Below are 57,199 nucleotides of genomic sequence, written 5' to 3'. Positions count from 1 at the left end.
CGACGATGTCCAGCTCCAGGTTGGCGCGCTGGTAGCGGCCCAGGGTTGGGGTCAGCGCGCTGTCGCGGCTGTCGCGGCCCCAGGCCACCGTCAGCGGCACGGAATTCGACGTCACCGAGCCGATACCGTTGGCAGGACCGCCCTGGTCGATCACGTACTGCTTGTAGAAGGTCGGGCTGGTCTGGTCGGTTTCGACTTCCGAGCGCTCCAGGCCGATACCGAAGAACACGGTGTCGATCTCGGAGAACGGCACACCCCAGCTCACGCGGCCACCGGTCTGCTTGATGGTGTAGGCGCCGATATTGATCGCCGGCGGTTTGAAGGTACGCAGGTAGACTTCGAAGCCGCGCGACACGCCGTCGTCCGTGTAGTACGGATTGGTATGCGAGAAGGCGATGGTGCGGCTGTATTTGGACGTGTTCAGGTCGATGCCGACGGTATTGCCCGAACCGGCGAAGTTGGCCTGCTGGATCGATGCCGACAGCGAGAACTTCTCGGCCTGCGAGAACGCGCCGCCGATCTGGAAGTTACCGGTCGGTTTCTCGATCACGGACAGGTTCACGTCCACCTGGTCCGAAGTGCCTTGCGCTTCCGGCGTATCGATGGTCACTTCCTTGAAGTAGCCCAGGCGGTCCACGCGGTCGCGCGAGAGCTTGATCTTGTTCGCGTCGTACCAGCTCGATTCGAACTGGCGGAACTCGCGTCGGATCACTTCATCGCGGGTGGTGGTGTTGCCGCTGATAGTCATGTGGCGCACATAGGCGCGCTTGCCCGGATCGATCATGAAGGTGAAGGACACTTCGCGCTTGTCGCGGTCGATCTCGGGGTTGGCGTTCACGTTGGCGAAGGCGTAGCCGAAAGTGCCGAGGCGCTCGGTAATCAGCTTGTTGGTCGCGGTCAGTGCAGCCCCGGAATAGGTCTGGCCGGAACGTAGCAGCACCAGCTGGCGCAACTCGTCTTCGCGGCCGAACATCTCGCCTTCGAACTTGAAGTCCTTGACGGTGTACTTCTCGCCTTCGGTGATATTGATGGTGAGGTAGATGTCCTTCTTGTCCGGGGTAATCGACACCTGGGTCGATTCCACGTTCATCTCCACATAGCCGCGGTCCAGGTAGAAGGAGCGCAGCGCTTCCAGGTCGCCGGTCAGCTTGGTCTTGGAATACTGGTCAGCCTTGGTATACCAGCTGAACCAGCCGCTCGTGTTCAGCGTGAGCTGGTCGCGCAGCTCCTTGTCCTTGAAGGCCTTGTTACCGACGATGTTGATCTGTTTGATGCGGGCGATCTCGCCCTCGTCCACCTTGAAGTCGATGGACACGCGGTTGCGCTCCAGCGGGGTCACGGTGGTGGTGACTTTAACGCCATACAGGCCGTGCGACAGGTACTGGCGCTTGAGCTCCTGCTCGGCGCGATCCACGGTAGCCTTGTCGAAGGTCTTGGCCTCGCCCACGCCGATGTCTTTCAGCGCCTTGACCAGCAGGTCTTTCTCGAATTCCTTGGTGCCGGTGAATTCCACCTTGGCGATCGCGGGACGCTCCTCGACGATCACCACCAGCACATCGCCATCCTTCTCCAGGCGCACGTCCTTGAAGATGCCGGTGGCATACAGCGCCTTGATGGTGGCCACGCTCTTGTCGTCGCTGAAGGTTTCGCCCACGCGCACTGGCAGGTAGGTGAACACGGTGCCCGCTTCGGTACGCTGAATGCCTTCTACGCGAATGTCCTTGACGACAAAGGGAGCGGCGGCCATGGCTTGGCCGGTGCACACCGCCAGGACGGCGGCGCCAATCAGACTGCGGCGAAAGGAAGGCAAGGCAAAGCGGTCAGAATATAATTTCATTGGCAAAATCAATGGCTTAAATCACAGGACTACACATGCGCGCGCCGCGGGCTTACAAGAGCCGCACGACGTCGTTGAACACAGCCAGCGCCATCAAGGTCACTAACAAGCCAACGCCCAGGCGCTGCGCAATCTCTCCAAAACGCTCCGGCACCGGGCGCCCAGTCAAAACTTCCAGCGAATAATACAGCAAATGCCCACCATCCAGAACAGGAATTGGCAGTAAATTAAGTACCCCGATACTGATGCTGATGAAGGCAATGAAGCTTAAATAGCTCGCAAGTCCCACCCGGGCGGTCTGGCCGGCATAGTCGGCAATGGTGATCGGGCCCGTCACATTCTTCCACGAGACCTCGCCCATGATCATGCGGCCGAACATCTGCACGGTGAGCACGCTGGTGTCCCAGACCTTTTTCACGGCCTTCTGCACCGACTCCACCGGGCCGGTGGCCACAACGATCATATCGGGCTGCCCGGCCAGCTCGACCTGGATCTTACCGATTGTTACAGAGTCTTTACCCGTTTTTTGCTGTTCGGCGTGCGGCGTGATGGTGAGCGCGATGGGGGTGCCCTTGCGCAGCACGTCCAGCTGCAGGCTGCGGCCGGGGGCACCGCGCACGGCGTGCAGGAAGGCCGCGCTGTCGCGCATCAGCTTCCCGTCCACATGCGTAACCTGGTCGCCGGCCTGCAGGCCGGCAGCGGCGCCGGGGCCGCCTGGCGTGACCTTGTTCAGCACCGGCGGCGGCAGCGAGATGGCGAAGCCGAGGGCGCCGGGCACATCCTGTTCAATATCCAGCCGGTCGAAGGAAGCGGCGGGCAGCACGAAGGTGAATTCGCCGCGCCCGTCCCGGCGCACGGTGACTTGGGCCGGCTGTTTATCCAGCGTGGCCTCGATCAGGCGCCAGCGCAGGTCCGACCAGCCGGCGACGGCCTCGCCGTTGATGGCGGTGACGACATCGCCCGCGTCCAGGCCTGCGCGTTCGGCGGCCGAACCGGGATCCGGCTCCGCGATACGGCTGGACACCTCCTGCACGCCATTCATGAACAGTGCGGCATACAGCACGATGGCGAGCAGGAAGTTCGCGAGCGGGCCGGCGGCCACGATGGCGATGCGTTTCCACACATTCTGGCGGGTGAACTCGCGCTTCAGCTCTTCCGGCGGGAGCTTCGAGACATCGGCCTCGCGGCCATCGAGCATCTTGACGTAGCCGCCGAGCGGCAGCACGGACAGCGCCCACTCGGTCTGGTCCGGCCCGAAACGGCGCATCCACACCACCTTGCCCATGCCGACCGAGAAGCGCAGCACCTTCACGCCGCACCAGCGCGCCACGAGATAATGGCCGAGCTCATGAATGACGACCAGCGTACCGATCGCCCCCAAAAACGCCAGCAATGTCTGCAGCAAGCTCATCGCATCAAGCTACAGCTGACTTCGTGTCCACCCTGGGGTCAGGCACCAAGGTGGACACAAGCTCAGGTGTGGTCGCTGGTAAGGCCGAGGCCGTGTCCACTTTGGTGCCTGACCCCAGGGTGGACACGAGCTCGGCTGCTGCGGCGCGGGCCAGGGCGTCTTGCGCCATGACGGCTTCGATGCTGGTGGCGGCGCCGTGCGGCAATTTATCCATCACGGCGGCGATCACGCGGTCGATCTGGCGGAAGCCGATGCGCTGGTCGAGGAAGGCTTGCACCGCCACTTCGTTGGCGGCATTTAACAGCGCCGGGGCGGTGCCGCCGGCGCGCAGGGCGTCGTAGGCCAGCGCCAGGCAGGGGAAGCGGGCGAAATCGGGTTTTTCGAACTGCAGCGTGCCCACCTGCGTGAGGTCGAGCTGGGCTACGCCCGAGGCCACGCGCTCGGGATAGGCCAGCGCGTGCGCGATCGGGGTGCGCATGTCGGGATTGCCCAGCTCCGCGAGCACCGAACCGTCGTTGTAGGACACCATCGAGTGCACCACCGATTGCGGGTGGATCACAACTTCGATCTGCTCCGCCGGTGCGCCGAACAGCCAGTGCGCCTCGATCACTTCCAGCCCCTTGTTCATCATGGTGGCCGAATCGACCGAAATCTTGCGGCCCATGACCCATTTGGGGTGCTTGCAGGCTTCGTCCGGCGTCACGTGCTCCAGCGTTTCCACAGCCCGCTTCAGGAAGGGGCCGCCGGATGCGGTCAGCAGGATCTTGGTAACGCCCGCGCGGCCGGGCACACGGCCGTAGTTCGCCGGCAGGCACTGGAACACGGCATTGTGCTCGCTGTCAATTGGCAGCAGCGTGGCGCCGTTTTCCTGCACCGCGTCCATGAACAGCTGGCCGGACATCACCAGCGCTTCCTTGTTCGCCAGCAGCACCTTCTTGCCGGCGCGCGCGGCGGCAAGCGTTGGCGCCAGGCCAGCCGCGCCGACAATGGCGGCCATCACGGCATCGGTGTCGCCCGAGGAGGAAATCGAGCACAGCGCTTCCTCGCCCCACTCCACCTGCGTATCCAGCCCCATGGCGCGCAGCAGCGCGGCCAGCTGGTCGGCGGCAGCAGCCGAACCCACCACGGCGCGCGCCGGGCGGAACTGCCTGCATTGCGCGGCCAGCTCTTCCACGCGGCTGTGCGCGCTCAGGGCATATACGGAATAGCGCTCGGGATGGCGCGCGATCACGTCCAGCGTGGAAACGCCGATGGACCCGGTAGCGCCGAGAATGGTAATGCGTTGCATGAGAATCCTTTTACAGCAGCAGTGCGGCGATCGGCAGCACCGGCACCAGCGCGTCGATCCGGTCCAGCACGCCGCCATGGCCCGGCAGCAGGTTGCTGCTGTCCTTCATGCCCGCGCGGCGTTTGAGCTGGGACTCGAACAGGTCGCCCACGACGGAAGCAGCCACCAGCACGGTGAGAATCAGCAGGGTCAACACCCAGCCGTGCTTCGCCACCAGGGCGACGGCAAAGGTCTGGTCCAGCAGCGGCACGCCGCCCGCCGCCAGGATGGAGGCCGAGGCCAGCACCAGCACGGCGATCCAGCCGCCAATGGCGCCTTCCCAGGACTTGCCCGGCGAAATAGTCGGCGCCAGCTTGCGCTTGCCGAAGGCCTTGCCGGCGAAGTAGGCGCCGATATCGGCCACCCACACAATCGCCATGGCCGACAGCAGGAACACCGGCGACACCTTAAACAGCACCAGGATGGCCACGAAGCAGGCCACCAGCGTCACGGCGTACACCATGCTCAGCATGACGTTGCCGAAGCCTTCCGTCGCAGGCAGGCCCAGCTTCAGCGAAGGCGTGAAGCGCAGCAGCCAGATGGCCACGCCGAGCATCAGCCACAGCTTGGCCTGCGACAGGCCGTTGTTGAAGAAGAAGGTATAGGCGAAGGCTGCGGCCCAGAACGCAGCCACCACCACGGCCGCCTTGTTCTTGAAGAGGCGGAAGGCTTCCCACACGGCAGCGCCGAAGAACACAGTCACCACCACGGCCACCGCCGGGTAGGAGCCTGAGAACAGCACGCCCAGCAGGAGCACCAGCAGCACGACAGCGGTAATGACTCGGGTTTTCAGCATCAGTTCGTCGTTTTCTCGGCCAGTTGATCGCCGGTACGGCCGAAGCGGCGTTCCCGGTTCTGGTAGGACTCGATGGCTTCATCCAGCCGCTCGGCGGTGAAATCGGGCCAGTACGTGTCCGTGAAGTACAGCTCGGTATAGGCGAGCTGCCACAGCAGGAAATTGGAGATGCGTTCCTCACCGCCGGTGCGGATGAAGAGGTCCGGCTCGGGCGCATAGGCCATGGAAAGGTGCGGCGCCAGCTGCTCTTCCGTGAAATCGGTTGCGCCCGGGTGCGTGGCCACCATCTTGCTGACTGCCTGCATGATATCCCAGCGCCCGCCGTAGTTGGCGCACACGGTCACGGTCATGCGGGTGTTGTTGGCGGTTTTGCGCTCGGCGGCGGCGATCATTTCCTGCAGCTTGGGCTCGAAGCGCGTGAGGTCGCCCACCACTTTCAGGCGGATATCGTTGGCGTGCATCTTCGACACTTCGCGTTCCAGCGCGGTAACGAAAAGGCGCATCAGCAGCGACACTTCCTCTTCCGGACGGCGCCAGTTCTCCGAGCTGAAGGCGAACACGGTGAGGTATTCGATGCCGCGCCGCGCGCAGGCTTCCACCACGGCGCGCACGGCCTCAACGCCCTTCACATGGCCCGCAACGCGCGGCAGGAAGCGCTTGGTCGCCCAGCGGCCGTTGCCGTCCATGATGATCGCCACATGGCGCGGCACCTTGGGCGCATCCGGCACTGCCGTCGTCGAACTCGTATATTTCATCAGCAGGTTCCAAAGTGTCATTCCCGCGAAGGCGGGAATCCAGGAGTTCAGTGATGCTCCCCTGGATTCCCGCCTGCGCGGGAATGACGAAATTGCTTAGACGGTCAGAACTTCTTTTTCTTTTTCGGCGACGATCTTGTCGATGTCGGCGATGGCCTTGTCGGTCAGCTTCTGCACGTCATCCTGTGCGCGGCGCTCTTCGTCTTCCGAGATCGACTTGTCCTTGACCAGCTTCTTCAGCTGTTCATTGGCATCACGGCGGATGTTACGCACGGCAATCTTCGCGTCTTCCGCTTCCGACTTGCACAGCTTCACCATTTCCTTGCGGCGCTCTTCGGTCAGCGGCGGGGTCGGCACGCGGATCTGCTCGCCTTGCGAGGACGGGTTCAGGCCCAGGTCGGCTTCGCGGATAGCCTTCTCGATGGCGGCAGCCATCTTCTTCTCGAACGGCTGCACGCCGATGGTGCGCGCATCCACCAGGGTCAGGTTGGCTACCTGGTTAATCGGGGTTGGGTTGCCGTAGTACTCGACCATCACATGGTCCAGGATGCCGGTGTGGGCACGGCCGGTACGCACCTTGGCCAGATCGCTCTTCAGCGTCTCCAGCGACTTGTTCATTTTGTCTTGTGCGTTCTTTTTGATGTCAGCGATGGACATTGCTGCTCTCCTGTTACTTGAGATAATTATTTTAAACGTGAACCAGTGTACCCTCTTCCTCGCCCATAATCACGCGCATCAGCGCGCCGGGCTTGGTGATGGAGAACACCTTGATCGGCAGTTTCTGGTCGCGGCACAGCGCGAAGGCGGTAGCATCCATCACTTGCAGGTGCTTTGCAATGGCCTCATCGAAACTGATGGTATTGAACAGCGTGGCGTTCGAATCCTTCTTCGGATCGGCAGTATAAACGCCATCGACCTTGGTGGCCTTCAGCACCACTTCGGCCGAAATTTCCGAACCGCGCAGAGCCGCTGCGGTATCGGTGGTGAAGAAAGGATTGCCGGTACCGGCGGCGAAGATCACCACCTTGCCTTCTTCCAGGTACTGCAGCGCTTTCGGGCGCACATAAGGCTCCACCACCTGCTCGATGCCGATGGCGGACATCACGCGCGCGGTCACGCCCACATGCTTCATGGCGTCGGCCAGGGCCAGCGCATTCATGACGGTGGCCAGCATGCCCATATAGTCGGCCGTGGCACGGTCCATGCCCTGCGCGCCGGGCGCCACGCCACGGAAGATATTGCCGCCGCCGATCACGACTGCCAGTTCCACGCCCAGCTTGGCAACCTCGGCCACATCGGCCACCGTCCGCTCGATCGTGGCACGGTTGATGCCGTAAGGATCGTCACCCATCAGGGCTTCACCGGACAATTTGAGGAGTACGCGCTTGTAGGCTGGTTTTGTCATGAGGTGGGGCTCCTATTTAAATTGATTCGGTGAGACTCCGGGCGAATGATATCGGATTACCACCATCGCCCGGAAAAAACATGTAACGCTTTAATACTTTTTTAAGCCTGCGGCAGGCCACAGGCTTAAAAAAACGGGCCTCGCGGCCCGTTTCTTATTTACGCTCCTTTGGAGGCAGCCATCTGGGCTGCAACTTCCGCTGCGAAGTCGTCTACCTTCTTCTCGATGCCCTCGCCCACCACGTACATGGTGAATGCCTTCACGGACGCGCCGTTGGCCTTCAGCATCTGTTCGATGGTCTGCTTGTCGTTCTTCACGAAAGCCTGGTTCAGCAGCGACACTTCCTTCAGGTACTTCTGCACGGAACCTTCCAGACGCTTGGCCACGATTTCCGGCGACTGGGCTGGCTTGCCTTCGGCAGCAGCTTTGGCCGCATCTTCGTCAGCTTTAGCTTGAGCAACCGAACGCTCTTTCTCGATCAGGTCAGCAGGCACTTGCTCGGACGACAGAGCAACCGGCTTCATTGCAGCGATGTGCATCGCCACGTCTTTACCAACCTGGTCATCCGCGCCTTCGAACTCAACCATCACGCCGATACGGGTGCCGTGCAGGTAGGAAGCCAGCTTGGCGCTGGTTTCGAAACGCTGGAAGCGACGGATCGACATGTTTTCGCCGATCTTGCCAACCAGTGCCGAGCGCACTTCTTCCAGGGTCTGGCCGTTGCCGGTATCCAGGGCCAGCAGGGCAGCCACGTCGGCCGGGTTCTTTTCAGCAGCCAGGCGGGCAGCGGTCTGTGCCAGCGCCAGGAAGTCGTCGTTCTTGGCCACGAAGTCGGTTTCGGAGTTCACTTCCACCAGCGCGCCCACGTTGCCGGCGATGAATGCGGACACCACGCCTTCAGCGGTGATACGTGCGGAAGCTTTAGCAGCCTTGCCGCCCAGCTTAACGCGCAGAATCTCTTCTGCCTTGCCCATATCGCCATCGGCTTCGGTCAGGGCTTTTTTGCATTCCATCATTGGGGCGTCGGTCTTCGCGCGCAGTTCGCCGACCATTGCTGCGGTAATTGCTGCCATGTAATTCTCCTGTATTCGGTGATTCGGACCGGGGCGGCGCCTTGCGGCTGCCAGCTCATCCGGACGTTTTCGTTAAAAAAAAGGGGGAGCTGATGCCACCCCTTTTCCAATGCTGAGGCCCGCCTTGCAGCGGGCACGGCTTATTAAGCCTGTTCGTTCACTTCCACGAACTCGTCGCCGCTGGCAGCCTTGATGGATTCCAGGACTTCGGTGGAGGCGTTCGCGCGGCCTTCCAGGATCGCGTCTGCCACGCCGCGGGCGTACAGGGTGATCGCTTTGGAAGAGTCGTCGTTACCAGGGATAATGTGGGTCACGCCTTCTGGGGAGTGGTTGGTATCCACCACGCCGATGACCGGGATGCCCAGTTTCTGAGCTTCGGTGATCGCGCCTTTGTGGTAGCCAACGTCAACCACGAAGATTGCGTCCGGCACGCCGCCCATATCCTTGATACCGCCGATGGATTTCTGCAGCTTTTCCAGTTCGCGGCGGAACAGCAGGGCTTCTTTCTTCGACAGCTTCTCGACGGAACCGTCTTCGATGGCGGCTTCCATGTCTTTCAGGCGCTTGATCGAGGTCTTGATGGTCTTGAAGTTGGTCAGCATGCCGCCCAGCCAGCGCTGGTCAACATAAGGCACGCCTGCGCGTTGAGCTTCAGCAGCGATGATGTCACGCGCTTGACGCTTGGTACCAACCAGCAGGATGGTGCCACGGTTAGCGGCGATCTGACGCACGGTCTTCATCGCTTCCTGGTACATGCCCAGGGTTTTTTCCAGGTTGATGATGTGAATCTTGTTGCGGTGGCCGAAGATGAACGGAGCCATCTTTGGGTTCCAGAAACGGGTTTGGTGACCGAAGTGGACGCCGGCTTCCAGCATTTCACGCATCGTTACAGACATTATTAACTCCAGGGTTGGGTCTGGAATCCACTCAGTCACCCTTGCGGGCACCCTTGTAGAGAGGATTCGAGTTTATTAACAAATAGAAATTTACTGCATTGCCCGGACACCTATCCGAGCAACCAGCGATTGTACTCTGAAAACCAGCCTCCCGGCAAGTCGCCGGAACTCTGCAGTAACGCAAGCGCACGGTGCGCGATTTCACAGCAAAAATTTCTTAAAAGACTATAGTGATTTAAAGACATGTCTTTTTTATAATTTTAATGCCGTGAGGAAATCATCATGAGCACACTTCTTGCCGTCGCCGCTGCCGCCGCCATCGCCCAAACCTGCTCCTGGGACCAACCCGGGCACAATCCTTACACGGGGACGCCCGAAGCCGCCCTCGCCCACTACAAGGACATACCGGCTGAGCACCGCAAGACATTGATCTCAAAGATTAAATCCGACCGGTCCGACGACACAGTGACGATCAGCCGCAACGGCATCAGCGGCAAGATGCGCCAGTACTATCCCGAAATCAAGGACATGCACTTCGGCGCCAACCAGGTCTGCCGCAGCACCAGCCGGACGAAATGGAAGATCGAGCACCGCGAACCGGGCTCGGTGTACTGCGCGGGCGACCACTGCGTGCTGATCCCCAAAGTCTGCGGCAACATCAGCCGCATCACCCGCCGCCCCGAAGGCGGCGCCGGCCCGCTGATCGGCTCCCTCTACCCCAACCGCGGCCGCCTGCTCCCCGCCCCGCCACCGCAAACCCCGATCTACGACGTCTCCGGCCCCTCCGGCGAAGAAGAACCCGAGCTACCGCCACCCGCAGCAGCCCCCTACTTCCCCATCGCCGAAAGCTACGGCGCCCCCTACCGCTCCGCCAGCGCGACCAACTTCGCCCCATACCAGCCAACCGGCCTGGTCCCGTTCGCCCCGCCCGGCCCACCTAGCCCCGGCCGCGAATCCCCGATTCCCACCAGCCCCATCCCCGAGCCTTACATGTGGATCGAACTCTTTGGCGGGCTTGCTGTCCTACTTCTTACTAAGCGCCGAAGAAAATGAGATCATGATCCAATCCTTCGCAGACAACACCACCAGGAGCTTCTACGAAGGGAAACGGATCGCAAAATGGCAAGCGATTACGGCACAAGCAATGCGCAAACTATATGCGCTGAACTCAGCACGTCATTTGATCGACCTTCGGCTTCCATTAGGCAATCGGCTGGAACCACCGACCGGAAATCGAAACGGCCAGCACAGCATCAGAATCAACGACAAGTGGAGAATCTGTTTCCGATGGACCGAAAATGGTCCCGCAGAAGTCGAGATCTGCAACTATCACTGAATGAGTTTTATCATGTTCAAGAACGGAATGAGGCCGGTACACCCTGGTGAGGTGTTGAGCGAAGAATTTCTCAATCCGCTCTCGCTCACTATCGATCAGTTAGCGGCAGCGCTGAATAGGCCACTCAAAGAGGTGAGCGAACTCGCCCAACAAAAACGTGACATTGATGCAGCAACTGCACTGCGATTGGCGAAAGCATTTGGAACATCGGCTGAATTCTGGATGAACCTGCAGAGCATGTATTCGCTCAGAATTGCTGAAATGACGGCATCGCAGGCTATCGGCGACGTAAAAGCACTCATTTCACCAACGCTCCCATTCAAATAAAAAGCGTCGTGCTGCACCCAGATTCACCCTCTTCAGATCATAGGCATCTGTTTCGCGGCGCACCAGATGCGTCCCTTCGCCAGTCGCGGCATTGAGAACCCCAGCCTTGGCACACAACGTTGGCGGACTGCTGTCTAATTCCCAAAGCTTGCGCCAACATCTGCCGCGTCACCCGTGGTCCAGAAGGTGGAGCCAGTCCGACATCACTGCCCTCTCCCCTAACCACGGTCGCTAGCTCCCTACTGCACCACCAAAAATTCGCGCCTTTCTGAAAGACTATGCCCGCACCGATCAGAATGCGCCCGAAAACTAAACTGATTCTGTCGCAGGTGGCACAGATTCCTTTGGTGGTGCATACCCGTGAAAGTCCAACCCTACTCGTGCAAGGTGCGCGCCCAATCGCTGAATTAAATTAATTGCATACTCATAGCGAAGTTGAGCAACAACTTCGGCGTCTTTTTCTTTCGGAAGTGGTCCCGTACCATCCCCTATCGAGGCGATGCGCAGTGTATTTTTTTCGCCGTCGAAGTTACCTTGATTTGATGCAAAGAACTGCTCCCATGCTAAAGCTGGTGCATTGTCAAAAACGTTTTGATTGGAATCCGCAAATCCGAAGGCTTGAATGGCCCCATCAAGTCGAAGAAACAAATGAAAGCCACGAGTTGCTTCGCTTAACGCGTGGGCGGAGTCAGCCTTATATAACCGAACAGCTTTAAAAGGCAGCCAGTCTCCAAGCCGTCTAGCCCATCCACGATCCCCCTTTTGCCCGGGTTCGAGATCACATGCGGGTGTCAAACAAAGCCAGTGCTGCGTATCTCCTCCTTTCCCTATACGTAGCACATGACCAGTAAAGAGATGATGCCCTTCAACCGATTTGCTGCAAGCATATGAGTTCAGTTGAAGATAGACCTCGTGCTGCTCTCTAGCGACTTTCTCCAACCCGAACCGTTTGAAAACCTCCTCACCCACGCCCCCCAAGTTAGCGACGAGCTTCTCCGCGAACTCAACGAGGGGCTGCTCGATCTTCCCACCCAAGCTGTCCCACTGGCGCGCCACACCTGCGCGCACGTTAGTGCGCAATTTGAGCTTATCTGGCTCCGTTAGCTCACGCAGCCATCCACTTTGCAAGTGTTCGTTTGAAAGAACTCTCCCCTCTGCAATTACCCCATGACGCGCCAACTCATTGCGCATTTTCGACAGCAACAACCTATGTGGCGGAGGATTCCATGCCTCAAGCGCGTCCAAAAGTTTCTCAACCAAACTCGATGCGGCGTGCTCTTTAGACACAACGGTAACAAACAAAGAGTCGGTTCTAATCCAATTCACACCGTCACTACCGCGATGCATATGGACCTTTCCATAGTTTTGCGATGCCAACGCAGATTCAAGTTGTTTCCGTCGCGAATCGCAAAAATAAAGGAAAAACTCTTGTGGTCTAAGCGCCGAGCCAGGAGGAATGGTATCCACTATGGATTTAAATTCTTCTAATTCAGGGAAATCCTTCACAGCATCCCACGTCGGCTTCGCGACACTTGCAACTTTTAAAAATGCAAGCGTATCGAATACCTCTAAGACTTGCTCGAAATCATTTCCCGAATTCGATAAAAACTCGTCTATTTTATTCGTTAGACTAGCACGATGCTTTCCATCCAGTGCTTTATGCTCGGGAAACGTAAGACCAACCGCAATCTCATCAACTGTCTGACTTAGCTCTCGATTATCGCGATTTCGGGTATATACGATAGCCAGATTGAAATGCGAGTTCGCGGCCAGGTTCTTTAATATAGAAATCGCTCTATCGCCATTTCCGCTCTCATCCAAATGATAATCAAGAATCAATAAATCACTATGATCCATATGTGACGCCGCGCTTGATTCTTGAGAAAGTGTCGGTCGCTTACCATCATGCACATCAACAATCCATGGATATGGTTGCTGCATGCGGCACAGTTGAATAATCTCTCGAACCTTTCCGACATGTCCATTCTTCTTCTCCCATAATCGCATGGAAGCAGATTCCTTGGCGACATTCAACGGGGGATCTGACAGGAAATCGTCCAAGGTTGGGAACTCATCATCAACTACCACAGCAGTACGAATCGAGTCTAAAAATGCTTCCCTTACCAGGTGCCGATAGTTATTAGAGGACGCAGCGGGCTTAGACATATTAATTAGACGACCACCATCAACACTGTTAACGAAATTCACATCATGTCCCACATTATTCATATCGCGCACCTTTGAACTCGATAAAAAAATTAGCTCCAGGCAACAACTTATTTTCCTCACAATATCCTATTACGTGACCGCCTGCCGCCAAATTTACCCTACTCAAATATAAACCAATCCCTCGTCCACCACGTGCTTTACGTGTAAAAAATATACTGAATAAGCGTTGCACGTCTTCAACATCAACACCTGGGCCGCTGTCCGCAACAATTACCTTACCGTCAGCGACATCAAGAAGTATTTTTTTATCTGCGGCTCCGAATGTAACCCAGTAAGCACTATTATTAACCAGGTTGATAAATACAGGATAAATTCGAGAGGGTCGCTCTAAGATCGAAAATTTTAAAAATCGATCAGTTGCAACAAATGAAATGCCACGACTTGCGAGATCAGAAGCAAAGAACGAAGAAACGTAATTGAAAATCGCAGTTCCGGTGATCTGGACACGTGTTTTATCTCCCGACAACTTTAACGGAGATAAAAATCGCAGACGATCAACCAATGCATCATAGCTCAACTTCACAGATTTGAAGTAGTCAGATGACGCAATTTCAGGAGGGAACTTTTTTAGATTATTAGTTATGTTGTATTCATGAGCCTCTATTTCATGCCCAACGATTTCCACAGTGATACCTAGCTGTGCGAGACTATGTAGTCTCTCCACTTCTTCCCGAAGATCATCTGCTATTCCCTGCTCGAACTGAGCCAACCCAAATAAGTCCACACTCTCCCGAAGGCTTGTTAAGGCAGAGATATAAGGCTCAAAGGTTTCTGAGTTTTCAAAGTCCTGCTCATCCCGAATGTTATCCAACTCTCTCGATACGCCCTTAAGCTCCCGCCGCCCTGCCTTCAGTTGTTCGAGTAGTGGCAGAGTGGCATCGTGATAAGCTTTGTTTCGCGTGTCGAGCAATTGCGCTAAACGCTCCTGCTCGCTGGCCAAAAGCTGCCGAGCCTCTGAATACCAAGCCCGCAGTCGTCGATGCAAGAACGCCGCATTCGCGCTTAGCTCGGAATATGCGATGTCATAAGGAGACTTAGGTTTCAGTGTTTCTAGTGCGAACTCCAGTGACTGATCAACCGAGTCGAGCAATTCTTTTGTAGCGCGTACTTGGCCGCGAAACTCTGAATATTTAGTTTCTAGGGCCCCTAAACTCCGGGGGGCTTCTCCTAACGACATCTCTCTGAACTGTCGCTTATTTTCCTGATACTGCTCCCTCAGCTCAAGTAAGCGCGCTTCATCAAGCTCTTCAATTTGTAAAGCAGTGCTAATTAATTCCAAGTTTTGAGAGACATACCCGATAGAGCTCGAGAATTTCTCCAAATTCGCTCTGAAACGTTTACGCAACTGAACACGTTGCTTGTTTCGCGCTTCCTCAGCTTTTGTCCGTGCATATTCGGACTTACGTTCCGGAATAGTTTTTTGCCGAAGCGCCGAATTAGTCCCAAAAAATTGTCTAGCCGTTGTTTTTAGGACATTCTCCACTAACTCACGAAAGGTTTTTGCCGCCTTATTATCTATTAGACCTTCGCGACCAGCTTTATCACGTAAATTTGGGTTCACCTCTTTGCTTATACCAACCTTGCCGAATAGACGTCGCAATGCCCAAAATTCGCGCCCAGCATGTTTAGTACGACGATTTTCGATCCTAAAGAAATCATTTCCTTCTCGACCGTAAGGCAGCACACGTAATCCGTTTCGGAAGACCAATAAACCCGAATATTTCTCCGCCTGCTCCATCAAGAGCTCATATTGATCTTTCGAATGCGATGTTGACGAAAGCTCCTGCTCGAAGCTTCCAATTCGAATAACGAACGGTCCAACGAACGAATCTTTCCGAATGGGCACATCGATGGCAGGCTTGATTACCACTGCATCTTCGATCCACGATCCAAAAGCTTTTACCCGACCATGGAATATGCCATCGCTATCAATCACACCATCAACCACGTGTTCTAATTCATAAAAATCATCTAATGCGAAGGGGGGAGCCGACTCGATTAATGCTCTCTGGAGGTATCCTTCCCAGATCGAAACCTTAGTAGAGAAACTACCGTCGCTCAACCTATACCCTCTTTCCTCGTCTGTTTGGTAGGGATCAGCGAAGTTAGAAAGTGTTTGGAACAACAGATCGCGAGCCTGCTGTACCGAACTGTCTTTCTTGGGGTCCATCCGAGAAAATTGGGCGATCAAATCAAATTGAAGGTCGGCTACTAGCATTGCTGTCCCTTGATCCGAATCCCCTTTCCATAAGGACCAAGACGATAGATGCCGCTCCTCGATGGCTGTACTTATGACTGTTTCCTCAATCATCGACTGTGTCGTGCGGCTGCGACCTTCCGCTAGCTCCTGCACGTGGAACTGTCGCCAAGCCTCAGCAATACGGAGATCGCGTTCAGAAGGTGTGTCACCTCTCTGCCCCCATACATTTGACAACAGCCTGTCAAACAAATCGGGGAGGAGGACAAAGAGCTCGGATTGCAAATCAAACTCCACAACGGGAATTTGAATATCGTTTAAGTAAAGGTATGGATTCTCAAAAATCCGCCAATCGATAAGCGCGGCGACAAATCTGCTGTCCCGCCTCTTAGAGACCACAAGAAGTAATGGCCCGAGATTGGCAGATGATAACCGGCCAATGCCTTTTTGCCCCTGTTTCGTGCGTATTGGAAGCCCATTTCTATCCTCCTCAACGGTCACAGTGCTACTTGTTTTTGATTCGGTGCCAACAACCAACCAGCGGGTCGTAAACTCTTGAAGATTCATACCGTGGCCATCATCACACACCACGGCAATAGCCGGCTCACCATCAAAAAGTGCCAACTCAACATTTCGAGCATATGCGTCATACGCATTTTTCCAGAGCTCTGATATAGCAGTGGGACAATCGGCGATTTGCTCGCGACCCAAATGATCAATGGTTCGAGCTCGAGTCTGGAACGAAATACTCTCTATCATTGCTGACCTTCTTCTGCGTCGTAAGCCCTAAGGGCAGACTGGATTTCCCTAATAAGCACTTCACCCAATTTCACTGGAACCGCGTTCCCGATCTGCATCCCAGCAGCCGTCAGCCCACCCAAAAATTCGAAGCTATCCGGAAAAGTTTGAAACCGGGCCGCATGCCGTACACTAATGCCGTGATGTTCAATAGGATGTACGAATCTTCCCTTGGAGGGATTTATGCATGCCGTTGTCATCGTCGGCCCCGGCAATCGCATGTCGATTCTTCCATACACATCCTTATGTCCGTTATGTTCAGTATGGCAGTCTAAAATACGCCCGGACTGAGCACGGCTGCCCCCATTCAGCGGAGTATTTCGGAATACCTCTATAATCTCAGCGGTGTGCTGCATATGGATGTTATTCGGATCTGATCGTTTGATAGCTTTGGAGAATACATCATTTGCCGTTCGCCAAGGCTTCAGATGGCGATTTTGTGTCACTTCTGCATCACCACTATGTGTAGGGGCTGGCGGCCATGTGAATTGAGCTGCGACATCCATTCGCACGCCCAAAACAAAAACACGTTTCCTCCTTTGTGGAACGCCATAATCTTTTGCGTCAATCACTATTGGGTCGTGGAGGTCATATCCAGCAAGGCGTCCGCGAGAATAGAACTCATCTAAAAATGGTTTATGACGCTCCCATAGAATGCCAGGCACGTTTTCCATCAGAAAAACGCGGGGGCGCAACGTCGCCACAAACTGGAAATAGTGCAATATGAGATCGTTGCGAGGGTCGTCCACCCCGGCGCCTTTGATCCGATGAACCGAAAAACCCTGACATGGCGGTCCACCAAGTAGAAGATCGCACCCGTGATCTGCGAAGTGAACCTTCTGGACTGCAACGGGATCTAGCTCTTTGATATCGCCAGCGTATAGGTGGGGGACGCCATCCTTCACCAGATTGTGCGTATAGGTCTCACATGCTTTGGGGTTGAATTCAACAGCAGCGACGACGGTCAGGCCCACATTTTGCGCTGCCAATGAAAAGCCACCTGCCCCGGCGAAGAGATCTACGCACGTTAGCTTCCTGAGAAGCTTCCTATCAGTTGGTGCAACGGCTTTTTTCTTTTTTTGTGATCGTTGCTTACGCTTACCTGCCATAAAATGCTCTCCAATTCAAGTCAAGCATTTTATCCCAAGGAAACCTCTTGTTGAAGTGGCCATTGTTTTTAAGGTCAGCAGCCCACTTGAAGCGCGCTCACGTCGTCTATAATGACGCTCTTACAGCTATATCTCATAGAAGATGTCCATCACCATCAAAACCCCCGAAGACATCGCCGGCATGCGCATTGCCGGCCGTCTCGGCTCTGAAGTACTCGACTACATCACGCCCTTCGTCAAGGCGGGCGTGACCACGGGCGAGCTGGATCGCCTGTGCCATGAGTACATGACCAATGTGCAGGGCACGATTCCTGCGCCGCTGAATTACTGCCCGCCGGGCTATACGCCCTATCCGAAAGCCATCTGCACGTCGGTGAACGATGTGATCTGCCACGGCATCCCTGGCGACAAGGTGCTGAAGAACGGAGATGTGGTGAACCTCGATATCACCGTCATCAAGGACGGCTACCACGGCGACAACAGCCGCATGTTCTTTATCGGCGAGCCGTCGATTCTGGCGAAGCGCCTGTCGGACATCACGTATGAATGCATGTGGCTCGGCATCCAGAAGGTGAAGCCGGGCGCGCACTTTGGCGATATCGGCGCGGTGATCCAGGCGCATGCGGAGAAAGCAGGTTACAGCGTGGTGCGCGAGTTTTGCGGCCATGGCATCGGCAAGGTGTTCCATGAGGAGCCGCAGGTGCTCCATTACGGCAAGGCTGGCACTGGCCCAGTCATGGAACCGGGCATGGTGTTCACTATCGAGCCGATGATCAACGCGGGTCGCCGCGAAATCCGCGAGATGAACGATGGCTGGACCATCAAGACCAAGGACCGCAGCCTGTCCGCGCAGTGGGAGCATATGATTCTGGTGACGGAAACCGGCTATGAGGTGCTGACCCTGTCCGCAGGTTCGCCTCCGCCGCCTGCCTTCGTCACGCAGCAACCTGTCGCTGCCTGAGCCGGCGCATGGGCGCTTCCGACATCAAGAACGGCGGCCTGCGCGAGCAGCTGAAGGCGCGCCTGAAGTCTGACCGGCAGGTCGTCACCGCTACCTTCAAGGCGGACGGCAAGCCGGAGAAGCTGCTCATTGGCCTGCGCCAGTCTGTCGATGCGGTGCTCACCACGGCGTGGGAGTCGGCTGCCCTGCCCGCCGATACGGCGCTTGTTGCCGTCGGCGGTTATGGCCGCGGCGAGTTGTTCCCCTATTCCGATGTGGATGTGCTGATCCTGCTGCGCGAGCAGCCGGACGATGCAACGCGCCATAAGCTGGAAGAACTGGTGCAGTTGCTGTGGGACCTGGGCCTGGAAGTGGGCCACAGCATCCGCACGGTGGACGAGTGCCTGAGCGAGTCGAAGGCCGATATCACGGTGCAAACCAGCCTGCTGGAAGCGCGCCTGATCACCGGCAGCGCGGCGCTGTTCGAGGAACTGCTGGAGAAGTACAACGCGGCCATGGATCCGCAGGCTTTCTTCCACGCGAAGATTGCGGAGATGCGCCAGCGCCATGCAAAGTATGAGGATACGCCTTATGCGCTGGAGCCGAACTGCAAGGAGAGCCCCGGCGGCCTGCGCGACCTGCAGGTGATCCTGTGGATCGCAAAGGCTGCGGGCCTGGCGAACTCCTGGCGCACGCTGGCCACGCGCAATCTCATCACGCGCGAGGAAGCGCGGCACCTGATGGAGAAGGAGCGCGCGTTCAAGGATATCCGCGTGCGCCTGCACCTGCATGCCGGCCGCCGCGAGGACCGGCTGGTGTTCGATGTGCAAACGGCCATTGCCGAATCGCTCGGCTTCAAGGCGGACGGCGATGGCGTGAACATGCGCCGCGCCAGCGAATACCTGATGCAGCGCTATTACTGGGCCGCGAAAACGGTCACTCAGCTGAACACGATTCTGGTGCAGGACATTGAAGCGCACCTGTTCCCGCAAGGCTGTTCGTCCATCGCCATCAATGAGCGCTTCAACGATGTGAATGCCTTCATTGATATCAGTTCGGACGATGTATTCCAGAAGACGCCTTCGGCGCTGCTGGAGATGTTTGTGCTGATGACGGAGCGCCCGGCGATCAAGGGCATGACGGCGCGCACCATCCGCGCCATGTGGAATGCGCGTAACCTCATCGATGACGACTTCCGCGCAAGCCCGGTGAACCGCGCCTACTTCCTGCGCATCCTGCAGGCGCCGCAGGGCATCATTCACGCGCTGCGCCGCATGAACGAGTTTTCCATCCTGGGCCGCTATCTGCCGAACTTCCGCAAGATCGTGGGCCAGATGCAGCATGACCTGTTCCACGTTTATACGGTGGACCAGCACATCATGATGGTGGTGCGGAATATGCGCCGCTTTACGATGTCCGAGCACGCGCACGAATATCCCTTCTGCAGCCAGCTGATGGCGAACTTCCCGCAGCCATGGCTGCTGTATGTGGCTGCCCTGTTCCACGATATCGCCAAGGGCCGCGGCGGCGACCACTCCAAGCTGGGCGTGGCCGACGTTACGCAGTTCTGCCAGGACCATGGCCTGAGCGAGGAAGATACCGAACTGGTGGCCTTCCTCGTGGAGCAGCACCTCACCATGTCGCAGGTGGCGCAGAAGCAGGACCTGTCGGATCCGGACGTGATCCAGAACTTCGCGAAGACGGTGCGCGATGAGCGCCACCTCACCGCCCTGTACCTGCTCACGGTGGCGGATATCCGCGGCACCAGCCCGAAGGTGTGGAACGCCTGGAAAGGCAAGCTGCTGGAAGATCTGTACAAGATGACCCTGCGTGTGCTGGGCGGCGAAGCGCCGAACTCAGACCGCGAACTGAAGAACCGCCAGCAGGAAGCCTTGGCCACGCTGCGCCTCTACGGCCTGCCGCCGGATGCGCACGAGGCGCTATGGAAGCAGCTGGACATGGCTTATTTCCTGCGCCACGAGGCTTCCGATATCGCCTGGCAGACGCGCGCGCTGTACGACCGCCTGAACAGCGAGAAGCCCGTCGTCAAATGCCGCCTTGCGCCGATTGGCGAAGGCCTGCAGATCGCCGTCTATATCAAGGACCAGCCGGACCTGTTTGCGCGCATCTGCGGCTACTTCGACCGCAAGAACTTCAGCATCCTTGACGCGAAGATCCACACCACGAAGCACGGCTACGCGCTCGATACCTTCCTCGTCACAGAGCAGAGTTTCGCGAAGAGCTATCGCGACATCATCAGCCTGATCGAGCATGAGGTATGCGACCTGCTGCAGTCGAACGAGCCGCTGCAGCCGCCGAGCAAGGGCCGCCTGTCGCGCCTTTCGCGCACCTTCCCGGTACAGCCGACCGTGGACCTGCGGCCGGATGAACGCGGCCAGTACTACCTGCTGTCCGTTGCGGCGAACGACCGCACCGGCCTGCTGTACTCGATTGCGAACGTGCTCACGAAATATAAAGTGAACCTGCATACCGCCAAGATCATGACGCTGGGCGAGCGCGTGGAAGACGTATTCCTGGTCGATGGGGCGGCGCTGAACAATGCGCGCACCCAGCTCCAGCTTGAAACCGATTTACTGGAAGCTTTGAAAGTCTGATGTCCGAAGAATTGCTACGCCTGTCCAAGCGCATGTCCGAACTGGGCCTGTGCTCCCGCCGCGAGGCTGATGAATGGATTGCCAAGGGCTGGGTGCGGGTGGATGGGAAGGTGGTGTCCGAGCTGGGCACCAAGGTCTATCCAAGCCAGAAAGTGACTGTGGAGCGCCAGGCGGCGGCCGAACAGTCCAAGCGCGTCACCATCCTGATCAACAAGCCCATGGGCTATGTGAGCGGCCAGGCGGAGGACGGTTATACGCCCGCCGTGGCTCTCATCAAGCCGGAGAACCGCTGGGAAGGCGATACGGCGCCCGAGCAGTTCCACCCTACCCAGCTGCGCAGCCTGGTGCCTGCGGGCCGCCTGGATATCGATTCCGTGGGCCTGCTGGTGCTCACCCAGGACGGACGCATCGCCAAACACCTGATCGGCCAGGACACCGAGATCGACAAGGAATACCTGGTGCGCGTACAGTATTCCAAGCCGGGCAAGCTGCCGGATGCGGACCTGAAAAAGCTGAACCACGGCCTGTGGATGGACGGAAAGCCCCTGCTGCCCGCAAAAGTTCGCTGGCAGAACGAAGATCAGTTAAGCTTCACGTTGCGTGAAGGCAAGAAACGCCAGATCCGCCGGATGTGCGAAATGGTTGGCCTGAAAGTGATCGGGCTCAAGAGGGTGCGCATAGGAAAGGTCAAACTGGGCGAGCTTCCTACAGGCAAGTGGCGCTACTTATTACCTGAGGAAAGGTTCTAATAGACGGATTTACAACAATCGTGTGACATTGTCACAGATACACTGTTATTCTTTCTTTTTTGCAAGCTAAAACTCGTTTTAAGCTGTAAAGTAGAGGGGAAGTAATTGTCTATAGCGAAGAATAGCCTGGCCGTGAACGATAACGCGAATTTTGATCGAAAAGGTCCGCCCACTGTCCGTAATGCGGCGCAGAAGATCCCCGTCACTGCGACCCCGGAAGAGCTGGTGGCGGAAGACGTTATCGGCGAAGCGCTGGCGGAAGTTTGCGACAGCGGCGACGCAGTAGCGATCTACCACCCGGAGCGCGATGAACCCATCATGGCGCGCATCGACTATGTGCACCCTGAGCTGCCGGAGTTTGAGCTGGACCTGGTGGAGCCGAATCCCCTTCCCGGCGGCCGCCTGATCTTCGTGGCGTGGTTCAAGGACGCGCGCATGCAGTGGGAGCTGACCCAGGAGAGCTGGCCGCCAAGCCCCGGCGGCGACTGGACCAAGGTAACAATTCCCTTCCCCGAAAAGGCGCTGGTGCTGAACCGGCGCGAAACGCCGCGCTTCGAGACTCCGCTGGGCTCGAACTTCATGGCCTCGTTCATCCTGGTCGGCAAATCCTACGAATTGCAGCTGTATGACTTCTCGTCCGGCGGCGTGGCCATGCGCGCGCAGCCGCGCGAAGCACGCGGCCTGCTGCGCGGGCGCAAGCTGGAACGGGTGCGCCTGGAGCTGGGCCCGGAAACGGTGATTACGGCGGACATGGAGATTCGCGCGGTGCGCACCTTCAAGTCCTTCCTGCTGGGTGAACAGGTGCAGATCGGCTGCATGTTCATCAACCTCGATGAGAACACCAAAGAGGAGATCGAACGTCTCCTCAAACGCATGGCCACCATGGAAGAGAACAAGGCGAGCAAGCCCGCCTGATTCTCCCCTTCCGATTACTGCGCCGCCTGCCGTTCGGCGCGCAGCACCTTTCCATTCTGATGCAGCAGCAGCGCGACAATCTTCTTGTCTTCGCCGCGCTCGAACTGCACTTCGGCGTCCACCACATCGTATGCAAAGCGGTCAGGCTTGCCGGGCACCGGCTGCACGCCGATCATGGGCTGCTGTTCGAGTTTGATCAGCAGCTGGCCGTCGCGCACGCGGACTTCGAATTCCGCCGGGGTGCCGTCTTCAATCATGCGATAGCGGCCGCCGAAAGCTTCCTGGGTAACGCCATCCATCATTGCCTGGGCAGGCACAGGCTCATCGCTGCGCTTGCCTTCCATGGTGTTGCCGCGCTGGCGCAGCGTAACGCTCACCACCTTACCGCCCTCGCGGCGGAAGGAGAACTCCGCGCCAAAACGCTCGTGGATAAAGGTGTCGGTGGCGCTTGGCGTGAGGGCATTGAACAGCTGGCCCGTCATGCGGCCATAGACGGTGCCGTTCTGCGCCACGAACGTCATGGCCAGCTTGGGGCTCACGCGGTAAACGCCGTTGTAATCGCCCGGATTGGCCAGCGCCACGGGGGGCGTTGAAGGCTTGGCGAGCTTGTAGCGTTCGGAAATCACGGCGTTCGATACTTTCTCGATGTCGGCAGCGCTGTTCGAAGCAAGCACGATCAGGGCTTCGCCGGTATCCGGCAGGATCATCCAGTGCGCTTTATAGGCCCCTGTTGCACCGCCATGGAAGTAGGTACGGCGCTCGGCAGGACCACGCATCATCACGGCGTAGCCGATTTCAGTGCCCGCCATCCGGCCCAGCGGCTGCAGCGCACGTTCAGCGGCTGCACCCAGCGGTCCCTTGCGGCCGGCGAGCATGGCGCGGCTGAACTTCAGCATGTCCGGAGCGGTGGACCGCAAGGCGCCAGCGCCCGCGAAGGACTGGAACTGCCAGGACGACCATTCCTTCGTACCCCGCCATGGCCTGGCGAAGCGGGCCTGCTTGTCGCCCAGGTGCTGCTGCGTATCCTTCATCTCCAGCGGCGCGGCAATGCGTTCGATGACCAGCGTTTCCCATGGCGCCTTGTAGCGGACGGAGAGCGTTTCACCCAGCACGGCGAAGCCGAAGTTGCTGTAGTCGCCCGCACAGGGCGGCGATTGTTTGAGCTTCGTTTTGGCCAGCGCATCCCACAGCATCGCGCGGCTGACATCGCGGTAAGGGTCGCGCATTTCGTCGGTCCATTTCCCTTCAGGCAGGCGTGGCAGGCAGGAGCTATGTGTCACCAGCTGGCGCAAGGTAATGGCGGCCACCTCGGGCTGCATCGTCACCTCTCCTGCGAGCAGCTTGCCGAGATTGTCGTCCAGCGACAGCTCGCCCTTTTCCACCGCCTGCGCGAGCAGCAGGCCGGTGAACACCTTGCTGATCGAGCCGATTTCATAGAGCACCGGCTTGCCCGCCTCGGCGCCGGTATCGCCGGCCGCGCCAAACACTTCGCCTGCGCCGCGCGCAACGCCCACCGTCACGCTGCCTGGCTGCTTGCCAAGGGTTTCCGCGGCCAGCTTATCGGGGGCGGTGTTGAGGTCGAGCGATTGGGCGTAAAGAGCGGGAGCAGCGAAGGCGGCGGCAATCGCCACCATGGCCATCTGGCCGTAGCGCGGAGTCAGGTGCATCGAACTTACCTTTCTGTGAGGCGGGCACAATTTGCCCATGTTGAGCGTAGCCGTTCGCACACCGGATGGCGACAGGCTTGCGACAAAACGCGGAATTCAGGCGACAGAACGCGGTTTACAGCATATCCAGCGGCATTTTGCGCCGCGGCGGGGGGAAAGCCTGGTCTATCGCCGCCAGGTCGGCGGCGCTGAGGCGGATATCCAGCGCGGCGCGGTTGGCGCGCACGTGCTCCTCCTGCACGGCCTTGGGAATGGCCACCACTCCCTCCTGGTGTGCAAGCCAGGCCAGCGCGATCTGCGCGGGCGTTGCGCCATGCTGCTGCGCGAGCTGCACCAGTGCAGGCTCGGCGAACAGGCGCTGCTGCTCCTTGCGGTCGGATTCCAGCGGCGAATAGGCCATGACGGGAATGCCGCGCTGGCGGCACCATGGCAGCAGGTCCCACTCGATGCCGCGGCGGCGCAAGTTGTAGCACACCTGGTTGGCGGCCACGGCGCCTTGCAGCGACTGGGCTTCTTCCATGTCGTCCACATCGAAATTGCTCACGCCGTAGTCGCGGATCTTGCCGTCGCGCTTCAGCGCTTCGAAACCTTCCAGCGTTTCGGCGAGCGGCACATTGCCGCGCCAGTGCAGCAGGTAGAGATTGAGATAATCGGTCTTCAGGCGTTTCAGGCTGCGTTCGCAGGCCTGCTGCACGCCGCGCCGGGTGGCGTTATGCGGATATACCTTGCTTACCAGGTAGACCTGCGAGCGGCGGCCTGCAATGGCCTCGCCCACCACTTCCTCCGAACCGCCATCGGCATACATCTCGGCGGTGTCGATCATGGTCATGCCGAGGTCGAGGCCCAGCTGCAGCGCGCGCACCTCCTGCGGCCTGCGGGACGGCTCCTCGCCCATATTCCACGTGCCCTGCCCGAATTGTGGCGTCATCGTATTTCCTCAGAGAATTTTGACCTACATCAATCTTTTTTCACATCGCCACCGCTAATGTATGAGGCTTGCAGCGGAGGGAACGTATGAATATAGCAGACGAGCCCGTGTCCACTTTCGGGTCTGACCCCAAGGTGGACAAGGGCATCCGGCCTTGCCCGTGGCTACTTGCAGGGGGCGAATGCGCCATTCTGGACACGCTGCCCGACCAGATCGCAGTGCTCAATCAGTCCGGCAGCATTGTGGAGGCCAATGCGGCGTGGAAGCAGTTCGCGCGCCGGTATGGGCACAATGCCAGCGATGCGGTGGCGCGCAGCGAGGCGGGCGCGCGCGCCGTGCAGGGGGTGAATGCGGTGCTGGGCGGCGCCGTGCCCTCTTTTGGCGCCGAATATGCCTGCACGCTGTCCGGCAGCCAACGCTGGTTTGCGATGACCGTGACAGCGCTTGCCGGCGGCCGCCATGGTGCGGTGATCTGCCATCACGACATTACACAGCGCAAACGCAATGAGGAGCGCCTGAATATCGCCGCCATCGCTTTCGAGTCTCCGCAGGGCATGATGGTGACGGACGCGCATGGCCGCATCGTGCAGGTGAACAGCGCCTTCAGCGGCATCACCGGCTACGCCGAAACCGATGTGCTGGGCCACACGCCCGCCGTTCTCAGCTCCGGCAAGCATGACGAGGCCTTCTACCGCGCCATGTGGGATGCCATCGGCGCCAACGGTATGTGGGCGGGCGAGATATGGAACCGCCGCAAGAACGGCGAGATCTATCCGGAATGGCTGTCCATCGCCGCCGTAGTAGGCGATGGCGGCGCCGTCACGCACTATGTGGCCACCTTCACCGATATCACGGTGAGCAAGGCGGCCAGCGACGAGATCCGCAGCCTCGCCTTCTACGATCCCCTCACGCGCCTGCCGAACCGGCGGCTTTTCCTGGATCGCCTGAAACACGCCATCTCCGCCATCCACCGCCACCGCATGCATGGCGCCCTGCTCTTCCTCGACCTCGACAACTTCAAGACGCTGAACGACACGCTGGGCCACTCCACCGGCGACCTGCTGCTGCAGCATGTGGCGCAGCGCCTCGTCAGCTGCGTGCGCGATTCGGATACCGTGGCGCGGCTGGGCGGCGACGAATTCGTGCTAATCATCGAAGACCTCGGGCCCACGGCAGTGGAAGCGGCAGCGCAGACCAAGTCCATCTGCAACAAGATCCTCGCGGAGCTGAATGCGCCCTACCGCCTTGCCTCGCATACCTGCCACAGCACACCCACCATCGGCGCGACGCTGTTCAACGACAGCCGGCAGAAGCCGGACGAACTGCTGATGCAGGCCGATATCGCCATGTACCAGGCCAAGCGCTCCGGCCGCAATACGATGTGCTTCTTCGACCATGAAATGCAGTTGAAGATTGCGGCCAAGGCCCAGCTGGAGAGTGACCTGCGCCGTGCCATCGAGAACGAGGAGTTCGAGCTGTACTACCAGATGCAGGTGGACCGCATTATCGGCCCGGTGGGCGCGGAGGCGCTGATCCGCTGGAACAAGCCGGGGCACGGTTTCGTTCCGCCTTCGCAGTTCATTCCACTGGCGGAGGAAATGGGCCTGATCGCCCGCATCGGCAACTGGGCGCTGGATGCCGCCTGCAAACAGCTCGCGGCGTGGCAGCTCAAGCCCGAAATGCGCGGCCTCGTAGTGGCGGTCAATGTGAGTGCGCGGCAGTTCCGCGAGAGCGGCTTCCGCGGCAGCGTCCTCGCGGCGCTGGAACGGCACGGCGTTCGGCCGCACCACCTCAAGCTGGAACTGACGGAGGGCGTGCTGATTGAGAACACGCCGGAAACCATCGCGAGCATGAAGGCCTTGCGCGATGCGGGTCTCAGTTTCGCGCTGGACGATTTCGGCACCGGCTATTCATCGCTGCAGTACCTCAAGAAGCTGCCGCTGGAGCAGCTCAAGATCGACCAGTCCTTCGTGCGCGAACTGGTGGACAATGAGGGCGACCAGGCCATTGTGCGCACCATTATCGCCATGGCGCACAGCCTGAGCCTCGATGTGATCGCAGAGGGGGTTGAGACGGAAGCGCAGCGCGAAATGCTGGAAACCTTCGGCTGCAACCGCTATCAGGGCTACCTGTTCAGCAAGCCGCTACCTGCGGCCGAATTCGAAGAACTTCTAGTCTAGGCGTCAGCAGATGATATCGGTTGCGATCCAATTAACGCCATATATTCTCACAAGGCTATCGCCACTGAACTTGAGCGCATATGTGTGTGTCTGGATGCCGGTATAACCGCCGTATTCATTCTTTGAGTTGTATTCGACACAAACCACATAGGCTTGCTCCAGATTCTTGCCGAAGTTTGTAGCCGTCAGCAATTCCGGTCCTCGCGTTATGGCATAGTCGCGCAGGCTGTCGGGGTCACGAAGATTACGACGAAGGTCCGCTTTGATAAATGCATCGGCCTGCTCCACGGTTGGTTTAGGTCCAGCAGTTTCAACAAGGATCGGAGTATGAGCAGCACACCCCGCCAGCAGTGCTGCAAACATGGCTGCAGCAATGGCCTTCCACATAACAAGCTCCTTTATTACTCAGATGGTAAATCGTATCACATGGTGTGATGGCGAAGGTCAGTTGGGAAGACCAAAAGCCATCACCGACAACGCATAGGTGAAGGCGAACAGCAGCAGCACGTAGGCCAGCAGCAGCGGCAGCGAGATTGCAGCGAAGGCGCGCGGCTGCAGCAGCCCTTGCAGGCGGGACATCAGCCATTCGAAGGCCATCGACAGCAGCATCAGTGCCAACGGCGCCTGCCAGTACAGCAGCGCTGCAATCAAACCTTGTTCCAGCGCGTTCCAGCCATGATGGCCCTTCAGCACCATGGCAGCAGCCACGAAGGTAAACGGCGCCGCCACAAGATGCATCGCCAGCTTGAACGCGATGAAATCGCCTGGCGCCGGCGGCGGCTGGCGCAGGATGTTGCCGAAGAAGTAGCCGGCACTGCCCTTCTTGCGCATCGCCAGCACGGCAAGCCCTGCGCCGAACGGCAGCAGCGCGCACAGGCACAGCACCAGGATGGAATCGATGGGGAGGTACACGGCTTCGAACAGGGTACGCAGCTCGGGCGGTTCGCCGAGCGCGGCAACCTTGAACAGCACCAGCATCTGCGCAGCCAGCAGGCTGCCGATGCAAAGCTTGAGGATGAAGCCGATGCGGGGAATGAACATCAGTCCCTCGGCCAGCAGCAGGAAGACTGCCGCCGCCAGCAGCAGCGCCCAGGGCGCAGCTGCCAGCAGGCTGAGGGCTTCAGCGGCGGCGCGCAGTAGGTCGAGCGCCGCCATGTGAATCAGCTTTCGATGCGGCGCGCCGAATTGGCGGACCAGCGGTACAGCGTGACGACGATGGCGGCGGCGACGGCAATCGCGATCATCATGCCGATGCTTTCTTCAACGCCCTTGCCGAAGGCCAGCGGTTCGCCGGTGCCGGTGGCGATGATCAGGCCCGCCAGCGCCACGTTGAACAGGCTCTCGCCCACGATGAAGCCGGACATCACCAGCACGGCAACGCGGTTCGCCGCTTCGCCGTAGGTCTTGCTGCGCATGGCTTTCTCGAAGAAGTAGCCACCCAGTGCGCCAACCACCACCGGCGCGGTAACGGCCGACGGCAGGTAGATGGCCAGGCCCACGCCCAGCGGAGGCAGGCTGTATTTCTTGTTCGAGACGCGCTTCAGCACGAAGTCGATCGCCACCAGCGCCAGGCCGATCAGCGCGCCGTAGCCGATGAGGTGCCATGGCAGCTCGCCGCCGATCACACCACGCGCCAGCGTGGAGATCAGGGTAGCCTGCGGCGCCGCCAGCGGCGTGTCCGAAATGGCGTTCTGGTTCGGGGCGCCCGCAAAGCCGTAGGCGTGGTTCAGCATTTCCAGCACAGGCGGCACCACGCAGGAGCCGGCGAACACGCCGATGATGAGCGCGGTCTGCTGCTTCCATGGGGTTGCGCCCACCAGCTGGCCGGTCTTCAGGTCCTGCAGGTTGTCGTTACCGATCACGGCAACCGCCAGCACCACGGTGGTGACGAACAGCGCGAAGGCGATCATGGCCTGCGCGGTGTCCGGACCCATTATATGGCGGCCCACCATGCCCACGCTGAGCGCGGCGCCCAGCACGGTCAGGATGGCGAGGCCGGAAACCGGGGAATTCGAAGAACCGATCAGGCCTGCCATGTAGCCGCAAACCGCTGCCGCCAGCATGCCGGCGATCAGGATATAGGCAATGCCCACCGCAACCAGCGGGGTGGACAGCGATTCCAGCGGACCGCCGGACAGGAAGGAAGCCAGCAGCCAGCCGGCCGGCACCATGGCGATCAGCGTCACCAGGCCGACGATAAAGATCGGCATGTCGCGGTCTTCGCGCGGCAGGCCTGCGCCGCCGGCCTTGGATGCAGCGCTTGCAGCCAGTGCGGACTTCAGGCCGCCGATCACAGGCTTGGCCAGCGTGGCCAGGGTAATGATTGCAGCCGCGCCAATGGTGCCTGCGCCCATCATGCGCACCTGGGTGCTCCACACGCGCAGCGCGTGGTCGGCAGCCGCGGCGCCTTCGGCGATCGGGGTAATCGAGGTCAGGATAGGCACCAGCACAGCCCAGGCGATGACCAGGCCGGTCAGCATGGCGATACCGACGGTAATGCCCATCAGGTGGCCCGCGCCGATCAGGGCCAGCGAACCCGATGCGCCAAGGCCGGTGGCGCCGGTGCCGGCGCCGAAGCGGAAGTAATGCGACACTTCGCCGGCAATCAGCTTCATGGCTGCCAGCAGTGCGAAGAAGGCGGAAGCCAGGGTGCCCAGCACCACGGCTTTCAGGCCGGCCTTGCCTTCCTGCGCGCCGGAACGCGAGGCGGTGCCGACTTTCAGCACTTCCGCAGCGGCCACGCCTTCAGGATATGGCAGCGTGGACTGCGATACCAGCGCGCGGCGCAGCGGCATCGTATACATCACGCCCAGCACGCCGCCGATGGCGCAGGCGCCGAAGGTGGGCCAGAACGGAACCTCTGCCCACCAGCCGATCATCAGCAGGCCGGGCACCACGAAAATCACGGATGCCAGCGTGCCCGCCGCCGAAGCGATGGTCTGGACGATATTGTTTTCCTGGATGGTGGCGTCTTTAAAGGCGCTGAGAAGCGCCATCGAGATCACGGCAGCTGGGATGGAGGTGGCGAAAGTGAGGCCGACTTTCAGGCCCAGGTAGACCTGGGCGGCCGTAAAGACCAGGGTAATCAGGATACCGAGGATGATGCCCCGGATACTGAACTCCAGCGGATTCGACGACGACGGTTGATTCATCCTGTGGGCTCCGTTCGTTATATAAGGGTTAAGCTGGCCGGGATATTACGCCAGATTTGCCCGTACGCCAATGTTCTGTGCGTACTTGCAACGCGATGTCAATCGTCGTCATTCGGGTCCATGTCGGGGAACATGACCGATGTGAAGCCGAAGCGCGAGAAGTCGGTAATGCGCATCGGGTAAAGAATGCCGTGCAGGTGGTCGACTTCGTGCTGCACCACGCGGGCGTGGAAATCGTCGGCGTCGCGCACGATGCGCTTGCCGTACTGGTCGAAGCCTTCATAGTGCAGGCGCTTGTAGCGCGGCACCACGCCGCGCAGGCCCGGCACCGACAGGCAGCCTTCGAAGCCCTCTTCCTTGTCGTCCGTGATGGGCGTGAGCACGGGATTGATCAATACCGTTTCCGGCACCTGCGGCGCATCGGGGTAGCGGGTGTTGGATTTGAAGCCGTAGATCACCAGCTGCAGGTTGACGCCGATCTGCGGTGCGGCCAGGCCTGCGCCGTTCGCGGCGTGCATGGTGTCGAACATGTCCGCAATCAGCGCATGCAGTTCAGGAGTATCGAACTGGCGTACCGGCTCGGCCACGCGCAGCAGGCGCGGGTCGCCCATTTTCAGGATTTCACGCACGGCCATGATGATTCTCCATGAATTCGCGGAAGCCCTCGCCCGTTTCCGGATGCTTGAGTCCCATGGCGACGGTGGCTTTCAGGTAGCCCAGTTTCGAACCGCAGTCGTAGCGCTGCCCGTCGTAGCGGTAGGCCAGCACGCGCTCATGCAGCAGCAGCTGCGCGATGCCGTCGGTGAGCTGGATTTCGCCGCCCGCGCCCGCACCGATCTTTTCCAGGAACTCGAAGATGCGGTTGGAGAGCACGTAGCGCCCCACCACGGCCAGCGTGGACGGCGCCTTCTCCGGCGCGGGCTTCTCGACGATGCCCGCCACCAGCTCCAGCCGTTCGCGGTAGCTGCTGGCGCTCACTATGCCGTACTGGCGCGTATGCTCGCGCGGCACGTCCTGCACGGCCAGCAGGCTGGCGCGCTCGAATTCGTACTGCTGCGTCATCTGGGCCAGCACGGGTTTCGCACCATCCGGCGTATCCATGAAGTCGTCCGCCAGCAGAACGGCGAAGGGCTCGCTGCCCACGATGGGCCGCGCGCACAGCACCGCGTGGCCGAGGCCCAGCGGCGCAGGCTGGCGGATATAGATGCAGTTCACCTGTTTCGGAATCACATTGCGCACCACTTCGAGCAGGGCGTGCTTGTTATGGGCTTCGAGTTCGGCTTCCAGCTCGTAGGCCTTGTCGAAATGGTCTTCAATGGCGCGCTTGTTGCGGCCGGTGATGAAGATCAGGTCGGTGATGCCGGCGGCAACGGCTTCTTCCACCGCGTACTGGATCAGCGGCTTGTCCACGATGGGCAGCATTTCCTTGGGCTGCGCCTTGGTCGCAGGAAGGAAGCGGCTGCCGAGGCCCGCTACCGGGAATACGGCTTTTCTGATATGTCCCATGCTTATTCCGTTTTGCCCAGCAAAGCGAGCAGGCCCGCTTCGTCCAGGATGGTAACGCCGAGTTCTTCGGCTTTGGCGAGCTTGCTGCCTGCTTCGGCGCCCGCTACTACATACGATGTTTTCTTCGAGACCGAACCGGAGACCTTGCCACCCGCCTGCTCGATCAGCGCCTGGGCCGCATCGCGGCTCATGGTCGGCAGCGTGCCGGTCAGCACGAAGGTCTTGCCCGTCATGGCGCCTTCCGCTTCCGCCACTTCCGGCAGCTGCGCCAGCAGTTCGGTGCGCAGCGCGTCCAGCGCAATCAGCTTGTCACGGTTGGCTTTCGATTGCATCCATTCTTCAAGCGCGCCCGCCACTGCCGCAGGCAGGCCGAAGACGTCGAATACTTTCAGCCAGGCCAGCGCTTCCAGCGTCACGCCCTGCTCGATCAGCTGCTTCGCGCGCGGCTCCGTCAGCTTAGGAATGCCCAGTGAGGCCAGCAGCTTGACCGGTTCCAGCTTTTCGCGCAGCGCGGCTTTTGGCGGATGCTCGCCCTGCGGCTCGACACCTGCGGCCAGCAGCGCATCAATGGCCTGCTGGTTCTTTTCTTCGGCGAAGAAATCGGCGATGGATTCCGCCACCGTACCACCGATGTCCGGCAGCACGCGCAGCAATGCTTCCGGCGCGCGGCGGACCAGATCAAACTTGCCCAGCCAGTCGGCCAGCGTTTTCGCCGTCGATTCACCGACGTGGCGAATGCCGAGCGCGAACAGCAGGCGCTCCAGCGGCGGCTTCTTGCTGGCAGCAATGGCCTCCAGCAGGTTGTCCGCCCACTTGGTGGCGATCTTCCCCTGCTGGACCGTTTCCGGCGTGACGCCCTCCCGCTCATCGGCGAGACGCTTCATGTTCAGCAGGTCGGCCTGCGTGAGCTTGTAAAGGTCGGCCACGCCGTGAATCAGGTTGCACTCCACCAGGTTGTCGATATAGCGGTCGCCCAGGCCTTCGATATCCATCATGCGGCGGCCGGCAAAGTGGCGGATTGCCTCCTTGCGCTGGGCGGAGCAGATCAGGCCACCGGAACAGCGCGCAATCGCCTCACCCTCCTCGCGCACCACGTGCGAGCCGCAGACCGGGCAGGTTTTCGGCAGCACGTAGGCGGCAGGCTCCGGCGAGGGGCGCTTGTCCAGCACTACCGCCAGCACTTCGGGAATCACGTCGCCCGCACGGCGCACGATGACGGTATCGCCCACGCGAACGTCCTTGCGGCGCACTTCGTCTTCGTTGTGCAGCGTGGCGTTGGTGACGGTAACGCCGCCGACGAACACGGGCTCCAGGCGCGCTACCGGCGTGATGGCGCCGGTGCGGCCTACCTGCACGTCGATGGCCTGCACCGTGGTTGTCGCTTCTTCAGCGGGGAATTTGTGGGCCAGGGCGAAACGCGGCGCGCGCGACACGAAGCCCAGCGCACGCTGGTCTTCCACGCGGTTGGTCTTGTAGACCACACCGTCGATCTCATAAGGCATGGCCGGGCGGCCCGCGCCGATCTTGGCGTAGTAGGCCAGCAGGCCTTCCTTGCCGCGCACCACGGCGCGTTCCTTCGCCACCGGCAGGCCGAGCTTCTCGTACCAGTCGAGCAGCGCCGAATGGGTGGCCGGCATGTCCGCGCCTTTCAGTTCGCCGATGCCGTAGGCGAAGAAGCGCAGGTTGCGCGAGGCGGTGATGCGCGAGTCGAGCTGGCGCAGTGCGCCCGCCGCGGCATTGCGCGGATTGACGAATTCCTTCTGGCCCAGTTCACGCTGGCGCGCATTCATGGCCGCGAAATCGGCCTTGAACATCAGCACTTCGCCGCGCACTTCCAGCACGGAGGGTACGTTTGCGCCGTGCAGGCGCAGCGGAATCGCCTTGATCGTGCGGATATTCGCGCTCACGTCCTCGCCGGTGTAGCCGTCGCCGCGGGTGGCGGCCTGCACGAACACGCCGTTCTCGTAGCGGAGGTTGATGGCCAGGCCGTCGAACTTCACTTCGGCGGCATAGTCCACCTGCACGGCATCGAGGCCGTCGCGCACGCGGCGGTCGAAATTCTCGATATCCTCATCGGTAAAGCCGTTGTTCAGCGAGAGCATGGGCACTGCATGCGTGACCGCGTCGAAGGCGGCCAGCGGCGGCGCGCCCACGCGCAGGGTCGGCGAATCCGGCGCCTGCAGTTCGGGGTGGGCCGCCTCCAGCTGCTGCAGTTCGATGAAAAGCTTGTCGTATTCCGCGTCCGGAATGGTCGGCGCGTCGAGCACGTGGTAGGCGTGAAGGTGACGGTTCAGCTCCGCCGTGAGCCATTCAACGCGCTCCGCCGGTGTCATTTCTTTCATGCCCGCCTCTTAGCTGAACAGGCGCAGTGCGCGGGTGGAACCGGCCGGAATGTCGGACGCTTCCATATCGGCGTAGAAGTCCTTCACCTGGCCCGCGATTTCGGCCAGGGCCTCGTCGCTCAGCGGCTGGTTGTAGTCGTCCACAATGGTCGCATCGAGGCGCGCCACCAGCGATTTGGCGCAGGCCACCATGGCGCCGAAACCGTCGCGCGCAGGGGCAACGCATGGCACGTCCAGCAGCAATGTGAGGCGCGGCGTGGTTTCTTCCGCCGGCGAGACATTGGTGGACAAGGAGAACAGATGTCCGCCGTCGCCGTCAGGCATCACGTAGCGGCCATCCGGACGCACGTCGAAGCCTTGCTTCTCCAGCGCGCCGATCAGGGTCGTGATGGCCCACGGAGCGCCGTTGGTGGCGAGGTTCACGCCCAGCTGCGCGTCATGGCTGGCGACGAAACGGTGCAGCGTCTTGGCCTCGCCCATCACTTCGATCATGTCCGGAATCTGCGGCTCGGCGCCGATTTCGTCCGAAATGCCGCGCAGGCGCGTCACCAGTTCCGAGTATTCGAGTTCGTTCAGGGCCGTGGTGCGGCTGGCCAGCTGCACGCCGCCCTGCAATTTGGTGTAGACGGTGCCGTGCGTGACCGGTTCCCAGTCGCCGCTGACGGCGAAACCGATGAAGTGCACCGGCTTGCTGCCCACGAAGCGCAGCTTCTGCAGCACCGGCAGCAGCTTGTCTCCGCGGATCGGCGCTTCCAGTTCCAGCGGCAGCAGGCAGTCGATCAGCGGATCGACCAGGCTCGTTGCCAGTTCGGATGGCGGCACGCCGGCATCGGCGCTACGCACCGGTGCAGCAGGCGCCGCGTCTTCCGTGATGCCGGGCGCCACGGCAGGAGCGCCATGTTCCGGCGTGGCGTAGGCGCCGGAGCCGCCGTCCACCATGGGCACATCGTCCAGCGAAAAACTTGGCTCGCTACGGTCCACACTGTCGTAGGCAGGGGCTTCGCCGCTGCGCATCAGCACATCATCGTGCTCGGAGGCGAAGGCGCGCTCCACGCTCTTCTTGGCCTTGTATTCCTGCCATTTGTTGTACGAGAAAACACCGACGATGAATACGCCGCCGGCTGCGATCAAACTTAATTGAAGATCTGTCATGCTGCTTGTGCCTCGGTAGCGAAGTGGGCGGCGGCTTCCATGTCCACCGCCACGATGCGCGATACGCCCTGCTCCTGCATCGTCACACCGATCAGTTGATTGGCCATCTCCATCGCAATCTTGTTGTGCGAGATGAAGAGGAATTGGGTCTGGTCGGACATGCGCTTCACCATGCGGCAGAAGCGCTCCGTATTGGCGTCGTCCAGCGGTGCATCGACCTCGTCGAGCAGGCAGAACGGCGCGGGATTCAGGCGGAACATGGAGAACACCAGCGCCGTTGCGGTCAGCGCTTTTTCGCCGCCGGACAGCAGGTGGATGGTGGCGTTCTTCTTGCCCGGCGGCTGGGCCATCACCTGCACGCCGGAGTCCAGGATTTCGTCGCCCGTCATAATCAGCTTGGCCTGGCCGCCGCCGAACAGGATCGGGAACAGCTCGGAGAAGTGGCCGTTCACGCGGTCGAAGGTTTCCTGCAGCAGGTCGCGGGTTTCCTTGTCGATCTTGGTGATGGCGTCTTCCAGCGTGTTGATCGCCTCGGTGAGGTCGGCGTTCTGCGAATCGAGGAAGTTCTTGCGCTCAGAAGCCTGCGCCAGTTCGTCCAGCGCCGCCAGGTTGACCGCGCCCAGCGCCGCAATGGCATTGGTCAGGCGCGTGACTTCGCCCTGCAGGTAGGAGGCCTTCAGGTCCGGATGCAGCTTCTCGGCCAGCGCGGCTTCGTCGGCCTGCACTTCGGCCAGCTGCTGCGCAAACTGTTCCTGGTTCAGGCGGGCCGCCTGCTCCTTCAGCTGCATTTCGGTGATCTTGTCGCGCTGCGGCTGCAGGCTGCGTTCGGCCTGCATGCGCGCGTCCTCCGCGTGGCGCAGCTGCTGCGTGATCTGGTCCAGTTCATGGCGAGCATCGGACAGCGCTTTTTCCTGCTGCGTGCGGCGGTCCAGCAGCTCCTGCAGGCCTTCGTTGGCGGTGCCTGCCTCCAGCGTTTCCAGCTCGCTCTGGCCTGCGCGCAGGCTTTCTCCAACCTGCTGCACCTGCTGCTGCGCGGTGGCGATATTGCGGCGCAGTTCCTCGATGCGGCTGCGCGCCGACTTCTCGGCGAATTCCGCTTCCTGCGCCTTGCGTTCCAGCTCGCGCAGCGCTTCGCGCGCATCGGCCAGGCGCTGCTCTTTCAGCAGGAAAGCGGTCTGCCCTTCTTCGTGCTCGCCCTGCAGGTTGCCCAGCTCCATATCGAGCTGTTCGAACTTCTCTTCGGATTCGAGCTTGACCTGCATCTGCTCCTGTTCCTGCGCCGCAATCTCGGCGAGATCGGCTTCGATCTGGCCGCTGCGCTGGTTGAAGCGCGCTTCGATCTCTGACAGCTTCACCACTTCCAGCTGCAGCGTATGCACGGAAGAAGTCAGGCTCTGCGTCTTCGCGCGCAGCTCGACCAGGTTCCGGCTATGGTTCGACAGCGCGGCATCGGCACGCACCGAACGCGCGCGCGCTTCTTCGGCCAGCATGGACTGCGCGCGCAGCTGCTTGGTGATGTTGTCGATTTCCTGCTGGCGGCCCAGCATGCCCTCCTGCTCCGCGTCCGCCGCGTAGAAGCGCACGCTGGACTGCGAGATGATGTGGCCCTGTTTCGTGACAAAGCTGCCGCCCGCAGGCAGCGTGCCGCGCGCCATGAAGGCTTCCGCCGCATCGTCCGCGATGAATACGTTGTGCAGCCAGTCCTGCAGCACGCCGCGCAGGCCGGGATCGTTCAGTTTCAGCAGGTTGATGAAAGGCTTCAGGCCCGCCTGCTCGGCAGCGGCGGCGGGTGCGGAAGTCAGCGGCGCAAACAGGGCCAGCTTGGCCGGCGGCGCATCGCTGAAGAAGTGTTTGGCCCACTCGATATTCGATACCTGCAGCGCGGAGGTGCGCTCGCGCAGCACCGATTCCATCGCCGTTTCCCAGCCGTTCTCGATCTGGATCTTCTGCCACAGGCGCGGCAGTTCGTTCAGCTCATGCTTCTGCAGCCATGGCGTGACCTTGCCCTGCGTCTGCGCCCGCTCCTGCAGTTCGCGCAGCGCGTTCAGGCGCGCTTCCAGCTGCGCATTGGCGGCCGTTTCGGCCTGCACGGCGGCCTGCGCCTGCTGGCGCTCCTCTTCCAGCTTGGGCTGCTGCTCCATCGCCTCTTCGAGCATCATGTTCTGCTCTTCCAGCGACTGCTGCTTTTCCTCAAGCTGCATCTTCAGGTTCACCAGGTGCGAGGAATCCGGCATCGACAGGCCGTTCTTCTCCTGCATCAGGCGTTCGCGGCGCGTGGCCAGGCCGTTCAGGATGTTGTTGGCATTGCGCTGGTGCGCCGATTCCAGTTCGAGCTGCTGCTGCGCCTGCATGATGCGGGCGCGCGATTCCGTGCTCTTGTTCTGCGATTCGCGCCATTCCGCTTCCAGCGTGGGCAGCAGTTCGGCCTTCTGCTCGGCCATCATGCGCGCCTGTTCCACCTTGGCGGACAGTTCTTCCAGATTGAATTCAGCCTCTTCCACCTGGCCCGCATACTCCTCGGCCTGGCGCTGCCACTGGTCGCGCTGCGCCGTCAGCGTGGCGAGCTGCTGCTGCAGGCGGGTGCGCGATTCGATGACGAACTTGATCTGCGCTTCCAGGCTGCCGATTTCCGAGTTGGTCTGGTACAGGTGGCCCTGCGCCTGGTGCAGGCGGTCGCCGACGGCGAAGTGCGCCTGGCGCATCTGCTCCAGCGACAGCTCGACGTGGCGCAGCTTCGCGGTCTGCTCTTCCAGGTCGGTCTGCGCCTGCTCCATGTCGCGGAAGTATTTGGCCTGTTCGTTCTGCGCTTCCGTCTTGCGCAGCAGCCAGAGCAGCTTCTGCTTCTCTTCCTGGTCGGACGAAAGCTGGTGGAAGCGCGTGGCGACTTCGGCCTGTCCCTGCAGCTTCTCCAGGTTGGCATTCAGTTCGCGCAGGATGTCTTCCACGCGCAGCAGGTTTTCGCGCGTGTCGTGCAGGCGGTTTTCGGTTTCCCGGCGGCGTTCCTTGTACTTCGATACGCCCGCCGCCTCTTCCAGGAACACACGCAGCTCTTCCGGCCGCGATTCGATAATCCGCGCAATCATGCCCTGTCCGATGATCGCGTAGGCGCGCGGACCGAGGCCGGTGCCGAGGAAGATGTCCTGGATATCGCGCCGGCGCACCGGCTGGCCGTTGATGTAATAGGTGGAGGTGCCGTCGCGCGTCAGCGTGCGCTTGACCGCGATCTCGGCATACTGGCCCCATTGGCCGGAAGCCTTGCCGTCGTGGTTGTCGAACACCAGCTCGACCGAGGCGCGGCCGGCAGGCTTGCGGTGGGTGGAGCCGTTGAAGATGACGTCCTGCATGGACTCGCCGCGCAGTTCCGAAGCCTTCGATTCACCCAGCACCCAGCGCACCGCATCGATGATATTCGACTTGCCGCAGCCGTTGGGACCTACCACGCCGACCAGCTGGCCCGGCACCTGGAAATTGGTGGGATCGACGAACGACTTAAATCCCGACAATTTAATGGAAGATAGACGCACGTTGTAATCAGTTCTTCGCCCGGTCAGGCATGGTTGGAAAAGTGGATAATCATACCATTTCGTCTGGCGAATCTGGCCATTTTCGCATTATATGGATGGGCGCCGCTGTGGGCCGAGCTGCCAGCTGCGGTGATGCGGCTTGTCGTGGCCCGAGAGGAAAAGCGCGAGCTCCGTCATCCAGCGTTCGGTGGGCACCGGCTCGGCGTGCGGCGCCAGCAGCAGCACCGGGATGCAGAGAGCCGCCAGCACCCGCCCGATCAGGGCCGGATGGTCCGCGCGCGACAGCAGGATGAAGGCGGCGGCAACGGCATAACCCACGCCGGCGCCCAGCACCACTTCGGAAGCGGAATGCGCCAGCACCGGCAGGCGCGAATAGCTGATGAGCGCCGCCAGCAGCACGCCCAGCACAAAGGCGCCGCGCCGCCACTCAGGCTGCGCCTGGCGGAAAGCCAGATAGAAAGCGACAGGGAAAACGGCACAGGCGCGCATCGCATGCCCGCTGAGGCCCGCGAACTGTGCCTCCGGAATCCCCACGCCCCAGCCGATGAAGGCCACCTTGGTTGCCACCACCAGCGCCATGCCGGCGCCGAACAGCACTACCCACGTTGCCGTCAGCCGCCACGAACGGCCGGCCACCAGCCATAAAGCAATCGCCACGCCCAGCGGGCCTGTGACGGCAAGGCTGCCGAGGACACTGACAGCACTCCACCAACTCTGCATTCCCGTACCTTCCTCTTTCAAGCTGCCCGGACGGCAAGCGAACTGTATTGAACCATACCGGGCGGTTATACTACAGAACATTTCAATAAGGCAACACCGCACATCAATGAGCGCTCACAAAACTTCCGTCCTCTTTGTCTGCATGGGGAATATCTGCCGCTCGCCCACGGCCGAAGCGGTATTCCGGCACCGCGCTGCCGCTGCGGGGCTGGACCTGCATATCGACTCGGCGGGCACGCACGGCTACCATATCGGCGATGCGCCGGACGGGCGCTCGGCGCGGCATGCGGCGCAGCGCGGCTACGACCTCAGCCCGTTGCGGGCACGCCAGGTGTCCGCGGACGATTTCGCGCGCTTCGACCACGTGCTGGCAATGGACGAGGACAACCTGGCGCTGCTGGCGCGTTCCTGCCCGCCGCAGCACAGGCATAAACTGAAACTGTTCATGGAATATGCGACGCATTCCGGCTCGCGCGTGGTGCCGGACCCGTATTACGGCGGCGCCCAGGGCTTCGACACGGTACTCGATTACATCGAGGATGCCGCGGACGGGCTGATCTCCTCGTTGCTGGCCGCACCCAAAGCCTGAGACAGCGCGCGCCCCACCACGCCATCCGTGCTGGCGATGCGCACCATGTTGGCGTCGAACTTGCGCGCCAGTTCTTCGCCCGATAAGGTGAACGCCTCTTCGCGTCCGCGCGTGGAGAAGATGAACAGCGTGCGCAGCGGGCTTACCCACGCCAGCTTGACCTTGCGCGGCCCGGCGCCTTCCTGCTCGAATTCCAGCCACATGCCGCGTGCAAGGCTCGCCACAACGCCGCTTTCTTCATCCCTTGCTTCCATCTCACGCTCCTTCATTGCCTCGCGGCGTTCGGCGGCTTGCTGCGCGGCCTGCATCGAGAGTTCGAGCTGGCGTTCCGGGGACAACTCCACCGGCGCGCGGACGATGGAAGCGTGGCATTCGGCGAGTTCGGCGAAGAAGCGCAGGCGCTCTGCGTCCTGCCACTTGATGGCGTCCAGCCATTTATTCAGGCGGGCCAGCAGGCCGGGGAGCTTTGCGATCAGCTCCTTGCGTTCCTGCGGCGAGATCTTGGGCTTTACGCTCCAGATCAGGTCATCCATTGCACTGGTGGCGTGCCTGACTGCGCCGGGCTTCTCTTCTTCCACGGTGTAGGCCAGCGTCAGCACATCGGTCCATTTGTTTTCCAGGAAGGCTTCCACCACGGCCACCACTTCGCCGGTGCCGATGCGCATGGACACCGCCTCCTTCGCGCTGCGCTGCGCGGCGGTGTGCCTTTCCTGCTTCAGCGCGGCGGCGATCGGTTCGGCGATAGCCTGCTCGGCAGCCTGCTCGTCCTGCCTGATGGTCTGCTCCAGTTCATCCACCGCTTCCGTGAATACCTGCAGCTCCTGCTCGGGATCGCGGCCGATGCGTTCGACCGAGCGCTGCATGGCCTGGTAAAGCGGATCTTCGCTGTCCTTGCGCTGCTCCCAGCCCATCTTCGACAGCAGTTCGATCAGGCGGCGTGCGGGGTGCGACTCCTGGAAGAAAAAGTCCTTGTCGGCCAGCGCGGCTTTCAGCACGGGCACCTGCAGCAGCAGCACCAGCTCGCGGATTTCCTTCGCGATGTTCTGGTCGCGGAACACGGTTTCGAAGACGGCCGTCAGCAGGTCGATGGTGCTCTCATCGGCGTGCGTGAGCGTGCCGCGCGGGGCGCCCTGCTTGATGGCCGGCAGGTAGATCACATTGTGCGGCGCTGCAGCCTGTTGCGCGCCCGCCTCCGGCGCCGCGCGCGGCGCTTCGCGCTGCATCCAGCCCAGGTAGGCCATCAGGTGTTCGCGCGCTGCGCTGCCAATATGAACGTAGGCGCCGCCGGCGGGAGGCGGGCCTGCATCCTCACCGGCTGCAGCGGTTCTTGGCGTTTGCCGCGCCACGCCATCGCGCGCGCGGCGCGTTGCGGCGGACGCCCACGGCGGTGGCGGCGCATCGGGATCGGCGGGCGCCAGGGCATGGGCCGGCAGATCGAGGTTCATGCCGGCCAACGCGTCGTCGGCGCCGCGCGCGAACAGCTGGCGCAACTGGTCGGCCAGGGCGTCGTCCTGCTGGCGTTTGCGTGCACCGGACGCGTCGTGCGAATCCGAGCGGCGGCTGCGCGCGCGGTCCACGTCGCCGGGCAACACGCCCTTGCGCTGCAAGGACAGGTTCAATGCCTCGTACAGCGGCGCCAGCTCCAGCATCAGGCCAGGTTTGAGCATTGCCAGCAGCAGGCCTGCCGCTTCCTCTTCGGGATTGAAGGAGAGCCAGGCCTGGTGCAGCGCCGCGATGAAGACCTCGGGGCGGAAGGGATTCTGGCCCGCGCGCAGGATGGCGCGGTCCATCATGAAGGCCAGCCGCACATTCAGCGTGGCCAGCGCGTCCGAATACTGCAGGTCGAAAGGTTTGCAGACGGCGGACAGTGTGACCTTCTCGTCCATCACCTCATACGGCACCAGCGACAGCGGCTCGCATTCGGGCGGGCGCACAGCCTTCGGGCCAAGCTGCGCGAACTCCAGCCGCAGCCCTTTTTCCAGCGCCGCCGCCGCCAGGTGCAGGAAGGCGAAATGGCGGTTGCGCAGCAGGTTTCCGGCGCGGATACGCAGCTGCACGCTGGCGACGCTGCCCTCCATGTCGCTGCCGTCCACCAAGGCGCCCGCCAGCCGCGTGGAGAAATCGCTGAACTGCGCGTTGAAGTGCTGCAGCACGGTCGCAATCAGCCCCTCCAGCAAGGCGAGCCTTGAGGTGATCGCCGCACGGGCGCCGGGAACAGGGGCGGGTACTGCTTGCATGGGAAAGCCGAAAAAAAGACAGCGGACTGCTGCTCATCTTATTCTGGCAGATAATTTCCACATGGCAATATAACTGTAGAAACTTTTCGCAAAAATGTTGGAATTTGTCGAAAAATTGTCAAACGGATGCTCAACAGGAGAAGCGGCCAGCAAGGTTTTATCCTACATGGGTTCTGCGCGAACTCCGATATCCGGAGCCTGAGCAAAATCGCATCATTTCGCTACCGAAAACGCATCTGCGAAACGGTTGAGCGTGGCAAAACCGGCCGCGCTGAGTCGCTTCACAGCAGCGCTTGCGGCGAGTGACTTTTTAACATTCTTTCTGAAAGGAAATGCAAAATGGCCTCGAATCAACGCGGTGGCAACAAGCAAGGCTCGTCCTCTTCCGGCAGCTCGAAGCAGTCTGGCAACCAGGGTTCCCGTTCCGGCGGCACCCAGGGCGGCACGCCTGAACAGCACGCCGAAGCAGGACGCCAGAGCCACAAAAACGACGGCAACAAGTCGTCGGGCTCGCGCGGCGGCAAGCGCTGAATAATTGGGGACAGACCCGGATTTCGGCCCAACCGAAAATCCGGGTCTGTCCCCAATTTTCAGATGTTCGTCACGCGCTTGCCGGGTGGCGGTTTGAAGTCGATCACGTCGTGCACCAGCCCTACCTTGTGCGCTTCGCGCGCCGTCAGGTGGAGGTCGGAGTAGGCATGCACCGCCCAGTGCTGGTCGTCCAGCGTGAGGTGTTCGCGCAGGATGGATTCGGTGCGCGCGTCGTCGGCCTGCAGGCCCTCGACAATAATGCGCAGCGCATCCGGACGGGCGCCGGAAGGCGCACTGGCATGCGATTTGTGCACCATGAAGCGCGCGGTTTCGCTGGCATAGCGCTCCTCGCCGCTGAGATAGAGAATCACGGCGATCGAAGCCACGGCGCCGCCGTTGTACATCACGATCTTGATCGGCAGGTTGCGCAGGTAGTTGTAAAGGCAGAGCCCGTCGCTCACATAGCCTCCGTTGGACTGCAGCAGAATGTGGGCGGTCTCCACGCCGTCTTCCGTCATGTCTGCAACCGCATCGAACACGCGGTGCACCATGTCGCTGTTCACATCACCCGACAATGTGTACCAGGCCGCTCCGTCCAGTTTATGTTTATCTTCGCTCATGGCTGTACCTTCTACATAGAGGGCTTCATTCTAGCAAAGGCACTTTTTGGGGGCAGCACGGTAGGTGATCCACCCTCCCGCAGATTGACATAAATGCCCTTCTGGCATATATTCCGCAGTCTTGACCGGGAGAGCGCTGCTACCCGCGGCCGCCGAAGGGGCACCACCCAAAAACTCTCAGGCAAAAGGACCGGTCAGGCGTTCGCCAAGGCGGGCAGGAACTCTGGAGAGCGGCTGCGTTCGCAGCCCACCGAAGGGGCGTGCGGGAAGCAAATTCCCGTTATCTCTCAGGTACCAAGGACAGAGGGGTCAGCGATCATTGTGGAAAAGGCTTGTCAGCTTCTCCGTGCATGTTCTGTTAACCCCAACCCTGGACCGAGGTAGTCATGACGCTCAAAGCCACACCACTCAATAACGCACACCGCGCACTCGGCGCCCGCATGGTCGATTTCGGCGGCTGGGACATGCCGGTCAACTACGGCTCCCAGATCGAAGAACATAATGCCGTGCGCAGCGACGCCGGCATGTTCGACGTGGCCCACATGTGCGTGGTCGATATCAAGGGCGACGACGTGCGCGGCTTCCTGCGCCACCTGCTCGCCAACAACGTGGACAAGCTGCAGGTCAGCGGCAAGGCGCTCTACTCCTGCATGCTGAACCCTGAAGGCGGCGTGATCGACGACCTGATCGTCTACTTCATCAACGAAAACTGGTTCCGCCTGGTGGTCAACGCCGGGACGGCGGAAAAAGACGTGGCGTGGATGCAGGCCCAGAACAAGGGCAACCTCACCATCACCCAGCGCCGCGACGGCGTGAACGCCATGGCGCTGATCGCCGTGCAGGGCCCGAACGCGCGCGCCAAGGCCTGGGAAGTGCTGCCGGAAGCGAAAGAAGCCACGGCCGAGATGAAGCCGTTCAATGTGGCCCTGGTGCCGGACACGAAGTTCGGCGAAGCCATGGTGGCGCGCACCGGTTATACCGGCGAAGACGGCTTCGAGATCGGCGTTGCCGCCGACAAGGCCGAAGCACTGTGGAACGCCTTCGCCGCCGCAGGCATCAAACCGGCAGGCCTGGGCGCGCGCGACACGCTGCGCCTGGAAGCCGGCATGAACCTCTACGGCCAGGATATGGACGACAGCGTGAACCCGCTGGACGCAGGCCTGGCATGGACCATCGACCTGGTGAGCGAGCGTGATTTCATCGGCAAGGCGGCGCTGCAGGCCAAGGGCCAGAACGCCCAGTTCGTGGGCCTGATCCTGCGCGAAAAAGGCGGCGTGCTGCGCGCGCACCAGAAAGTCATTGCCGCCAGCGGCGAAACCGGCGAGATCACCAGCGGCACCTTCAGCCCGACCATGCAGCAGGCGATTGCGCTGGCGCGCGTGCCGATGGGCGTGCAGCTGGGCGATACCGTGCACGTTGAAATCCGCGACAAGAAGCTGGCCGCCACCGTGGTGAAGCTGCCGTTCGTCCGTAACGGTAAAATCCTCGCTGCCTGACCCCAAACACACCCACAACCAGAACTGGAGCACACATGAATATCCCAGCAGACCTGAAGTACACCGAATCCCACGAGTGGGTACGCGCGGAAGCCGATGGCACCGTGACCGTGGGCATCACCGAATTCGCACAGGATGCACTGGGCGACATCGTGTTCGTGGAACTGCCGAAAGTCGGCGCCACCTTCACCGCCGGCGATGACGCCGCCGTGGTGGAATCGGTGAAAGCCGCTTCCGACATCTACGCGCCGCTGTCGGGCGAAATCACCGCCGTCAACGACGCCGTGACCGCCTCGCCTGAATCGATCAACGCCGACGCCTACGGCGCCTGGCTGTTCAAGCTGAAGCCGAGCGACGCTTCCGCCATCAACGGCCTGCTGGATGCTGCGGCATACGGCAAGACCACCGAAGGCTAAGTTCGTCGTCCCCGCGCAGGCGGGGACCCAGGTGGGCTGACGCGCCGCCTGGACACTCCTGGGTTCCCGCCTGCGCGGGAACGACTCTTTTCACTGCCCTGCCCTAATCGCCATGACCCGCACCAGCCTCTCCCAACTTGAAGCCCGCGATGCATTCATCGCCCGTCACATCGGCCCGGACGCCGCCGAACAGCAGCAGATGCTGGACGTCCTCGGCTACGCATCGCGCGCCGCGCTGATCGATGCCGTGGTTCCTGCCCACATCCGCAACAAGAGCGCGCTGCCGCTCGGCCAGTTCTACGAGCCGATGCCCGAGCAGGAAGCGCTGGCGAAGCTGAAAGGCATCGCAGGCAAGAACAAGGTGCTGAAATCGCTGATCGGCCAGGGCTACTACGGCACCCACACGCCGGGCGTCGTGCTGCGCAATATCTTCGAGAACCCGGCCTGGTACACCGCCTACACCCCATACCAGCCCGAGATCTCGCAGGGCCGCCTGGAAGCCATCCTGAACTTCCAGCAGGCCATCACCGACCTGACCGGCATGGGCATCGCCAATGCGTCGATGCTGGACGAAGGCACCTCGGCTGCGGAAGCGATGACGCTGATCCAGCGCGTGGGCAAGTCGAAATCGAAAACCTTCTACGTCGCCAACGACGTGCTGCCGCAAACGCTGGAAGTGGTGCAGACCCGCGCCGAGCCGCTGGGCATCACCGTCAAGACCTTCGACCCGGCCGAACTGGCCGGCGTGAGCGATGCCTTCGGCGTGCTGCTGCAGTATCCGGGCGTGAACGGCGTTGTGCGCGATTACCGCGCCGACGTTGCCACCGTCAAGGCCAACGGCGCAATGGTCGTCGTGGCAGCCGACCTGCTGGCGCTGACGCTGCTGACGCCCCCGGGCGAATGGGGTGCGGACGTTGTGGTCGGCAACTCGCAGCGCTTCGGCGTACCGCTGGGCTTCGGCGGTCCGCACGCAGGCTATATGGCCACCCGCGATGAATACAAGCGTTCCATGCCGGGCCGCCTGGTCGGCGTGACCGTGGACCAGCAAGGCAACACCGCCTACCGCCTGGCGCTGCAGACCCGCGAGCAGCACATCCGCCGCGAAAAAGCGACCTCCAATATCTGTACCGCACAGGTGCTGCTGGCCGTGATCGCGTCCATGTACGCGGTCTACCACGGCCCGCAAGGCCTGCAGAATATCGCAAAACGCGTGCACCGCTACACCGGCGTGCTGGCCGCCTACCTGCGCGGCCTGGGCTACTCGCTCGCCAGCGACAGCTACTTCGATACGCTGACCGTGAAGACCGACCGCGCGGACGCCATCCACGCTGCGGCTGTCGCCAACGGCATCAACCTGCGCAAGATCGACGCGAACCACGTGGGCGTGTCGCTGGATGAAACCACCGACCGCGACACCCTGGCCACGCTGTGGACCGTGTTCTCGACCGGCGTTGCCAATGCGAAGGCGCCGGACTTCGACGCCGTGGAAGCGGAAGTGCAGCGCGCCTTCCCTGAAGCGCTGGGCCGCAGCTCGGACTTCCTGACCCACCCGGTCTTCAACCGCTACCACAGCGAACACGAAATGCTGCGCTACCTGCGCTCGCTGGCCGACAAGGACCTGGCGCTGGACCGCACCATGATTCCGCTGGGTTCCTGCACCATGAAGCTGAACGCCACCAGCGAAATGATCCCTGTTACCTGGCCGGAGTTCTCGAACGTGCACCCGTTCGCGCCGAACGACCAGACCGTGGGCTACCGCGAAATGATCGCCCAGCTGGAAGAGATGCTGTGCGCCGTTACCGGCTATGCCGCCGTGTCGCTGCAGCCTAACGCCGGCTCGCAGGGCGAGTACGCGGGCCTGCTGGTCATCAAGAAGTACCACGAGTCGCGCGGCGAAGGCCACCGCAATATCTGCCTGATTCCATCGTCGGCGCATGGCACCAACCCGGCATCGGCCAGCATGGTCGACATGCAGGTGGTGGTGACGGCCTGCGACGAGAACGGCAACGTGGACCTGGCCGACCTGAAAGCCAAGGCCGAGCAGCACAGCAAGAACCTGGCCTGCGTGATGGTAACTTACCCGTCCACCCACGGCGTGTTCGAAGAAGGCATCAAGGAACTGTGCGAGATCGTGCATTCGCACGGCGGCCAGGTGTACATCGACGGCGCCAACATGAACGCGCTGGTCGGCGTGGCTGCGCCGGGCGCTTTCGGCGGCGACGTTTCGCACCTGAACCTGCACAAGACCTTCTGCATTCCGCACGGCGGCGGCGGCCCCGGCGTCGGCCCGATCGGCGTGGGCGCGCACCTGGCGCAGTTCCTGCCGAACCAGCGTTCCACCGGCTATGCGCGCAATGAGAACGGCATCGGCGCCGTATCGGCCGCGCCGTTCGGCTCCGCGTCGATCCTGCCGATTTCGTGGATGTACATCGCGATGATGGGCGGCGAAGGCCTGACCGCGGCGACCGAAACCGCGATCCTGAACGCCAACTACATTGCACGCCGCCTGGCGCCGCACTTCCCTGTGCTGTATTCGGGCCACGACGGCCTGGTGGCGCACGAGTGCATCCTGGACCTGCGTCCGCTGACCGACAAGACCGGCATCAGCAACGAGGACGTGGCCAAGCGCCTGATGGACTTCGGCTTCCACGCCCCGACCATGAGCTTCCCGGTGCCGGGCACGCTGATGATCGAGCCGACCGAGTCCGAAGCGAAGGCTGAGCTGGACCGCTTCATCGATGCGATGATCACCATCCGCGGCGAGATCGCCAAAGTGGAAAGCGGCGAATTCGACAAGGCGGACAACCCGCTGAAGTTCGCGCCGCACACCGCCGAAGTGCTGACCGCCGACGTCTGGGAGCGCAAGTACTCGCGCGAAGTGGCCGCCTATCCGGTGCCATCGCTGCGCAAGGCCAAGTACTGGCCGCCGGTCGGCCGCGCCGACAACGTGTACGGCGACCGTAACCTGATGTGCGGCTGCGCCCCCATCAGCGCTTACGAGTAAGCAATAAAGTCTGACACCAGAGTGCCTGACCCCATGGTGTCAGTGACACCTTGGGGTCAGGCACCGTATGTCAGTTTCACAGGGGTACGCTGGCGGCATGGGCCGCCAGTGGCTGCCCGTCCACGCCGAACTGCAGCCACTTTCCGCCAACGCTGAAGGCGTTGACGCCGCCGTCCGGCGCCGAGGCCAGCACCGCACGTTCGCGCGTCAGCATCCTGGGGGCTCCCCAGGCGCCGCGCTTGGGCCGCGACACCATCCATAACGCCTGTTCCGCATCAGCCCAGGCCAGGTGCTCGGCACAGCTGTCCTGCGCCGCCCACAGCAGGCGCGCGTCCGATGTTTCGGAGACCAGCTGCGGCACGCCGTTGCCGCCACGGTAGACAACAATCCGGTCGCCCGCCGCAAACAGGTCCGGCACGTTGGGCACCACGCCAGCCGCCAGCCGGAAACTGGCCGCGTCGGCAGGCAGTCCCGCATATTGCACTTCCACCTTCCAGCCGAAGGCTTCGGGGAAGGACGAGAAGCGCAGGCCTTCGCAGCCGCGCGGACACAGTGCCCACAAGCCCGGCAGGCGGAAACAGCCCACCGCGTAACCTGCCGCGCCGTCCATGCCGTCCGGCGTGCGCAGGGCGCGCGCGGGCACGAAGGCGGCGGCGGCGTTCAGGTACCAGTGACGTTCCTCGCCCTCGCACTGGCCGGTCACCAGCAGCAGTGGCGGCGCTCCGGCCTGCAGGGGACCGAAATCGAGGCGGCTGACCTGCGTGCCTTCCGGCAGCACGGCCTGCTGCGCCCCGCGCATGGCGGCCAGCCAGCCTTCGTCATCCAGGCCGCAAGGCAGGCCGCAGGCCACATGCAGGCGATGCTGCCCTTCGCGGTCGATGGTGCTGACGGCCAGCACGATGCGGCCGTCGCCCATCTGCCGCACGTCGGCGCAGGCCACGCGCAGGCTGCCGCTGGCCTGCAGCGCAGTACTCAGGCATACCCGGCGCCAGCCGCGCTCCACGCTGAAACGCATCAGGTGCAGGCGCTGGTCGGCATCGGTGCGGAACAGCAGCGGCTGGCCCACATGGTCCACGGCGGCAAAGAATGGGCCGCCCTGCCCGCAATCGTTAATCTTCATGCCAGCGCAGCACAGGTTCGATGGCCGCGGCAAGGCGCGCCACCAGCACTCCCTGTACGGCGCCCAAGCCCACGGTGCCGTGTTCCCACTGGTGGCTGATGCGCTGGATATTCATCAGGTGCTGCAGCGGGTCGGAGACGATATAGGCGCCCGCCGTGCGCGCGTCCATCACGGGCGGCGCCTTGCGCGGCCGTGCCACCACATGCACCCGGCCGTCGGTTCCGGCAATGCACTGCACCCGCAGCGACCATTGCAGCGTGGCGCGCGCCCAGCCCTTGCCGAGATGCAGGCTGCGGCCGTCGGCCAGGGTCTGGCTGACCGAATCCCATTCATAGCGCATCAGCGAGCCGTGGATGTCCACCGTCAGGCGCGGAATGCCGGCCATGTCCGGCTGCTCGGACAGCACCACGCTGAATTGCAGGTCCTGCTCCGATTCGCGCGCGTGCGAGGTGGGGCCCGCTTGTTGCCATGCAAGCAATACATGATCGCGGTAATGCCAGCCCGCCTTGCCTTCCACAAACCGGGCGCGCTGGCCGCCGAGCAGGCTGGCCCCGGTCCCTGACTTTTCGTTGACGCTGTCTTCCCGGTCCAGGCGGCCATCGCTCTCCGGCTGCGAAAACAGGAAATCGGGCAGGCTGTTCAGGCGGTCCTGCAGCGGGTCCATCAGCAAGGGCTTCAGGTAGCGTTGCAGGAATTCGTCGCGGTCGGCATAAGGACGTTCAATGACCATAGTATTTTCTTGTGGGAACATTAATATTCCTGTTATAAAGGCATGACACACTGTATCGAGCACAACGGTTGCCAGCCTTCCGGAAACCTTCCGGAGGTCTAAGCGGTTGATTTAAAAGAACTTTGATTTTCGGATGGCGTTTGCATGGATCCCCGCGGTTTTCGTTTCGGCGACTGGCAAGTAGATGTGCAAGGCAATGCGCTGAGCGACGGCAGCACCCGCACCCAGCTCGAACCGCGCGTCATGGACGTGCTGCGCTACCTTTGCCGCCATGCCGGCGCCGTGATTCCGGCCGAGGAATTGCTGCAGGCCGGATGGGGTACGGCCGAGATGGGCGACAATCCGGTGCACAAGGCCATCGCCCAGCTGCGCCGCGCACTGGGCGACTCCAGCACAGAACCGCGCTATATAGAAACCGTCCGCAAACGGGGCTACCGGGCCATTGCCGAGGTGCACGACGACGAGCCGGCCGCCGGGGTGTGGCAGAACGGCTCGCCTTTCCGCGGCCTGGAAGCCTTCCAGGAAACCCACGCCGCCATCTTCTTCGGCCGCATGCACGCCATCGCCCGGCTGCGCGAACTGGTGGTCACGCAGGCCACCGAGGGCTGCGCCATGGCCCTGGTGCTGGGGCCTTCCGGCGCCGGCAAGACTTCGCTGGTACGCGCCGGGCTGCTGCCCCAGCTGATGGAAAGCGACAGTTCGCCGGCGCCGGGCATCGCCCTCAGCAACCTGCTGCACCTGGATTGCGCCGATATCGGCGAAGGCAGCCTGTCCGAGGCGCTGGCCGCCGTGCTGGTGGAGGCGGAACTGGACGGCGACCTGCTGTTCGACGGCAGCAGCGCCGAGCAGCTGGCGCGCCGCCTGGAAGACGATCCGCAATCGATCATCGCCACTTTTGCGCGCGGCGCCACCAAACGCCGCATCGGCCTGTTCGTGGACCGGCTGGAAGCAATTTTCCGGGCGCCGCAGGCCGATGCCGCCCAGCGCCTGGCCTTCATCTCCCTGCTGGAACAGCTGGCGCGCGATGGCGGCCTGCTGCTGGTGCTGGCCTGCCGCAATGACTTCTATCCCGACCTGATCGAGCTGGCGCCCCTGATGGCACTGAAAGCGCGCGGCGGCCACTTCGACCTCGGCCCGCCCACCGGCGCCGAAATCGCGCAGATGGTGCGCGAACCGGCGCGCGCCGCGCAGCTGGGCTTTGAAAGCGATCCCGCCACCGGCGCCGGCCTGGATGATGTGCTGTGCGATGCGGCACGCGGCAATCCGGATACCCTGCCCCTGCTGCAGTACTGCCTGAACGAGCTGTATCGCCAGCGCAGCGAGGACGGCATGCTGCGCTTCGATGTGTTCCGCCAGCTGGGCGGCATCGAAGGCGCGCTGGGCGTACGCGCCGAGCAGGTTGTCAGCGCGCAGTCGGCGGCGCAGCAGGCTGCCCTGCCCCATGTGCTGTCGCTGCTGGTGAACGTCGGCGAAGAACAGGGCGCTGTCACCGGGCGCCGTGCCGCCTGGTCTTCGCTGCATGGCGACGCCGCGCGCGAACTGGTGCGCGCCATGGTGGAAAACCGGCTCTTCGTCAGCGAACTGTCGGCCGGCGTGCCCAGTTTCGGCGTGGCCCACGAAGCACTGCTGCGGCGCTGGCCGCGCGTGGCCGAATGGATCGAACAGCACCGCCACGCGCTGCAGGTGCGCACCCGGCTCGGCGCCCAGGCCGAACGCTGGGCGCTGGCCTCCCGCCCACGCGACCTGCTGCTGCCGCCGGGCAGCCAGGTCAACCAGGCGGCGGCCCTGCTGGCGCTCGACGGTTTTGCGCTCTCGCCGCTGGAGCGCGACTATATCGACAGCTCGCTCAAGCGCGTGCGGCTGGGCGAACGGATACGCATGGCGGCCATAGGCGCCATCTGCCTTCTCGCCATACTGGCGGCGGCGCTGGGACTGGCGGCGCGCGGCGCCCAGCTCAAGGCCGAAGCCCACCGCAAGGAGGCTGAGGGCCTGATGGGCTATATGCTGCGCGAATTTGTCAGCAGCCTGCGCCCCCTGGGCCGGCTCGACCTGCTGAACAGCATCAGCGAACGGGCCGAAAGCTATCTTTCCAGCACCGGCGCCGGCGACGCAGCCACCCAGCTGCAGCGTGCCGAAAGCCTGCAGCTGATCGCCGAAGTGGAAAGCGCCCGCGGCCACCAGGACAAGGCGGCAAGCACGCTGCACACCGCCCATGCCATGCTGACGGGGCTGGACCAGGGCAAGAGTACCGAGCGCGCCCTGCTGCTGGCCCTTGCCGGCAACGCCAGCCAGCAGGCCGAGATGCACATGGACAGGAAGGATCTGGACGGCGCACTGCACTGGATGAAGCAGCAGCTGGCCTACGCGCAACGCGCGGCCGAGGCCAGGCCGGATGACCGCGACCTGTGGATCCAGGTAGCGTATGCCCACAACGGAATCGGCGGCGTGCTGCTGCGCCAGGGCAAAAGCGAACAGGCGGCAGTGCACCAGGCAGCCTCGCTCGCCCAGCGCCGCCGCGCACTGGCGCAGGATCCGGACAACCGCAAACTGAAAGGCGACCTGGCGAACAATCTCTCCTGGCTGGCCGAAACGCGCAAGACCCTGGGCCAGTTCGACGCGGCCATGGCCCTGTTCCGCGAGGAGGAAATACTGCTGTCGGGGATACTGCAGGCGGCGCCGGAAGAATCGATGTGGGCTGCCCGCCTCGCCTACTCGGTCTACCACCAGGGCGAGCTTCTGCTGCGGGAAAAGAAGATGAAGGAAGCTGGCGAACGCCTGAATGAAGCTGCGCGGGTGATGGCGCGCATTTCGGCGCGCGACCCGAGCAACCAGCGCTGGCAGATGGACACACTCACTTTCCGTATCCGGGCCTTCGATGTGGAAGCGGCATCGCCCGCGAAGCTGGCGCGCCTCGAACAGCTGCTGCAGGAAACCCTGGCGCTCAAGGTAGCGGCAGCCGAAGCAGAACCCTGGCTGGCGTCCATACGGCGCCGGATCAAGGAAACCCGCAATGCGTATTGAGTTTTTTCCCCCACCGAAAGGTAAGTCATGTCCATAAAAAGAAGCGTATCGTTCCAGAACGTGCAGGTGAAGGCTGTGAAAGAGACCGATGCCTCCGGCAAGGTCATTTACAAGGTCGTCAGCGCCCAGCCCGAGCCGGTGGTCATCACCGCGGCCGACACCATCATTAACTACCAGCTGGTCGATACGGATGCCGACATCGTGTTTACCGGCATCACCATCACCCCGTCCAGCACCCAGTTCAGCAAGCCGACCATCAGCACCGACGGCAAGAACCTTACCCTCAGCGATATCAACACCCAGACCGGCGACTTCAGCCGCCAGTTCGAATTCAACGGGCAGCCTGAGGTCCGAACGGAGGTCGCGGCCAAGCTGGAGGAAGGCGGCAAGGATATCGAGAACCGCCCGCCACCACCACCGGCTGCGCCGTAAACCGGCAGCTGCTGTTAAGATGGGTGCTCCATCCACTGCCCGAGGGCCGCGATGAAGCAATCCACGAAAGCAGCGCTGGCCTCAGCGCTGCTGTTCCCGGGACTGGGGCAGCTGATTGTGCTGCGGCGCGTGCGCCGGGCCTGCCTCTTCCTGGTTCCCGCTGCCGCAGCCTTCTTCTGGCTGCTGGGCAGCGCGCTGCGGACGGCCAACGCCATCGCCGCGCAGATCGAGAGCGGCGCCCTGCCGCTCGACCTTACGCTGATTTCCGAACGCATTGCCGCCAGTGGCGGCGACGGCCTCGCTCCGCAGATTGCCGGCGGCATCCTGATCGGCGCATGGCTGGGCAGCATCCTCGATGCCCTGTTGACCCGACCATAAAGGAGAACGACATGAAACTGTCCTGCCAGGCGCTGGCCTGCATCCTGCTGCTGGCATCGGCCGCCGCCCATGCCCAGATCAAACGCACCGTGCTGCAGAAAGGCGATGTATCGGGCGAGAACCGGGAAGCGGTTGTGGCGCAGGTGGAGCTCGGTCCCGGAGTGAAGGCCGGGCGCCACACGCATCCGGGCGACGAAATCAGCTATGTGCAGGAAGGCGAAGGCGAGCTGCTGATCGACGGCGAGGCGCCGCGCAGCCTGAAGGCGGGCGACGCTTTCATCATCCCCGCCGGCAAGGTGCACGACGCGCACAACAGCGGCAGTGGCACCATGAAGCTGGTCGGCGTCTACGTGGTGCGCAAGGGCGAGCCGCTGGCCACCCCTGCCAGATAGACCGGCCGCGCGAATTCAGCCGCGTGCGGCGGGGAATGCCGGGCGCGCCGCCAGCATGTTCTGCCAGCGCGACCACCACAGCCATGCAAGCAAGGGCAGGCCTGCCAGGGTAATCCACATCCAGGGCAGGTGCGGCCCCAGCGCCGCCGCTGCCACGGCGGCCGCACCGGCGCCAACCATCGGCAGCAGCAGGGCGTTGCCGCCGTTGTGCAGCCTGGGCAGCGAGGCGTAGTCGCGCAGCACGAACGCCCCGGCGGCGAAGCCCAGCATCGTGATGGCCGGCATTGCGTGAGGAATCCAGAGACTGCGTGTGGCGAGCATCGCGGCGCCCGCAATCACCACTATCGACAGCAGCCAGGTGAAGACGAAGTACTTTGCCAGCGCAATGCCGAGCACGCGGTTGAAATCCGGCGCGGCGGGCGCGCCCGGCGATAGCCGCAACAGGCCCTGCTCCCCTGCCGTGCGCTGGAGCGTCAGGCGCTGCTGCACGGGAAACAGCAGCGCCGGCAGCAGCGCGAACGGCACCACGAAGATGTTAACAAATTCGTAGGCCTTGCTGCCGAGGGGATTGCGGCCGGTGCTCAGGAACACCAGGCCCAGAACCAGCACACAGGTGAGCACGGAACCCAGCTGGGCGCGCGGTCCCAGCGCATGCAGCAGCATGGCTTCCTGGCTGGCGACCTCCCGGCGCATCTGCACATCTTGCTCAAAGCGCCGCCAGTATGGCCTGTTCAGCAGCGCAAGCAGTTTGCGCCCCACACGCCCTTCCTGGCCTGGCGTGAGGCTGCCCTCGTTCAGCCTCGCGGCGCTGCGCAGCAGGCGGGCGTGCCACGCGTGGTGGCGGTCGCCGCCGGCCGGGAACAGCTGCGGCAGCAGGAGTGCGGATAAGACGGCATTCAGCGCGAGGCCCGCCGCTACCAGCCCGGCTGCGCCCAATGCCCCGGCAAGCCAGCCTGCGGCTTCGAAGATGCTGCCGGAAGCGAGCGAGTTCAGGATGATGAGGGCGAGCGGCAGGTAGGCAAGCGCATGGAAGCGCTGCACGGCGATTACATACAGCAGGAAGGCGGCAAAACCGCACAACAGCAGGCCGAAATGGCCCAGCAGCAGGCTGCCCACGGCGGCCGCCAGCAGGCTGACCACGATCCACAGCAGGCAGGTGAGGCGCAGCAGGCGCAGGCGCAGGCGCGGCACCAGCACCGCGTTGGCCGGATGGCTCTGCAGCACCGCGCTGCGCACGAACAGGCCCCACCAGACGAACACGATGCACAGCGCAACCGATGCCGCCACCATCGAGGTCGCGCGCCAGTTGCGGGTAAAGAGCAGCACCGCAGCCGGTGCGCCGGCCACGATCGCGGCCAGCAGCGCGGTAAACCAGAGCTGGCTTCGCTGGCGCTGTTCCTGCCAGGGTTGTATCAGTATTGCCTGCCAGGCGCTCATTTCGTCACCTCCACGAACAGGTCTTCCAGGCCGATGCTTTCGACGCGCACCTTGCCGCCCAGCGCAGCCGCTTCTTCATCGCTCAGGCGCGCGACGATGCTCATGGTGCCATTGCGGTCCTGCTCGCGGCTGATTTCCCCGGCCACGCGCAGCGCCGCCAGCTCGTTTGCGGCGCCTACGATACGGCGCGCGCTGCCAAGCAGTTCGTCCAGCGGCGATTCCAGCGCGATGCGGCCGTCCTTCAGGAAAGCGAGGTCGATCGCCACGCGCTCCAGGTCGGACAGGATGTGCGTGGAGAACACCACCGTGGTATCGCGCTCGATCACGCCGTCGATCAGCTCGCGCAGGAAGTCGCGCCGCCCCACCGGATCGAGGCTGGCCACCGGCTCGTCCAGCACCAGCAGCGACGGGTCATGGGCCAGGGCACGAATGATGGACAGGCGCTGCTGCTCGCCGCCGGACAGCCGTTCGATCGGCTGGCTGCGCGCCGAGGCGGGCAGCCAGCGCTCCAGCAGGCTGTTCACCTTGGCCTCGTTCCAGCGCGGATACTGGGCGCGGAAATAGGCCAGCAGCTGCACCGGCGTAAGCCAGTCGAACAGGTCCGATTTCTGCGGCACATAGCCGATGCCCGCGCGCGCCTGTTCGCTCAGGCCCTGCGCCACGTTTTCGCCGAACAGCGCGGCGCTGCCGGCCTCCGTTTCGCGCAGGCCAAGCATGCATTCGATCAGCGTGGACTTGCCGGCGCCGTTGCGGCCCAGCAGGCCGACCACGCGCCCTGCTTCCACATGCCAGTCCAGGCCGCGCAGGATCTGCTGGCTGCCGAAGGATTTGCTGATGCCCTTGAGGGCGACGATTGGGCCGTTCATTTGGACTCCTTGAGGATCTTCTTGAAAAGGGAAAGCACGGATTC

47 protein-coding genes and 2 riboswitches (2 of these 49 running past the window's edge) are annotated in these 57,199 nt (G+C 61.9%); of the genes, 17 read left to right on the top strand and 30 right to left on the bottom strand.

All coding sequences use genetic code 11. The features are described from left to right. The 9 genes from bamA to rpsB form a co-directional block, all read right to left on the bottom strand. On the bottom strand, positions 1-1,837 hold the 5' portion of the coding sequence (gene bamA / locus ACJRPG_RS19375) for an outer membrane protein assembly factor BamA (protein ID WP_408001745.1). 500 nt of this gene lie to the left of the window's left edge; only the first 1,837 of its 2,337 coding nucleotides appear in the window; it begins with the start codon at positions 1,835-1,837; the stop codon falls past the left edge of the window. 52 nt (positions 1,838-1,889) lie between these two features. Next, a complete protein-coding gene (gene rseP, locus ACJRPG_RS19370) occupies positions 1,890-3,248 on the bottom strand; it encodes an RIP metalloprotease RseP (protein ID WP_408001744.1) in 1,359 nt (452 codons plus the stop codon). Between the two features lie 4 nt (positions 3,249-3,252). Continuing rightward, positions 3,253-4,536, bottom strand: coding sequence for a 1-deoxy-D-xylulose-5-phosphate reductoisomerase (gene ispC / locus ACJRPG_RS19365; RefSeq protein WP_408001743.1), 1,284 nt, complete (start codon positions 4,534-4,536; stop codon positions 3,253-3,255). 10 nt (positions 4,537-4,546) lie between these two features. Continuing rightward, the gene (locus ACJRPG_RS19360; protein ID WP_408001742.1) at positions 4,547-5,371 is read right to left on the bottom strand and encodes a phosphatidate cytidylyltransferase; all 825 of its coding nucleotides are present in this window, start codon (positions 5,369-5,371) and stop codon (positions 4,547-4,549) included. Continuing rightward, complete coding sequence (gene uppS, locus ACJRPG_RS19355) at positions 5,371-6,126, bottom strand: polyprenyl diphosphate synthase (RefSeq protein WP_408001741.1); 756 nt, start codon at positions 6,124-6,126, stop codon at positions 5,371-5,373. Before uppS ends, ACJRPG_RS19360 begins: the two co-directional genes overlap by 1 nt. Before the next feature lie 96 nt (positions 6,127-6,222). Then, a complete protein-coding gene (frr, locus tag ACJRPG_RS19350) occupies positions 6,223-6,783 on the bottom strand; it encodes a ribosome recycling factor (RefSeq protein WP_408001740.1) in 561 nt (186 codons plus the stop codon). Positions 6,784-6,814: 31 nt separating this feature from the next. Beyond that, positions 6,815-7,531, bottom strand: a complete 717-nt coding sequence (pyrH, locus tag ACJRPG_RS19345) for a UMP kinase (protein WP_408001739.1) — start codon at positions 7,529-7,531, stop codon at positions 6,815-6,817. A 158-nt stretch (positions 7,532-7,689) separates the two neighbouring features. Then, the gene (gene tsf, locus ACJRPG_RS19340) at positions 7,690-8,604 is read right to left on the bottom strand and encodes a translation elongation factor Ts (RefSeq protein ID WP_408001738.1); all 915 of its coding nucleotides are present in this window, start codon (positions 8,602-8,604) and stop codon (positions 7,690-7,692) included. Between the two features lie 143 nt (positions 8,605-8,747). After that, positions 8,748-9,500, bottom strand: coding sequence for a 30S ribosomal protein S2 (gene rpsB / locus ACJRPG_RS19335; protein WP_408001737.1), 753 nt, complete (start codon positions 9,498-9,500; stop codon positions 8,748-8,750). A gap of 282 nt (positions 9,501-9,782) precedes the next feature. Between rpsB and ACJRPG_RS19330 the strand changes: the two genes are divergently transcribed. Genes ACJRPG_RS19330 through ACJRPG_RS19320 form a run of 3 tightly spaced genes read left to right on the top strand, consistent with a single transcriptional unit; the run spans position 9,783 to position 11,163 of the window. Next, positions 9,783-10,553 carry an MHFG family PEP-CTERM protein gene (locus tag ACJRPG_RS19330; protein ID WP_408001736.1) on the top strand — a complete coding sequence of 257 codons (771 nt, stop codon included), beginning with the start codon at positions 9,783-9,785 and terminating at the stop codon, positions 10,551-10,553. A gap of 4 nt (positions 10,554-10,557) precedes the next feature. After that, complete coding sequence (locus tag ACJRPG_RS19325; RefSeq protein ID WP_408001735.1) at positions 10,558-10,836, top strand: type II toxin-antitoxin system RelE/ParE family toxin; 279 nt, start codon at positions 10,558-10,560, stop codon at positions 10,834-10,836. A 12-nt stretch (positions 10,837-10,848) separates the two neighbouring features. Next, complete coding sequence (locus tag ACJRPG_RS19320; protein WP_408001734.1) at positions 10,849-11,163, top strand: HigA family addiction module antitoxin; 315 nt, start codon at positions 10,849-10,851, stop codon at positions 11,161-11,163. A gap of 309 nt (positions 11,164-11,472) precedes the next feature. Here ACJRPG_RS19320 and ACJRPG_RS19315 read toward each other — a convergent pair whose 3' ends face one another. From ACJRPG_RS19315 to ACJRPG_RS19305, 3 genes are read right to left on the bottom strand one after another with little or no spacing between them, the layout of a single operon-like run. Further along, positions 11,473-13,392, bottom strand: a complete 1,920-nt coding sequence (locus ACJRPG_RS19315) for a response regulator receiver domain (protein ID WP_408001733.1) — start codon at positions 13,390-13,392, stop codon at positions 11,473-11,475. Then, entirely contained in the window at positions 13,385-16,348 is a 2,964-nt protein-coding gene (locus ACJRPG_RS19310; protein WP_408001732.1) for an ATP-binding protein, read from the bottom strand. Before ACJRPG_RS19310 ends, ACJRPG_RS19315 begins: the two co-directional genes overlap by 8 nt. Further along, positions 16,345-17,496 carry a DNA cytosine methyltransferase gene (locus ACJRPG_RS19305; protein WP_408001731.1) on the bottom strand — a complete coding sequence of 384 codons (1,152 nt, stop codon included), beginning with the start codon at positions 17,494-17,496 and terminating at the stop codon, positions 16,345-16,347. Before ACJRPG_RS19305 ends, ACJRPG_RS19310 begins: the two co-directional genes overlap by 4 nt. A gap of 142 nt (positions 17,497-17,638) precedes the next feature. On the opposite strand from ACJRPG_RS19305, the gene map reads away from it, so the two are divergent. The 4 genes from map to ACJRPG_RS19285 all read left to right on the top strand — a co-directional run bounded on the left by map (position 17,639) and on the right by ACJRPG_RS19285 (position 22,715). Next, entirely contained in the window at positions 17,639-18,457 is an 819-nt protein-coding gene (gene map / locus ACJRPG_RS19300; protein ID WP_408001730.1) for a type I methionyl aminopeptidase, read from the top strand. Positions 18,458-18,465: 8 nt separating this feature from the next. Next, positions 18,466-21,051, top strand: a complete 2,586-nt coding sequence (locus ACJRPG_RS19295; protein WP_408001729.1) for a [protein-PII] uridylyltransferase — start codon at positions 18,466-18,468, stop codon at positions 21,049-21,051. After that, on the top strand, positions 21,051-21,800 hold the full coding sequence (locus tag ACJRPG_RS19290) for a pseudouridine synthase (RefSeq protein ID WP_408001728.1): 750 nt from the start codon (positions 21,051-21,053) through the stop codon (positions 21,798-21,800). Before ACJRPG_RS19295 ends, ACJRPG_RS19290 begins: the two co-directional genes overlap by 1 nt. Before the next feature lie 105 nt (positions 21,801-21,905). Beyond that, on the top strand, positions 21,906-22,715 hold the full coding sequence (locus ACJRPG_RS19285) for a flagellar brake protein (RefSeq protein WP_408001727.1): 810 nt from the start codon (positions 21,906-21,908) through the stop codon (positions 22,713-22,715). Between the two features lie 14 nt (positions 22,716-22,729). Here ACJRPG_RS19285 and ACJRPG_RS19280 read toward each other — a convergent pair whose 3' ends face one another. Beyond that, entirely contained in the window at positions 22,730-24,382 is a 1,653-nt protein-coding gene (locus ACJRPG_RS19280; protein ID WP_408001726.1) for a serine hydrolase, read from the bottom strand. 115 nt (positions 24,383-24,497) lie between these two features. Then, on the bottom strand, positions 24,498-25,310 hold the full coding sequence (locus ACJRPG_RS19275; RefSeq protein WP_408001725.1) for an aldo/keto reductase: 813 nt from the start codon (positions 25,308-25,310) through the stop codon (positions 24,498-24,500). 86 nt (positions 25,311-25,396) lie between these two features. Here ACJRPG_RS19275 and ACJRPG_RS19270 point away from each other — a divergent pair, with 86 nt between their 5' ends. Then, the gene (locus ACJRPG_RS19270; protein WP_408001724.1) at positions 25,397-27,490 is read left to right on the top strand and encodes a putative bifunctional diguanylate cyclase/phosphodiesterase; all 2,094 of its coding nucleotides are present in this window, start codon (positions 25,397-25,399) and stop codon (positions 27,488-27,490) included. A 3-nt stretch (positions 27,491-27,493) separates the two neighbouring features. Here the strand turns inward: ACJRPG_RS19270 and ACJRPG_RS19265 are convergent, their stop codons facing one another. From ACJRPG_RS19265 to ACJRPG_RS19225, 9 genes are all read right to left on the bottom strand, one after another. Next, positions 27,494-27,877, bottom strand: a complete 384-nt coding sequence (locus ACJRPG_RS19265; protein ID WP_408001723.1) for a hypothetical protein — start codon at positions 27,875-27,877, stop codon at positions 27,494-27,496. Positions 27,878-27,934: 57 nt separating this feature from the next. After that, on the bottom strand, positions 27,935-28,645 hold the full coding sequence (locus ACJRPG_RS19260; RefSeq protein ID WP_408001722.1) for a hypothetical protein: 711 nt from the start codon (positions 28,643-28,645) through the stop codon (positions 27,935-27,937). Positions 28,646-28,650: 5 nt separating this feature from the next. After that, positions 28,651-30,642: an OPT family oligopeptide transporter gene (locus ACJRPG_RS19255; RefSeq protein WP_408001721.1), complete on the bottom strand. Its 1,992-nt coding sequence runs from the start codon at positions 30,640-30,642 to the stop codon at positions 28,651-28,653. Between the two features lie 98 nt (positions 30,643-30,740). Then, entirely contained in the window at positions 30,741-31,277 is a 537-nt protein-coding gene (def, locus tag ACJRPG_RS19250) for a peptide deformylase (protein ID WP_408001720.1), read from the bottom strand. Continuing rightward, positions 31,264-32,148 (bottom strand): UTP--glucose-1-phosphate uridylyltransferase GalU, encoded by an 885-nt coding sequence (gene galU / locus ACJRPG_RS19245; protein WP_408001719.1) that lies wholly within the window; start codon positions 32,146-32,148, stop codon positions 31,264-31,266. The genes def and galU overlap by 14 nt, the downstream gene beginning before the upstream one ends. 2 nt (positions 32,149-32,150) lie before the next feature. Continuing rightward, a complete protein-coding gene (gene ligA / locus ACJRPG_RS19240) occupies positions 32,151-34,490 on the bottom strand; it encodes an NAD-dependent DNA ligase LigA (RefSeq protein ID WP_408001718.1) in 2,340 nt (779 codons plus the stop codon). Between the two features lie 9 nt (positions 34,491-34,499). Continuing rightward, positions 34,500-35,642 (bottom strand): cell division protein ZipA C-terminal FtsZ-binding domain-containing protein, encoded by a 1,143-nt coding sequence (locus tag ACJRPG_RS19235; protein WP_408001717.1) that lies wholly within the window; start codon positions 35,640-35,642, stop codon positions 34,500-34,502. Next, positions 35,639-39,166, bottom strand: coding sequence for a chromosome segregation protein SMC (smc, locus tag ACJRPG_RS19230; protein ID WP_408001716.1), 3,528 nt, complete (start codon positions 39,164-39,166; stop codon positions 35,639-35,641). The genes ACJRPG_RS19235 and smc overlap by 4 nt, the downstream gene beginning before the upstream one ends. A gap of 87 nt (positions 39,167-39,253) precedes the next feature. After that, positions 39,254-39,886, bottom strand: a complete 633-nt coding sequence (locus ACJRPG_RS19225; protein WP_408001715.1) for a phosphatase PAP2 family protein — start codon at positions 39,884-39,886, stop codon at positions 39,254-39,256. Positions 39,887-39,992: 106 nt separating this feature from the next. Here ACJRPG_RS19225 and ACJRPG_RS19220 point away from each other — a divergent pair, with 106 nt between their 5' ends. After that, on the top strand, positions 39,993-40,475 hold the full coding sequence (locus ACJRPG_RS19220) for a low molecular weight protein-tyrosine-phosphatase (RefSeq protein ID WP_408001714.1): 483 nt from the start codon (positions 39,993-39,995) through the stop codon (positions 40,473-40,475). On the opposite strand, the gene ACJRPG_RS19215 is transcribed toward ACJRPG_RS19220, so the two are convergent. Then, complete coding sequence (locus tag ACJRPG_RS19215; RefSeq protein WP_408001713.1) at positions 40,415-42,712, bottom strand: DUF1631 family protein; 2,298 nt, start codon at positions 42,710-42,712, stop codon at positions 40,415-40,417. The genes ACJRPG_RS19220 and ACJRPG_RS19215 overlap by 61 nt on opposite strands. 339 nt (positions 42,713-43,051) lie before the next feature. Between ACJRPG_RS19215 and ACJRPG_RS19210 the strand changes: the two genes are divergently transcribed. Next, on the top strand, positions 43,052-43,243 hold the full coding sequence (locus tag ACJRPG_RS19210; protein WP_408001712.1) for a hypothetical protein: 192 nt from the start codon (positions 43,052-43,054) through the stop codon (positions 43,241-43,243). Positions 43,244-43,302: 59 nt separating this feature from the next. On the opposite strand, the gene ACJRPG_RS19205 is transcribed toward ACJRPG_RS19210, so the two are convergent. Then, on the bottom strand, positions 43,303-43,863 hold the full coding sequence (locus tag ACJRPG_RS19205; protein WP_408001711.1) for an ATP-dependent Clp protease proteolytic subunit: 561 nt from the start codon (positions 43,861-43,863) through the stop codon (positions 43,303-43,305). A 116-nt stretch (positions 43,864-43,979) separates the two neighbouring features. Next, positions 43,980-44,066: riboswitch (glycine riboswitch) on the top strand. A gap of 10 nt (positions 44,067-44,076) precedes the next feature. Then, a riboswitch (glycine riboswitch) is annotated at positions 44,077-44,177 on the top strand. A gap of 72 nt (positions 44,178-44,249) precedes the next feature. Here ACJRPG_RS19205 and gcvT point away from each other — a divergent pair. The 3 genes from gcvT (at position 44,250) to gcvP (ending at position 48,779) form a co-directional block, all read left to right on the top strand. Next, positions 44,250-45,359 (top strand): glycine cleavage system aminomethyltransferase GcvT, encoded by a 1,110-nt coding sequence (gene gcvT, locus ACJRPG_RS19200; RefSeq protein ID WP_408001710.1) that lies wholly within the window; start codon positions 44,250-44,252, stop codon positions 45,357-45,359. Positions 45,360-45,394: 35 nt separating this feature from the next. Next, positions 45,395-45,775 carry a glycine cleavage system protein GcvH gene (gene gcvH, locus ACJRPG_RS19195; RefSeq protein WP_408001709.1) on the top strand — a complete coding sequence of 127 codons (381 nt, stop codon included), beginning with the start codon at positions 45,395-45,397 and terminating at the stop codon, positions 45,773-45,775. Between the two features lie 112 nt (positions 45,776-45,887). Beyond that, positions 45,888-48,779 carry an aminomethyl-transferring glycine dehydrogenase gene (gene gcvP, locus ACJRPG_RS19190; protein ID WP_408001708.1) on the top strand — a complete coding sequence of 964 codons (2,892 nt, stop codon included), beginning with the start codon at positions 45,888-45,890 and terminating at the stop codon, positions 48,777-48,779. Positions 48,780-48,855: 76 nt separating this feature from the next. On the opposite strand, the gene ACJRPG_RS19185 is transcribed toward gcvP, so the two are convergent. Together ACJRPG_RS19185 and ACJRPG_RS19180 are read right to left on the bottom strand one after the other, a co-directional pair. After that, complete coding sequence (locus ACJRPG_RS19185) at positions 48,856-49,899, bottom strand: hypothetical protein (RefSeq protein WP_408001707.1); 1,044 nt, start codon at positions 49,897-49,899, stop codon at positions 48,856-48,858. Continuing rightward, the gene (locus ACJRPG_RS19180; protein WP_408001706.1) at positions 49,889-50,629 is read right to left on the bottom strand and encodes a hypothetical protein; all 741 of its coding nucleotides are present in this window, start codon (positions 50,627-50,629) and stop codon (positions 49,889-49,891) included. The genes ACJRPG_RS19185 and ACJRPG_RS19180 overlap by 11 nt, the downstream gene beginning before the upstream one ends. A 144-nt stretch (positions 50,630-50,773) precedes the next feature. On the opposite strand from ACJRPG_RS19180, the gene ACJRPG_RS19175 reads away from it, so the two are divergent. Genes ACJRPG_RS19175 through ACJRPG_RS19160 form a run of 4 tightly spaced genes read left to right on the top strand, consistent with a single transcriptional unit; the run spans position 50,774 to position 54,852 of the window. Next, positions 50,774-53,650: an nSTAND1 domain-containing NTPase gene (locus ACJRPG_RS19175; protein WP_408001705.1), complete on the top strand. Its 2,877-nt coding sequence runs from the start codon at positions 50,774-50,776 to the stop codon at positions 53,648-53,650. Positions 53,651-53,677: 27 nt separating this feature from the next. Continuing rightward, positions 53,678-54,082 (top strand): DP-EP family protein, encoded by a 405-nt coding sequence (locus ACJRPG_RS19170; protein WP_408001704.1) that lies wholly within the window; start codon positions 53,678-53,680, stop codon positions 54,080-54,082. A 51-nt stretch (positions 54,083-54,133) separates the two neighbouring features. Further along, on the top strand, positions 54,134-54,460 hold the full coding sequence (locus ACJRPG_RS19165; RefSeq protein WP_408001703.1) for a hypothetical protein: 327 nt from the start codon (positions 54,134-54,136) through the stop codon (positions 54,458-54,460). Between the two features lie 11 nt (positions 54,461-54,471). Further along, a complete protein-coding gene (locus ACJRPG_RS19160) occupies positions 54,472-54,852 on the top strand; it encodes a cupin domain-containing protein (protein ID WP_408001702.1) in 381 nt (126 codons plus the stop codon). A 15-nt stretch (positions 54,853-54,867) separates the two neighbouring features. Here the strand turns inward: ACJRPG_RS19160 and ACJRPG_RS19155 are convergent, their stop codons facing one another. The 3 genes in view from ACJRPG_RS19155 to ACJRPG_RS19145 are tightly spaced (each overlapping or abutting the next) and all read right to left on the bottom strand, a layout consistent with a single transcriptional unit that may run on beyond the window. After that, complete coding sequence (locus ACJRPG_RS19155; protein ID WP_408001701.1) at positions 54,868-56,289, bottom strand: hypothetical protein; 1,422 nt, start codon at positions 56,287-56,289, stop codon at positions 54,868-54,870. Further along, on the bottom strand, positions 56,286-57,155 hold the full coding sequence (locus ACJRPG_RS19150) for an ABC transporter ATP-binding protein (protein WP_408001700.1): 870 nt from the start codon (positions 57,153-57,155) through the stop codon (positions 56,286-56,288). Before ACJRPG_RS19150 ends, ACJRPG_RS19155 begins: the two co-directional genes overlap by 4 nt. After that, on the bottom strand, positions 57,152-57,199 hold the 3' portion of the coding sequence (locus ACJRPG_RS19145; RefSeq protein WP_408001699.1) for a GntR family transcriptional regulator. 324 nt of this gene lie beyond the right edge of the window; only the last 48 of its 372 coding nucleotides appear in the window; its start codon lies beyond the right edge, outside the window; the stop codon is at positions 57,152-57,154. The genes ACJRPG_RS19150 and ACJRPG_RS19145 overlap by 4 nt, the downstream gene beginning before the upstream one ends.

This window comes from Pseudoduganella rhizocola (assembly GCF_045984285.3).
In the GTDB taxonomy this organism is placed as follows: Bacteria; Pseudomonadota; Gammaproteobacteria; order Burkholderiales; family Burkholderiaceae_D; genus Rugamonas.
The sequence above is the reverse complement of the archived record's forward strand: the minus strand, read 5'-3'. Positions and strand labels throughout refer to the sequence as shown.

What these genes read in the sequence shown, in the direction of transcription:
- ACJRPG_RS19155 (WP_408001701.1), bottom strand. Translation starts at nt 56,289, where the DNA reads ATGAGCGCCTGGCAGGCAATACTGATACAACCCTGGCAGGAACAGCGC.
- ACJRPG_RS19315 (WP_408001733.1), bottom strand. Translation starts at nt 13,392, where the DNA reads ATGAATAATGTGGGACATGATGTGAATTTCGTTAACAGTGTTGATGGT.
- ACJRPG_RS19220 (WP_408001714.1), top strand. Translation starts at nt 39,993, where the DNA reads ATGAGCGCTCACAAAACTTCCGTCCTCTTTGTCTGCATGGGGAATATC.
- ACJRPG_RS19330 (WP_408001736.1), top strand. Translation starts at nt 9,783, where the DNA reads ATGAGCACACTTCTTGCCGTCGCCGCTGCCGCCGCCATCGCCCAAACC.
- ACJRPG_RS19235 (WP_408001717.1), bottom strand. Translation starts at nt 35,642, where the DNA reads ATGACAGATCTTCAATTAAGTTTGATCGCAGCCGGCGGCGTATTCATC.
- ACJRPG_RS19320 (WP_408001734.1), top strand. Translation starts at nt 10,849, where the DNA reads ATGTTCAAGAACGGAATGAGGCCGGTACACCCTGGTGAGGTGTTGAGC.
- ACJRPG_RS19265 (WP_408001723.1), bottom strand. Translation starts at nt 27,877, where the DNA reads ATGTGGAAGGCCATTGCTGCAGCCATGTTTGCAGCACTGCTGGCGGGG.
- map (WP_408001730.1), top strand. Translation starts at nt 17,639, where the DNA reads ATGTCCATCACCATCAAAACCCCCGAAGACATCGCCGGCATGCGCATT.
- ACJRPG_RS19325 (WP_408001735.1), top strand. Translation starts at nt 10,558, where the DNA reads ATGATCCAATCCTTCGCAGACAACACCACCAGGAGCTTCTACGAAGGG.
- pyrH (WP_408001739.1), bottom strand. Translation starts at nt 7,531, where the DNA reads ATGACAAAACCAGCCTACAAGCGCGTACTCCTCAAATTGTCCGGTGAA.
- def (WP_408001720.1), bottom strand. Translation starts at nt 31,277, where the DNA reads ATGGCCGTGCGTGAAATCCTGAAAATGGGCGACCCGCGCCTGCTGCGC.
- ligA (WP_408001718.1), bottom strand. Translation starts at nt 34,490, where the DNA reads ATGAAAGAAATGACACCGGCGGAGCGCGTTGAATGGCTCACGGCGGAG.
- ispC (WP_408001743.1), bottom strand. Translation starts at nt 4,536, where the DNA reads ATGCAACGCATTACCATTCTCGGCGCTACCGGGTCCATCGGCGTTTCC.
- rseP (WP_408001744.1), bottom strand. Translation starts at nt 3,248, where the DNA reads ATGAGCTTGCTGCAGACATTGCTGGCGTTTTTGGGGGCGATCGGTACG.
- ACJRPG_RS19260 (WP_408001722.1), bottom strand. Translation starts at nt 28,645, where the DNA reads ATGGCGGCGCTCGACCTACTGCGCGCCGCCGCTGAAGCCCTCAGCCTG.
- ACJRPG_RS19255 (WP_408001721.1), bottom strand. Translation starts at nt 30,642, where the DNA reads ATGAATCAACCGTCGTCGTCGAATCCGCTGGAGTTCAGTATCCGGGGC.
- ACJRPG_RS19170 (WP_408001704.1), top strand. Translation starts at nt 53,678, where the DNA reads ATGTCCATAAAAAGAAGCGTATCGTTCCAGAACGTGCAGGTGAAGGCT.
- ACJRPG_RS19270 (WP_408001724.1), top strand. Translation starts at nt 25,397, where the DNA reads ATGAATATAGCAGACGAGCCCGTGTCCACTTTCGGGTCTGACCCCAAG.
- ACJRPG_RS19275 (WP_408001725.1), bottom strand. Translation starts at nt 25,310, where the DNA reads ATGACGCCACAATTCGGGCAGGGCACGTGGAATATGGGCGAGGAGCCG.
- ACJRPG_RS19215 (WP_408001713.1), bottom strand. Translation starts at nt 42,712, where the DNA reads ATGCAAGCAGTACCCGCCCCTGTTCCCGGCGCCCGTGCGGCGATCACC.
- ACJRPG_RS19210 (WP_408001712.1), top strand. Translation starts at nt 43,052, where the DNA reads ATGGCCTCGAATCAACGCGGTGGCAACAAGCAAGGCTCGTCCTCTTCC.
- ACJRPG_RS19305 (WP_408001731.1), bottom strand. Translation starts at nt 17,496, where the DNA reads ATGGCAGGTAAGCGTAAGCAACGATCACAAAAAAAGAAAAAAGCCGTT.
- ACJRPG_RS19225 (WP_408001715.1), bottom strand. Translation starts at nt 39,886, where the DNA reads ATGCAGAGTTGGTGGAGTGCTGTCAGTGTCCTCGGCAGCCTTGCCGTC.
- rpsB (WP_408001737.1), bottom strand. Translation starts at nt 9,500, where the DNA reads ATGTCTGTAACGATGCGTGAAATGCTGGAAGCCGGCGTCCACTTCGGT.
- ACJRPG_RS19165 (WP_408001703.1), top strand. Translation starts at nt 54,134, where the DNA reads ATGAAGCAATCCACGAAAGCAGCGCTGGCCTCAGCGCTGCTGTTCCCG.
- frr (WP_408001740.1), bottom strand. Translation starts at nt 6,783, where the DNA reads ATGTCCATCGCTGACATCAAAAAGAACGCACAAGACAAAATGAACAAG.
- ACJRPG_RS19205 (WP_408001711.1), bottom strand. Translation starts at nt 43,863, where the DNA reads ATGAGCGAAGATAAACATAAACTGGACGGAGCGGCCTGGTACACATTG.
- galU (WP_408001719.1), bottom strand. Translation starts at nt 32,148, where the DNA reads ATGGGACATATCAGAAAAGCCGTATTCCCGGTAGCGGGCCTCGGCAGC.
- ACJRPG_RS19150 (WP_408001700.1), bottom strand. Translation starts at nt 57,155, where the DNA reads ATGAACGGCCCAATCGTCGCCCTCAAGGGCATCAGCAAATCCTTCGGC.
- ACJRPG_RS19180 (WP_408001706.1), bottom strand. Translation starts at nt 50,629, where the DNA reads ATGGTCATTGAACGTCCTTATGCCGACCGCGACGAATTCCTGCAACGC.
- ACJRPG_RS19280 (WP_408001726.1), bottom strand. Translation starts at nt 24,382, where the DNA reads ATGCACCTGACTCCGCGCTACGGCCAGATGGCCATGGTGGCGATTGCC.
- uppS (WP_408001741.1), bottom strand. Translation starts at nt 6,126, where the DNA reads ATGAAATATACGAGTTCGACGACGGCAGTGCCGGATGCGCCCAAGGTG.
- ACJRPG_RS19160 (WP_408001702.1), top strand. Translation starts at nt 54,472, where the DNA reads ATGAAACTGTCCTGCCAGGCGCTGGCCTGCATCCTGCTGCTGGCATCG.
- gcvP (WP_408001708.1), top strand. Translation starts at nt 45,888, where the DNA reads ATGACCCGCACCAGCCTCTCCCAACTTGAAGCCCGCGATGCATTCATC.
- ACJRPG_RS19310 (WP_408001732.1), bottom strand. Translation starts at nt 16,348, where the DNA reads ATGATAGAGAGTATTTCGTTCCAGACTCGAGCTCGAACCATTGATCAT.
- tsf (WP_408001738.1), bottom strand. Translation starts at nt 8,604, where the DNA reads ATGGCAGCAATTACCGCAGCAATGGTCGGCGAACTGCGCGCGAAGACC.
- ACJRPG_RS19295 (WP_408001729.1), top strand. Translation starts at nt 18,466, where the DNA reads ATGGGCGCTTCCGACATCAAGAACGGCGGCCTGCGCGAGCAGCTGAAG.
- gcvT (WP_408001710.1), top strand. Translation starts at nt 44,250, where the DNA reads ATGACGCTCAAAGCCACACCACTCAATAACGCACACCGCGCACTCGGC.
- ACJRPG_RS19175 (WP_408001705.1), top strand. Translation starts at nt 50,774, where the DNA reads ATGGATCCCCGCGGTTTTCGTTTCGGCGACTGGCAAGTAGATGTGCAA.
- ACJRPG_RS19290 (WP_408001728.1), top strand. Translation starts at nt 21,051, where the DNA reads ATGTCCGAAGAATTGCTACGCCTGTCCAAGCGCATGTCCGAACTGGGC.
- ACJRPG_RS19185 (WP_408001707.1), bottom strand. Translation starts at nt 49,899, where the DNA reads ATGAAGATTAACGATTGCGGGCAGGGCGGCCCATTCTTTGCCGCCGTG.
- ACJRPG_RS19360 (WP_408001742.1), bottom strand. Translation starts at nt 5,371, where the DNA reads ATGCTGAAAACCCGAGTCATTACCGCTGTCGTGCTGCTGGTGCTCCTG.
- gcvH (WP_408001709.1), top strand. Translation starts at nt 45,395, where the DNA reads ATGAATATCCCAGCAGACCTGAAGTACACCGAATCCCACGAGTGGGTA.